General features: G+C 55.4%; 45 protein-coding genes, 4 tRNA genes and 7 pseudogenes. 17 read left to right on the top strand and 39 right to left on the bottom strand.

All coding sequences use genetic code 11. The annotated features are described in order from the left end of the window. The 7 genes and pseudogenes from DXB00_RS17425 to DXB00_RS13190 all read right to left on the bottom strand — a co-directional run. Positions 1-432: recombinase family protein (locus DXB00_RS17425; protein WP_243107229.1), on the bottom strand; the 432-nt coding region annotated here is incomplete at its 3' end. A 119-nt stretch (positions 433-551) separates the two neighbouring features. Next, positions 552-785, bottom strand: a pseudogene (locus DXB00_RS17420) (recombinase family protein); the annotation flags it as partial. A 734-nt stretch (positions 786-1,519) separates the two neighbouring features. Next, positions 1,520-2,480 (bottom strand): annotated as a pseudogene (mobQ, locus tag DXB00_RS17415) (MobQ family relaxase); the annotation flags it as partial. Between the two features lie 2 nt (positions 2,481-2,482). Beyond that, positions 2,483-2,800 (bottom strand): DUF3847 domain-containing protein, encoded by a 318-nt coding sequence (locus DXB00_RS13210; protein ID WP_118729890.1) that lies wholly within the window; start codon positions 2,798-2,800, stop codon positions 2,483-2,485. A 291-nt stretch (positions 2,801-3,091) separates the two neighbouring features. Then, positions 3,092-3,310, bottom strand: coding sequence for an LLM class flavin-dependent oxidoreductase (locus DXB00_RS13205; RefSeq protein WP_118729891.1), 219 nt, complete (start codon positions 3,308-3,310; stop codon positions 3,092-3,094). A gap of 421 nt (positions 3,311-3,731) precedes the next feature. Next, positions 3,732-5,091, bottom strand: a pseudogene (locus DXB00_RS13195) (DNA primase family protein). After that, on the bottom strand, positions 5,088-5,681 hold the full coding sequence (locus tag DXB00_RS13190) for a CHC2 zinc finger domain-containing protein (protein WP_118729893.1): 594 nt from the start codon (positions 5,679-5,681) through the stop codon (positions 5,088-5,090). The pseudogene DXB00_RS13195 and the gene DXB00_RS13190 overlap by 4 nt, the downstream one beginning before the upstream one ends. Before the next feature lie 183 nt (positions 5,682-5,864). Between DXB00_RS13190 and DXB00_RS17410 the strand changes: the two genes are divergently transcribed. From DXB00_RS17410 to DXB00_RS13110, 17 genes and pseudogenes are all read left to right on the top strand, one after another. Next, positions 5,865-6,425, top strand: coding sequence for a hypothetical protein (locus tag DXB00_RS17410; protein ID WP_243022712.1), 561 nt, complete (start codon positions 5,865-5,867; stop codon positions 6,423-6,425). Between the two features lie 45 nt (positions 6,426-6,470). Beyond that, positions 6,471-6,983 (top strand): DUF6076 domain-containing protein, encoded by a 513-nt coding sequence (locus DXB00_RS17405; RefSeq protein ID WP_243022713.1) that lies wholly within the window; start codon positions 6,471-6,473, stop codon positions 6,981-6,983. Positions 6,984-7,013: 30 nt separating this feature from the next. Then, a complete protein-coding gene (locus DXB00_RS16735; protein WP_199697297.1) occupies positions 7,014-8,255 on the top strand; it encodes a hypothetical protein in 1,242 nt (413 codons plus the stop codon). 101 nt (positions 8,256-8,356) lie between these two features. Next, positions 8,357-8,935: a TetR/AcrR family transcriptional regulator gene (locus tag DXB00_RS13170; RefSeq protein WP_118729896.1), complete on the top strand. Its 579-nt coding sequence runs from the start codon at positions 8,357-8,359 to the stop codon at positions 8,933-8,935. A gap of 116 nt (positions 8,936-9,051) precedes the next feature. Then, positions 9,052-9,666: a class I SAM-dependent methyltransferase gene (locus DXB00_RS13165; protein ID WP_118729897.1), complete on the top strand. Its 615-nt coding sequence runs from the start codon at positions 9,052-9,054 to the stop codon at positions 9,664-9,666. Between the two features lie 3 nt (positions 9,667-9,669). Continuing rightward, on the top strand, positions 9,670-10,458 hold the full coding sequence (locus tag DXB00_RS13160; protein ID WP_118729898.1) for an alpha/beta fold hydrolase: 789 nt from the start codon (positions 9,670-9,672) through the stop codon (positions 10,456-10,458). Position 10,459: 1 nt separating this feature from the next. Continuing rightward, on the top strand, positions 10,460-11,248 hold the full coding sequence (locus DXB00_RS13155; RefSeq protein ID WP_118729899.1) for a class I SAM-dependent methyltransferase: 789 nt from the start codon (positions 10,460-10,462) through the stop codon (positions 11,246-11,248). A 6-nt stretch (positions 11,249-11,254) separates the two neighbouring features. Next, positions 11,255-11,872: a class I SAM-dependent methyltransferase gene (locus DXB00_RS13150; RefSeq protein ID WP_118729900.1), complete on the top strand. Its 618-nt coding sequence runs from the start codon at positions 11,255-11,257 to the stop codon at positions 11,870-11,872. Between the two features lie 3 nt (positions 11,873-11,875). Next, positions 11,876-12,361, top strand: coding sequence for a hypothetical protein (locus tag DXB00_RS13145; RefSeq protein ID WP_118729901.1), 486 nt, complete (start codon positions 11,876-11,878; stop codon positions 12,359-12,361). A 13-nt stretch (positions 12,362-12,374) separates the two neighbouring features. After that, positions 12,375-13,001, top strand: coding sequence for an MBL fold metallo-hydrolase (locus tag DXB00_RS13140; RefSeq protein ID WP_442861385.1), 627 nt, complete (start codon positions 12,375-12,377; stop codon positions 12,999-13,001). Between the two features lie 232 nt (positions 13,002-13,233). Then, positions 13,234-14,010, top strand: coding sequence for an alpha/beta fold hydrolase (locus DXB00_RS13135; protein ID WP_118729903.1), 777 nt, complete (start codon positions 13,234-13,236; stop codon positions 14,008-14,010). Continuing rightward, positions 14,007-14,939: an acyl-CoA thioester hydrolase/BAAT C-terminal domain-containing protein gene (locus DXB00_RS13130; protein WP_118729904.1), complete on the top strand. Its 933-nt coding sequence runs from the start codon at positions 14,007-14,009 to the stop codon at positions 14,937-14,939. The genes DXB00_RS13135 and DXB00_RS13130 overlap by 4 nt, the downstream gene beginning before the upstream one ends. A gap of 1 nt (position 14,940) precedes the next feature. Next, positions 14,941-15,576 (top strand): L-2-amino-thiazoline-4-carboxylic acid hydrolase, encoded by a 636-nt coding sequence (locus tag DXB00_RS13125; protein ID WP_118729905.1) that lies wholly within the window; start codon positions 14,941-14,943, stop codon positions 15,574-15,576. Positions 15,577-15,588: 12 nt separating this feature from the next. After that, positions 15,589-15,762, top strand: a complete 174-nt coding sequence (locus tag DXB00_RS16480) for a hypothetical protein (protein WP_158578350.1) — start codon at positions 15,589-15,591, stop codon at positions 15,760-15,762. Beyond that, positions 15,752-16,594 (top strand): class I SAM-dependent methyltransferase, encoded by an 843-nt coding sequence (locus DXB00_RS13120; protein ID WP_118729906.1) that lies wholly within the window; start codon positions 15,752-15,754, stop codon positions 16,592-16,594. Before DXB00_RS16480 ends, DXB00_RS13120 begins: the two co-directional genes overlap by 11 nt. 168 nt (positions 16,595-16,762) lie before the next feature. Further along, positions 16,763-18,537 (top strand): annotated as a pseudogene (locus tag DXB00_RS13115) (ABC transporter ATP-binding protein). Next, positions 18,534-20,258: pseudogene (locus tag DXB00_RS13110) on the top strand (ABC transporter ATP-binding protein). Before DXB00_RS13115 ends, DXB00_RS13110 begins: the two co-directional pseudogenes overlap by 4 nt. A gap of 157 nt (positions 20,259-20,415) precedes the next feature. On the opposite strand, the gene DXB00_RS13105 reads toward DXB00_RS13110, so the two are convergent. The 32 genes and pseudogenes from DXB00_RS13105 to DXB00_RS16790 all read right to left on the bottom strand — a co-directional run. Next, on the bottom strand, positions 20,416-20,763 hold the full coding sequence (locus tag DXB00_RS13105; protein WP_118729908.1) for a cupin domain-containing protein: 348 nt from the start codon (positions 20,761-20,763) through the stop codon (positions 20,416-20,418). Positions 20,764-20,909: 146 nt separating this feature from the next. Continuing rightward, the gene (locus DXB00_RS13100; protein ID WP_158578351.1) at positions 20,910-22,961 is read right to left on the bottom strand and encodes a HAMP domain-containing sensor histidine kinase; all 2,052 of its coding nucleotides are present in this window, start codon (positions 22,959-22,961) and stop codon (positions 20,910-20,912) included. Positions 22,962-22,963: 2 nt separating this feature from the next. Beyond that, complete coding sequence (locus DXB00_RS13095) at positions 22,964-23,650, bottom strand: response regulator transcription factor (RefSeq protein WP_165815475.1); 687 nt, start codon at positions 23,648-23,650, stop codon at positions 22,964-22,966. 133 nt (positions 23,651-23,783) lie between these two features. Further along, positions 23,784-24,365, bottom strand: a complete 582-nt coding sequence (locus tag DXB00_RS13090) for an S-layer homology domain-containing protein (protein ID WP_117491049.1) — start codon at positions 24,363-24,365, stop codon at positions 23,784-23,786. A gap of 153 nt (positions 24,366-24,518) precedes the next feature. Next, positions 24,519-24,592, bottom strand: a tRNA-Cys gene (locus DXB00_RS13085). Positions 24,593-24,595: 3 nt separating this feature from the next. Further along, positions 24,596-24,671: transfer RNA gene (locus tag DXB00_RS13080), tRNA-Gly, on the bottom strand. A 212-nt stretch (positions 24,672-24,883) separates the two neighbouring features. Next, positions 24,884-24,959 (bottom strand) — tRNA-Phe (locus DXB00_RS13075). A gap of 30 nt (positions 24,960-24,989) precedes the next feature. Beyond that, positions 24,990-25,066 (bottom strand) — tRNA-Asp (locus DXB00_RS13070). A gap of 110 nt (positions 25,067-25,176) precedes the next feature. Continuing rightward, positions 25,177-26,058: an Hsp33 family molecular chaperone HslO gene (gene hslO, locus DXB00_RS13065; protein WP_118729910.1), complete on the bottom strand. Its 882-nt coding sequence runs from the start codon at positions 26,056-26,058 to the stop codon at positions 25,177-25,179. 3 nt (positions 26,059-26,061) lie between these two features. Beyond that, positions 26,062-26,799, bottom strand: coding sequence for a class I SAM-dependent DNA methyltransferase (locus DXB00_RS13060; protein WP_118480394.1), 738 nt, complete (start codon positions 26,797-26,799; stop codon positions 26,062-26,064). Next, on the bottom strand, positions 26,792-27,106 hold the full coding sequence (locus DXB00_RS13055) for a YerC/YecD family TrpR-related protein (protein ID WP_110436460.1): 315 nt from the start codon (positions 27,104-27,106) through the stop codon (positions 26,792-26,794). Before DXB00_RS13055 ends, DXB00_RS13060 begins: the two co-directional genes overlap by 8 nt. Before the next feature lie 1,095 nt (positions 27,107-28,201). Continuing rightward, positions 28,202-30,418: a DNA gyrase/topoisomerase IV subunit A gene (locus tag DXB00_RS13050; RefSeq protein ID WP_118729911.1), complete on the bottom strand. Its 2,217-nt coding sequence runs from the start codon at positions 30,416-30,418 to the stop codon at positions 28,202-28,204. Beyond that, positions 30,418-31,425 (bottom strand): acyltransferase, encoded by a 1,008-nt coding sequence (locus DXB00_RS13045; protein ID WP_119215028.1) that lies wholly within the window; start codon positions 31,423-31,425, stop codon positions 30,418-30,420. The genes DXB00_RS13050 and DXB00_RS13045 overlap by 1 nt, the downstream gene beginning before the upstream one ends. A gap of 23 nt (positions 31,426-31,448) precedes the next feature. After that, on the bottom strand, positions 31,449-33,443 hold the full coding sequence (locus DXB00_RS13040) for a DNA gyrase/topoisomerase IV subunit B (RefSeq protein ID WP_117492738.1): 1,995 nt from the start codon (positions 33,441-33,443) through the stop codon (positions 31,449-31,451). Between the two features lie 631 nt (positions 33,444-34,074). Continuing rightward, a complete protein-coding gene (locus tag DXB00_RS13035; RefSeq protein WP_119215027.1) occupies positions 34,075-34,605 on the bottom strand; it encodes a TIGR00730 family Rossman fold protein in 531 nt (176 codons plus the stop codon). 188 nt (positions 34,606-34,793) lie between these two features. Next, positions 34,794-34,976: a 30S ribosomal protein S21 gene (gene rpsU, locus DXB00_RS13030; RefSeq protein WP_031472056.1), complete on the bottom strand. Its 183-nt coding sequence runs from the start codon at positions 34,974-34,976 to the stop codon at positions 34,794-34,796. A gap of 170 nt (positions 34,977-35,146) precedes the next feature. Then, positions 35,147-37,554: pseudogene (gene leuS, locus DXB00_RS13025) on the bottom strand (leucine--tRNA ligase). Between the two features lie 85 nt (positions 37,555-37,639). Further along, positions 37,640-38,005: a ribosome silencing factor gene (gene rsfS, locus DXB00_RS13020; protein WP_110436454.1), complete on the bottom strand. Its 366-nt coding sequence runs from the start codon at positions 38,003-38,005 to the stop codon at positions 37,640-37,642. 67 nt (positions 38,006-38,072) lie between these two features. Continuing rightward, positions 38,073-39,050 (bottom strand): LCP family protein, encoded by a 978-nt coding sequence (locus DXB00_RS13015; protein WP_119215026.1) that lies wholly within the window; start codon positions 39,048-39,050, stop codon positions 38,073-38,075. Next, positions 38,990-39,565, bottom strand: coding sequence for an LCP family glycopolymer transferase (locus tag DXB00_RS17780; RefSeq protein WP_119189989.1), 576 nt, complete (start codon positions 39,563-39,565; stop codon positions 38,990-38,992). Before DXB00_RS17780 ends, DXB00_RS13015 begins: the two co-directional genes overlap by 61 nt. Positions 39,566-39,583: 18 nt before the next feature. Next, complete coding sequence (yqeK, locus tag DXB00_RS13005) at positions 39,584-40,165, bottom strand: bis(5'-nucleosyl)-tetraphosphatase (symmetrical) YqeK (protein ID WP_118360399.1); 582 nt, start codon at positions 40,163-40,165, stop codon at positions 39,584-39,586. Between the two features lie 150 nt (positions 40,166-40,315). Then, a complete protein-coding gene (nadD, locus tag DXB00_RS13000) occupies positions 40,316-40,909 on the bottom strand; it encodes a nicotinate (nicotinamide) nucleotide adenylyltransferase (RefSeq protein WP_118480381.1) in 594 nt (197 codons plus the stop codon). After that, entirely contained in the window at positions 40,906-41,205 is a 300-nt protein-coding gene (locus tag DXB00_RS12995; protein WP_110436450.1) for a YhbY family RNA-binding protein, read from the bottom strand. The genes nadD and DXB00_RS12995 overlap by 4 nt, the downstream gene beginning before the upstream one ends. 63 nt (positions 41,206-41,268) lie before the next feature. Further along, on the bottom strand, positions 41,269-41,697 hold the full coding sequence (gene rdgB / locus DXB00_RS12990; protein WP_243107228.1) for an RdgB/HAM1 family non-canonical purine NTP pyrophosphatase: 429 nt from the start codon (positions 41,695-41,697) through the stop codon (positions 41,269-41,271). Further along, positions 41,694-41,840 (bottom strand): non-canonical purine NTP pyrophosphatase, encoded by a 147-nt coding sequence (locus DXB00_RS17400; protein WP_243107227.1) that lies wholly within the window; start codon positions 41,838-41,840, stop codon positions 41,694-41,696. Before DXB00_RS17400 ends, rdgB begins: the two co-directional genes overlap by 4 nt. Beyond that, positions 41,840-42,565: a ribonuclease PH gene (rph, locus tag DXB00_RS12985; protein ID WP_118480377.1), complete on the bottom strand. Its 726-nt coding sequence runs from the start codon at positions 42,563-42,565 to the stop codon at positions 41,840-41,842. The genes DXB00_RS17400 and rph overlap by 1 nt, the downstream gene beginning before the upstream one ends. Then, positions 42,552-43,519: pseudogene (gene ftsY, locus DXB00_RS12980) on the bottom strand (signal recognition particle-docking protein FtsY). The gene rph and the pseudogene ftsY overlap by 14 nt, the downstream one beginning before the upstream one ends. Before the next feature lie 51 nt (positions 43,520-43,570). Then, positions 43,571-43,774: a hypothetical protein gene (locus tag DXB00_RS12975; protein WP_117492604.1), complete on the bottom strand. Its 204-nt coding sequence runs from the start codon at positions 43,772-43,774 to the stop codon at positions 43,571-43,573. A 22-nt stretch (positions 43,775-43,796) separates the two neighbouring features. After that, positions 43,797-44,534, bottom strand: a complete 738-nt coding sequence (locus DXB00_RS12970; RefSeq protein ID WP_117555240.1) for an AAA family ATPase — start codon at positions 44,532-44,534, stop codon at positions 43,797-43,799. After that, the gene (locus DXB00_RS12965) at positions 44,516-46,123 is read right to left on the bottom strand and encodes a hypothetical protein (protein ID WP_119215025.1); all 1,608 of its coding nucleotides are present in this window, start codon (positions 46,121-46,123) and stop codon (positions 44,516-44,518) included. The genes DXB00_RS12970 and DXB00_RS12965 overlap by 19 nt, the downstream gene beginning before the upstream one ends. After that, positions 46,120-47,370 (bottom strand): chromosome segregation SMC family protein, encoded by a 1,251-nt coding sequence (locus DXB00_RS12960; protein WP_119215024.1) that lies wholly within the window; start codon positions 47,368-47,370, stop codon positions 46,120-46,122. Before DXB00_RS12960 ends, DXB00_RS12965 begins: the two co-directional genes overlap by 4 nt. A gap of 31 nt (positions 47,371-47,401) precedes the next feature. Continuing rightward, the coding region (locus tag DXB00_RS16790) for a hypothetical protein (RefSeq protein WP_207665894.1) at positions 47,402-47,697 on the bottom strand (296 nt) is incomplete at its 5' end.

Raw genomic sequence — 47,697 nt, 5'->3', positions numbered from 1 at the left:
GCAGCCTGCACAGTAGACCAGTCCTGCGAATAATCCCTGCCGTTCCGCTTTCACGGGACGGCGTTTGTTTTTGCGCAGCTCCTGCACTCTGTCCCATTGTGCCTGAGACACGATAGCTTCCTGCGTGTCCGGCACGATGAACATATCCTCCGGATTGTTGGGAATCCTCTTTTTCAGCTTGTAGGACTTGGAGTAGGTCTTGAAATTGCAGGTGCATCCGGTGTATTCCTGCCGTTCCAGAATCCCTACGATGGATTGATCGCTCCAGCCATACGGGTTCTTGGGCATCGGCTTTCCCTTACGACTGGCATACAGCGCCTTGGTCGTGAGAACCTGATCCCTTTCAAGAATCCTCGAAATCTGCTCCGGGCCTTTGCCGTCAATGCAGAGGTCAAAGATGCGCTTGACAATCGGGGCGGCATCCTCATCCATAATCCACTTGTCCTTGTCGTTCGGGTCGCAGCGGTAGCCATAGGGCGGTTTGCCAGATGCTTGCCGCTGGTGCCGCGCTGACGCAGACTGGTGCGGACTTTCTTGGAGGTATCTCTTGGATACCACTCGTTAAATAAGTTGCGGATTGCGGCAAAGCCCTCACCGTCCCCGCGCTGGCTGTCCACGCCGTCGTTGACGGCAATGAAGCGCACATCGTAGCTGGGGAAGATGATGTCGATGTACTGGCCTACAGTCAGGTAATCACGACCAAAGCGAGATAGGTCTTTGCAAAGCCAGCAGCCTACCAATCCCTGCTTTACCAGTTCAAAGCCCTCCTGTACGCATCTCGCCATCCTGCGAATCCTCGTTGCTGAGGCGGCAGTAGAGTATCGTAATTTTTTGCTGATCCGTCATAACGTCCTCCTTCATGTTCGGGTCAGCCGACAGAATCGGTGTGCTTGGAATTATTACCATAGTTTTGTGTCACTATCATTAACAAGCCACCTCCCGGTCAGAAAAAATAAAAGGACTCCGGCGGGTCAAAGATCGGATCAAAGCAGCTCTCATGGTCAAAGGCCTTGCAAAGCTCAAAGACCAAATCGTCTTTCCCCTCCATCACGGCACGGTTGATTTCGTCAATGCTGATAATTTTTCCATATACGATTCCTTTCTCATAATTCTATTTCGTTTTTGCGGCTGTGCAGTTGTGTCTGCTGCCGCTCCTGCTCCAACCGCTCACGCTCTCTGCACCATGCGGTGATGGGTAGCTTGCCATCCTTGAAATACGATTTCAGCTTGCGTTCCGCCATATAAAACGTCCGCAGCGTATCGTCATGCTCCGACTTGTATTTTTGTCTGGATTTTTCAAAACGGATGCTTCCCAGCTTATCCGCAACCGGTTTTCCATCGACATAATACTGTGCCATGCGCAGCAGCTCGTCCAGTTCTTTGATGCGGGATTGCTTTTCCCCGGCAGACGCTTTCATTGCGCTGATGCTGTTCTGCATGGAATGCAGCGCGGCATCCAGATCATCGGTGGTAAAAAGCTGCTTCTCCTGCAAAAAGCGGAATGCATCCGCATACCGCTGTAAGTTGGCTGTCTTGGCCTTTGTGCTGTATGCGCCTTTATTGCGGTTATTGTAATAGGTCATCAGCAGATCGTTCAGCATAGGCGGCTGCGGCTTGGAGAGTTCTTCCTTAACCGCTTTCAGCCATTCCAGCAAAGAGGCGATTTTATTTTTTGTTTTCCGCAGCATGGCGTTGGTTTTGCGAACCCAGCGGTTGAAGTCGACCTTGTTGGTACGGATGCCCTTCGCTCCCATTGCGCGGACAGACGGCCCCTCATGGACGGTAGGAATCTGTTCAATGCCTTGACGGGCATAGCTGCGGTGGTCGATCCGGCAATCCAAACCTTTCTCCGCAAACTTCCGATTGCACAGATCAGCCCACGCCTGCCGCCAATGCTCCAAGGTTTCGGGACTGCCCCAGTCGGTGGTCGGCACAGCGTTGAACATGTAGTTGCCCACCTCATCCAGAATACGCTCACCATGCTCGTCCAACACATATTCCCGCCGCTGCTTATTGCCCCACCTGCCGTCTGACTCAATAGGATGAATCGGACACATGACATGAAAATGCGGGTTAGAAATGCCGCCGTCCTCTTTGTCTGGCGAGTGAACGGCAAAGTCCACCACCATGCCCCAATTCACAAACTGCTCCAACAAAAATTGCCTTGTAAGATCGATGTTCTCCTGCATGGAAAACTCGTTCTGCAAGGCAATGTCAAAGCTGTAGGCAATCTGTGCTTTCTTTCCGCGTTCGGCTTTTTCAACCGCATTCCAGAGCGTTTCTCGGTCTGCATACTCCGGCGGCGCATGAGATGGCAGCAGGATTTCCGAACAGATTACGTCGCCCTTGCGGGTGTAGTCGCTGATCTCGCCGTAGTATTCGCTGTGCAGCTTTTCCCCAGCACGGTAGGCGGCAGACGCCACGGCGGATTGCCCCGCGCTGCGTTTGATTTGGGTTACATGAAAATGAAATAACGCGATACTCAGCACCCCTCTTTCTGTTCCGCCCGGTTGTGTTCGTTGACCGCTGCCATGAGCAGACCTTTGACCACCGGCAGGTCAAAAACCTTTTCGGCCAAGGCATAAAACTCAGCACGTGTCAACAGCTTCGTCAGCGGAGCAATGCTTTCTATATCCGCGCTGCGGACGATCAGGTTGTGTGCGCGTTTGGTTCGGTCGCCGCGCTCATAGTAGGCGATTCGGTTTTCCAGACGCTGCTTCTTGTGCTGCTCCTGTGTAAGCTGCCGCTCAATGTTTTCTTTCTCGGCATTCAGCTCAGCAAGGTTTTTCTGTTTTGGCATGGTTAACCTCCTTCAAAATTGGTGAAATAGTTGTTCAGACTTTGCGGTGGAAATTGTCTGCGTCAGCAGATGGTTTCCGCTGCAAAGTGGGCAGGGATAGATGCGCAAGCATCGCAAGGGGGCGCGGGTCTCCGGTGGAGACCAGCCCCTTGTACGGAACAAAGTGACGCAAAACAGCCCGGACACACAACTGTCCGGGCGATAGGCTCCGCAGGACGCACATACAGGGCTTGACCATGTATAGAAGTGCGCCCTTCGTCCCGGTGGGACTTTCGGGATATTCTCGGTTCGTCAGTTTTTCTTTCGCTGCCAGACGATTTCATACCTCAGCGCGTCGGCAAGCTGAACAGCCTCTGTGTAGCGTAGGGACTCCCGCTGGAGCTTGTTGGACAGGTTGGATACGCTGTCAGACCAGCCGTGTTCGTCATGCAGCAGATCGACCACCCCCTGCATGGTCATTCCTTGACGGACGATGTACGATTTGATTTCGTTTCTCAGATTGGATTTCATCAATTTTTACCTCCGTAATTTCGTGTAGTGTGGTTTCGTATCGGTAATGCTGGTGTGCGGTGGAATAAAAAATCCTCCGTGCCGCAAATCCGCTCAGATTTCCGCCCGTGATGCCCTATTCGCAGCAGCACCCTATCAGCTTCATCGTTCTGGGCGAGGTCATGCGGAACGGTGGGATATACCACATCCCAGTGCAATGGCTTCACACTACGGTAAACCACCGGACGGTGCATTGCGTTCGGCTTACAGTGAAAATTTTCATGAATTTCACAAGGATTGATTTCAAAGTGCCTTTTTGGGCATCTCACCGCTACTCTGTACATAGTAGAATTAGGGCATTTTGCTGTGTACATACGTACCGATGGTGCAGGGCAGGCAGCATTTCACGGCATGGGCAGATTTGTTCACGATTGGGTGCGCGTCAGCTTTCCGGTACATACGTACATAGCGATTTGCTCCAATTCTCAGATATATGGGGACTGATCAGCGGCTCGATGCCCAGATACCCCCACACTCTGCGCCCGGTAGCGTTCGTGACGGTATTCGTATGCTCCAGATTGTACGTTTTCAGATTCCGCATCAAAAAATCGCTGAACGAGCGCTGCCTGATAGGTGTCAGCCCGTTTTCATCGCACCAGATTCCGTAAATGGCATACAGCTCCTTGGAGGTGACAGACATATCCGCCTTCAGCCGAATATAGCCGGTGGATTCCATAAAGTCGATGGCATTGTTGGCGTCACGCTTGACGTACTCCCGATTGTTCAGTGTCCGGGGGCTTTCCGTGAATCGGAAGCTGTTTGCCGCAAGCCGCTGCAAGCCCTCAAGCGCCCAGAGAAAAATGCCCTCGACCTCTCGCTTCATCTTCTCGGCAATGTCAGGATCGTCCACACGATTGGCAGGCTTCTCTTTTGTGGTCAGGATCAGTTGGCGGCGGTAAAAGCCGTTGCTGCGGTCGTAGAGGGATTGCAGATCGCCATTGGAGAATGCCAGCAGCCGGGCATACATCCACCCCTGATAGCTCTGGACGCTTTTGCGTTCCAGATCCATCTTATCCTGTGCGGTAACGATGGATTTGACATAGTTGGTCTGCTTCAGAGCCTCCATTTTCATATCGTCATCCACAAGAAGATGAATGTGCTCCAGATCGGCGCGGGCAAACCGGTTGTCGGAAATTTTTGCGATGCTGCCGTCCTTCATATTGCAGCCAAACAGCCGCGCCAGCACGGGACCGATTTGCGATTTTCCTTCGCCGCCCTCGCCCTTGAGGATCATCATGCGCTGCCCCTTGGTGCTGGGAACGAGGCAATAGCCGATATATTCCTGAAAGGTGGGAATGTCCTCCGGGTAGAGCAGATCGGAGAGAAAACGCAGCCAGACAACCGGCTCCTCCGCCTGCGGATTGTAAGCAATGGGAAACCGGCTGCGCACGATTTCAGAACGTCCTGCGAGAAAGCTGCCATCGATGCGGAACGTCCCGTTCTGCACATGAATCTCATCCGGCTTCGGCGGGAAGCTCTCTGCATGAGCCGCCAGCTTCATGATCTCCACGATCTTGGAAATGGCGTGCGGAATGTTTTTTTGCGGCACAGCACTCCAGTTCGGCATAGATTTTCTCGTTCAGCAGCAGCGGGTCTGTCAGCCGCCCATCCGGTGTGAAAAATGCGTTGTCCGCATAGATGAGCTTGTTCTTTGACAAAAACTCCCGGCAAAAGGCTGCCTCATTGATGTCCTTGCCGTCGAACCATGCTGGGAAATCAAGCCCTGCATACTTCTTGTTCACGCGGCGTCCCTCCCATCGATTGTTTTCTTGAGCTTGTCCAACCGACCATCTGCAAGCAGATAACTGACCACTTCGGCACGTTCATAGGAATCACCCTCGCACAGAATATCCAAGTAATACTCCACTTTATCCAGCTTGTGGCAGGCTTCTGCAAATCGTTCATCCGGCGCTTCCTCCGAAGATTGCAGCGCACAGCGTACCTTCCAGTCCCGCAGCACACGGGCATAATCTGATAGAATAGAAAAGCACAGCCACTCGTTTTCTCTGAGCTGCTGTGCTTCTGTTCGGACACGCTTTGCGTGGAGCGCCGCTGCGCTGGGCGGTTTGTCCGGTGTGAGGTGAAAGTCTGTTGCCAAACGCTGCGCCGCCTCGTAGAGCGGCAAGCCGAATAGCTTTGCGGCAAAGTCGATCACATCTCCGTGCTCCCCGCAGGCGAAGCAATAATAGTGATCGTCTGCCGCATACAGGCTGGGATGCCGGTCATTGTGGAACGGGCAAAGCGCCATGCCGCAGTGGTTGACCTCCACGCCGTACCGCTCCGCCGCCTCCCGGCAGCTTACGCCATATTTGACGTTCTGAAAACAATTCATGCGTTATCCTCCGTAAAATAGATTGGAGAGGCAGCTTTCACACCTCTCTGCCTGTTTTATGTTCGGATTCGCAAAAAGCAGGCGGATGGCATGACAAGTTCATTTAAAAAACATGACAGGTCTTTCCACGTTCATATTCTCGTGGTATAATTAAAATAGAAAAACATGACAGGAGGACGCAGCATGGCACAGGAGCTTATCCGTCACAATGTGCTGTCTCTGGATTTCTGGCAGGATACCGTAACCTACGCAGGCAGCGTCATGCCGACCGGCACGATTGGCTGTGCGGTACTGAATATCCCCGACGGAACGATTGCGCGGTTGGACCAGCCGTGCATGACCTTGAATCTGCTGCTGACCGGCATCGGGGCAAAGAATGTGGATAGGCAGCTTCTTCCAAAAGCGCAGGAGGCGGGACAGACCATCATTCATGCGCTGCATGATGTCCAACCGTTCTCCCGCTTGGACAGAAAGCAGTTTGAAGATTATCTCATGCAGGCGTTTTCCGAGGAAGCATTTACCGAGCTGAACGAGTATTTGCAGCTCCCGATGGAGCAGCAGGCAGCCAGCAATATCACAGGAGCGCATCCCTTGGCGGCGCTGCTGGTGCGCGTTATTCCAGTGCTGGGGCATTTGAGCTATTCCCTGCACCAGTACAAGAAAACTATGACGGCGTTTGCAGAATTTCTGCAAGAGAATGCCGAAATACGAACGCCTGCGGGATACGCCGCTGCATTCGGGTAGTTTTTCAAGGAAAACGTGACTCTGGAGGAAAGCAATCCCTCATGGATGGCACTGACCAATGCGACAGTGCAGTATGTCCCTGCGATCCGTCTCGGAAATACGCAGGCGCAGCTTGTCAAGCGGATGCATTTTGTATCCTTCGTTGGGATGTTCCGCGCCGATCTTTTTGAAGGTTTATGCGTCGGACACGCGCCGAGGAAATGCGCGGTCTGTGGGAAATGGTTTCTGACCACTGACGCAAGATATGCCAAGTACTGTGACGGTCTGGCTCCCGGAGACAAACGTGGGCGCACCTGCCGCCAAGTCGGGAATCTTCGTGGACGGGAGCTTGCCGCCGACCATCCCATCAAGAAAATCTATACGAAGCGGTTCAACACGATCACGCAGTATCTTGGCCGCGGCACACTCGATGAGCAGACCGCCGCCGCAATGAAAGCACTGGCAAAAAGCAAGCTGGAGAAAGCCCTGCAAGACAGCGGCTATGCGCAGGGCGGCTATGCCGCCGAGATGGAGCAGGCGGCTCTGCTGGCGGAAGCGAAGGAAACGATGGAGCGGTAATGGAACGCCATAGCGGTGGGAGGTGCAGACATGGAGGATAACCGTAACAAACTGATACCGGCACAGCTTGCGGGCTACACATGGGAGCTGTCCGGTTATGCGTCCAAAGTGCCGTTCGCCAATGAGGACAGCCTGACCATGTGCGAAGTCCGGAACGTCTTTCAGCTTGACCCGGAACCGCCGCAAATGGAGCTGAACGACTACATACGCGAAACTGTCCGTCACAAAGACCTTGCATACTTTTCCTTCTTCCTGCACCACTTTGAAAAGCGTCTGAACAGCGTGATTTACCGATTTCTCACCCGCAATGGCATTGACCGCTACGACCCGGCGCGGTTTCTGGACTATAAGCTGGAACTCCTGCAAATGCTGCTGTTTTGCCTGCCGAGGTTCGACCCGGCGCAGGAAACAGAATTCCTGAAATACGCAAAGCATTATATTCAGGACGGGCTGCTGTTCTGCCGTATGATGGGAGAAGTCGGTTCCTTTGCCAGTCTTGCGGAGTACCGGCGTGTGCGTCAGATCGGCGCAATCTATAACAATTCGGGTAAGAGACGCGCGGAGATAGTTTCCGCGTTTGCCGCTCAAAGCGGGTACAAGGACGATAGCGTATCTGCGGATGAGCTGCTGACTATTGCCCAGCGCAACCGCAGCATTGTTTCCCTCTACCGCACGGAGCAGGATGAGGACGGCGAAGAAACCGGCGAGGATGTGACGCGCGACGATAGCTGGAACTACGCCGAAATCCTCTGGAACGGGATTCAGGCAAAGACGGTCACGGCGGCGTTTGAGCAGCTTTCCTACAAAGAGCAATGGTATCTGGAAAAGCGGAACGCCATCTGCATGACCTGCGGGCGCGTCAGCCCCTTGTCCACGCAGTCCACCTTTGAAGATTTAGCGGTGGATTTTGAAGGAACGACAGCCAGCGGTGCGGAGCGGTTCTACCGGCGTACATTAGACAAACTGCGGCGGAAGCTGCTGGAAAGCGGTGTGATCCATACCGTGACGCTGAAACAGACCGAGCGCCGCAAGAAGGAAAAAATAGCCGCCGCTGTCTACCTGTATCAGGCAGACAACGACGGCGAATGGGACAAGCTTCGGTTGGATTTTGAAAACGGCATGGCGGAGATCGTAAAGCTGGCGGATTGGGACACGGTGAAAAGCAATATCTTTGCAAAGACGGCGATACGGTTTGTGCAGGGTTTGCCGGAGACGAGACTGCTGAAATCCGTGGTTGTGCCGTTTGAGATGGAAAGGCTGGATCTGATTTGATCATGATGGAAAGCAAAACGACGCCGTTGACAACATCTTCGGATCGTGCTACAATTTGACTGAAATGAACAATATGGTCATAAATCCAAGGAGCGTGCGCAGTGGCTTTTACAGATGAACAGAATGAACAGATCCGCAATGACCTAATCCGGGAAGCCCGGCGCTGCGGCATTACCATCGGGATGCGGAAAACCTCAGTGGAGCAGCTGACAAATTCCGTCGGTATTTCCAAGGGATCGTTTTATAAATTCTTTGATTCCAAAGAGCTGCTGTTTTTCGCTGTACTGGAGGACATTCATACCGAGTGCTTCGCGGCGGCGCAGAAGTCTTTGCAGGAAAATACAGCCTTATTGCCTGCCGACCGCACGGCAGCAGCGATCCTAGCGGTCTGCCGTTGGCTCTCCAAGACAAAAGCCTTTGTGTTCATCGAAAATGACGCGGATTTTCTCCTGCACCGACTGCCGGAGGAAGTGAAGACCGCCCACTACCACGATGGCGAGACGCACATCCGTACCCTGCTGGAGATGGGCGGCTTGCAGCCCAAGGGCGGTATGGCGCTGGCTGCCGCCACAGTGCGGGGCTTGATTTTAACCGTCTCCCATCAGGAGCAGATTGGGGTGCTTTACCCGCAGGTGCTGGAAACGCTGGTGCGGGGCGCCTGCCGGGAGCTATTTGCATAAGCGGAAAAGCCGCAGTGATGCGGCTTTTCAAAAGGGATACAGTTAGCTTATTCTAACTCGCTTGTGTCATCTGTGTGAGTTAGAGTAGTTTAACATCTCGTTGTGAGGGCGAAATCATGAGAAACAGTCAAAATTTCTGGGATAAAAACGCCGGGCGGTACGACCGCTTCATGCGAAAGGACGCCGCAGCTTATGAGCAGATGTACGAGCTGCTGCGCCCCGTGGTGCGGCACAAAACCGTGCTGGAGCTGGCCACAGGCACGGGGCTGATTGCCAAAAACATTGTAAACAGTGCCGCTCATATTGATGCCACAGACGCTTCGCCGGAGATGATCGCAGAAGCGAAGCGGGACAACCGATCCACCAAGCTGCATTTCTCCGTGCAGGATATGTTCCACCTGCCTTATGCCGACGAAAGCTTTGACGTGGTCATCGTGGCCAATGCGCTGCATATCGTGCCGGAGCCGGAAACAGCCCTCTCTGAAATTCGTCGGGTGCTGAAAGAGGACGGGATACTGGTCGCACCGACCTTTACTCATGCCGGTAATGACTTTCGTGGAAAGGGCAAAGCATTTTTCATGAAGCTGGCGGGCTTCCCTCTCCACAGCAAGTGGACAAGTCACGAATATCTGGCATTTCTCCGGGAAAACGGCTGGACGGTGCAGAAAAGCGCCGTGCTGAAAGCCTCGTTCCCGCTGACCTATGCAGAGTGCGTGAAATCGGAGGGGTGATCCATGCAGATATTGGAACACGGGCAGGCGCAGGAGCGGACGCTGCTGTTTTTCCCCTGCACGGCAGAGCCTGTATGGGCCTTTGCCGACACGATCACGCTGCTTTCTCAGAGATGGCATGTTTTTCAGGTGGTGTATGACGGCCATCAGCCGGAGTATCCCGGGGATTTCACCTCAGTCGAGCAGACCGTGGATGAGGTGATCTCTTACCTGAAAAGCCGCGGCATCTCACAACTGGACGGAGCATATGGCTGCTCCATGGGTGGTGCCTGCCTGACCCGTATGTTGGCATTGGGGAAAATGCCCATCGACCGAGCCATCATCGACGGCGGGATCATCCCTTATCAGCTGCCCTACCCGGTGCGAAAGCTGCTGCTTTGGCGGGATATTGTGTCCTTTAAAATGGCGGCGAACAGCCGAAAAATTCTGGAAGCGGCCTTTCCGCCGGAACGGTTCACCCCCGCAGGGCACGACCCCAAAAAGGAGTACGACGCCATGGAAGCCTATCTCAAAACCTTTTCCGATCGGACGATCCGCAATGTATTCTGGTCTGCCAACAACTATGCGCTTCCGAAGCGCTCCGCTAAAATCGGTGCGAAAATCACCTACTGGTACGGCGACGATGAAAAGAAGGATCGCAGGCGGGATATCCGGTTCATCAAGCGCTATTTTCCTAAGGCGCGCATCCATGGCATCCCCAAGATGGCCCATGCGGAGCTGGTGATGGTACACCCGGAAAAATTCTGCCGGTATGCGGAAAAATTTCTGACTATGCAAGCGGAGGAAAGATGATATGAGAGAAAAGATCAAACTCTCCGGCGTGCCGGAGACTATGCTGCAAACCATTTACGCAAGGGCGAAGGAGAGCCGGGGACGCGGCGCGATTCACGATGCAAAAGCGGAAGAACTCATCGAAAAGCTGGACTACGATTTTTCCCTTGCGGACAAGGATACAGCCATGCACAGCGGCGTTATCACCCGCACCATCGTGCTCGACCGGATGACGAAGAAATGGCTTGCGTCGCACCCCGGCGCGGTGGTGGTCAACATCGCCTGCGGGCTGGATACCCGGTGCTATCGGATGGCAAGTTATGCGCATTGGTATAACCTGGACCTTCCGGAGGCCATGGCCGTGCGTGAGAAGCTGCTGCCGGAAAGCGGCACGATTTCGCAGATCGCCATGTCTGCCATGGACGATTGGGGCAGCAAAATCAGCGAGCAGAATGCGCCGGTGCTGATCGTCATCGAGGGGCTGACTATGTACCTGTCAGAAGCGGATGTGCAGCGCATTTTCACGGTGATTTCCCGCCGATTTGAGAAAGCCACAGTCTTTGTGGAAACCATGAATCCTGCGATGGCGCGGCACTTCAAGGAGAAATCCATTGACGCAAGCAATGCAAAATTCAACTGGGGAATCAAGAATGGGAAAGCACTTGCCGAACTGCTGTCGGATTTTGGATTCGTGGAGGAGCACAGCTTAACCGAGGGCATGGCGGCATTCGCACCGATCTATAAACTGCTGGAAAAGCTGCCCGCCGTGCGGAATATTTCCAATAAGATCATTGTGGTGGAAAAGGAGTGATGGGTGATGTCCTTTTTTGAGAACACCAGAAAGCCAACCGGTTTTGGTGGAAAAGTCATGGTGAACCTGATGAATCTGTGCCATGCGCCCCTTGCGGATTGGGGCATGAAATTCCTGCCGCTTTTATCAGATGCAAAGGTGCTGGACTGCGGCTGCGGTGGCGGTGCGAACATGAAAAGGCTGCTGAAAAAATACCCGCAGGGGATCGTGAAGGGCATCGACTATTCGCCCGTCAGCGTGGAGAAGACGAAAAAGGTCAACGAGACCGCCATCGCGGAGGGGCGCTGTGCCGTCCTGCAAGGCAGTGTGGCGGATATGATCTTCGCAGATGACTGGTTCGATGCGGTCACCGCTTTTGAGACAGTCTACTTCTGGCCGAATCTGCCGCAATGTTTTCGGGTGATTTATCGGGTGCTGAAGCCCGGCGGAACCTTTCTCATCTGCAACGAGAGCAGTGGCGACACGGACAAGGATGAGAAGTGGACGGAGATTATCGGCGGTATGACCATATACAGCGGCGATGAGCTGAAAACATTTCTGGAAAACGCTGAATTCTGCAATGTTCAAATCCATAAAAACAAAATTGGCTGGCTCTGCGTGACAGGACAGAAGCGGGAGGAATAAGGAATGCTGCTGCAAACGATTCTGGAAGGACTGGGGCTGGGGGCGCTGCTGGTTTTGGTGTGCGCCATCGGCATCCACAAGGGCGCTGTCGGCATGGTGCATTTGTATGACTCGAAGGTACAGGAACGGTGCGTTGCGCTGGGTCTGACCACAAAGGAAAAGATCAAGCAAAACTCGCTGCGCTTCAAGCTGATCTGCGTTCCGGGATATCTTGCTTATGTGCTCATTTTCGTGTATGCCATCAATGGTGCGCAGACTTTTGGGGGCGGTTTCTGGCAGTGCTTTGTAATCCTGTCTGTGATGAATCTCATCGACCGGCTTGGCATCGACGGCTATTGGGTCGGACACACCAAGGCGTGGGTAATACCGGGGACAGAGGATCTGATGCCGTACATCTCGAAAGCAGACAAGCAGAAGAAATGGCTGTTCGGAACACTGGGAATGGCCATGATTTCCCTGCTCCTTGCGGGAATCGGAATGCTGCTGTAAGGAGGAAATACCGATGTCAAAGAAAGCCACCGAGTTTCAGAAAAGAGAAATGAGCAAGATGTACCGCGGCAAGGAAATATTCAAGCCGCTGAACACTGGCTGGGTGGATGAGCGCGTGGCCTGCGTGCGGGAGTGGGTGGCGAACATCTTCTTCTACCGCAAGGGCGGCACCACCATCATGATTGACGCCGGGTATAACTACGACCGGCTGGCAGAAAAAATGGGCTGGCTGGGCATCGACCCGCAGTCCGTCCGGCACATCCTCATCACTCATCAGGACACCGACCACGTGGGCGCGGTGGAGGCAGACAGCCCCGGTTTGTTCCGGAGCGCAAAGCTCTATATCGGCGAGATTGAAAACCGGTATCTCACCGGCGAGGTGCGGCGAAAAGTCATATACCATCTCTATAAATTGCCGCAGGTCACAATTAACAACGAAAAGGTGCTGCTGCATGACGGCGAGACTTTCGAGATTGACGGTATCAAAATTGAGTGCTTCCTTGTCCCCGGTCACACATGGGGTCATATGTCTATCTCATTGACGACAAATATCTCTTCACCGGCGACACTCTCTGGTTCGGCGCGGACGGCGGCTACAGCTTCATTTCCTCTCTGGCAGAAAGCAACAAACTGGCGGTAAAGTCGCTGGCGGCGCTGGAGCAGAAGCTGCAAAGCCGTGACCTGCATCCGCTGTTTCTCACCGGTCACACCGGCTGGACGGACAACTTCGAGTTCGCCTTTGCCCATAAGGACAAGCTTTGCTCACCGTTCCGAAAGCGGGTTCCCGACCCCACCGCGCCTTATGACGCTTATGATGAATCGGATGACACGGAAAAAATGGCAAAGAGTGGGTTCCTGAAGAGGGTGGGAAGATGAAGGTTTATTCCTTCGGCGCAGAAAATGCCCCGGTCATCCTACTGCTTCCCGGCACCTGCTGCCACTGGAAGGGCAATTTTGGACGGGTCATTCCGCTGCTGTCGGACAGGTATCGCGTTCTCTGCGTCAGCTACGATGGTTTCGATGAAACGGAACATACCGAGTTTCCCACTATGCTGGAGGAAACAGAGAAAATAGAATCTTACATTCAGAAACATTGCGATGGACATATCTGGGCGAGCTATGGCTGCTCGCTGGGCGGCTCTTTTGTGGGGCTGCTGGCGGCGCGGCAGAATATTCATATGGATTACGGAATTCTCGGCAGCTCTGATCTTGACCAAGCATCTCCCATTGCGGCAAAGCTGCAAACAAATCTGCTCCTACCGCTGATTTATCCGCTTATTCGAGACGGACGGTTCAAGAGTCGATTGCTGCAAAAACGCCTCACGCAGCGAAAGTCGGAAATGGGCGGTTATGTGCAAGCGTTCATGGAGATGCTCAGCGGCGCACGACCTTATGTGACCGTGCAGAGCTGCAAGAATCAGTTCTATTCCGACCTTGTCACCCCGCTGCCGGACAAGATCAACGTTCCGGGAACAGAGATTCATATTTTCTATGCGCTCAAAATGGGTGAGAAATACCGCGAGCGCTATGAACGGCACTTTGCAAACCCAGCCATTCATGAGCAGGACTTGCAGCACGAGGAGCTGCTGGCCTGTTATCCGGAGCGCTGGGTGCAGTTGGTGAAGGATATCATGGAGGGAAAGCGATGAAGCATCAGCACTTTGATGTGGAGACCGCCGGCTTTTACGGCGCGTACTGGGCGTGTGCCGACGGATCGGACTGCGCGGTCATTGCGATGATTGGTGACGATCCGGAGGATCGGCTTGCGCGTTCAGCTGTGAAATGGCTCTGCGGGCGGGGCGTAAATGTGCTCACCATGTCGCCTGCGAAAAAGGATTACGGCCATCATAATTATCCGCTGGAGCGTGTGGAGACGGCCATTTCGTGGCTGAAAGCCAACGGCAACCATAAAATTGGCATTGCCGGTGCTTCGACTACGGGAACGCTCGCGCTGACAGCGGCTGCCATGTTCCCGGATGTTACCCTGACCATTGCCATGACGCCCAGCGATTTTGTGTGGCAGGGTTTCATGCAGGGCAAAAGGGACGGCTGCAAGGAATGGCCGGTCGAGGGCGAGTCGCTGTTCTCCTACCGGGGCAAGCCGCTGCCCTATATGCCGTTTTGCTATCAGCATCCCGACTATTGGCACTGTGTCGCCGCAGAGAGCAAGCGCACTGGTGATATGGTTAACTCCCGCAAGCTGTTTGACGATTCCGAGGTGATGCATCCGATCGAGCCGGAGGAATATATTCCTGTTGAAAACATCCGGGGAAAGCTGCTGCTGATCGGCGCGGAGGACGATGCGCTGTGGGATACCGCAAAGTATATCCGCCGTATGAAAAAGCGCCTTGCGGAAAAGCCGCATGAATGCGAGATTGAAACAATGGTTTATGCTCACGGCACCCACTTTGTCTTTCCGGAGGGGATGCTGAAAATCATGCTGCCGGTTGGCTCCGGTCTGTTTGTAAAGTTGGCGTTTCAGGCAGCAAAGAAATATCCCAAGGAATGCCGCCAGACCCGGATAGACATCGAGAAGCGGATGAACCGGACTCTGGCAGAATGGAAAGGAGCGAAGTGAGATGCGTTGGATGGGAATGCCCCTAGCCATATGGGTAGTGTTTGCGAAGTCCTTTCAAGCGCAGCTGACGGCGGTACTGGGCTATGACCCGGACACCGCACGTAAGATCACGGAAAAGGCCAAGCCGAAGTACCGTGAGATCATCGCAAAGCTGCCCGAATTTGAAAAAGGTGATCGGTTCAGCATGAACATCATTGGCTGCGCCATGCTGGGGGCGTTTGTCCTCTCCATGCCGCGCCGTCCCGATGTGGAAAGCCTTACCGACTACTATGAGAAAGCGCAGATGACGCCGCTGATGAAATGGTTCTGCCGCCAAAGCGGCAAGTCGAAGTTCACGCCCAAGGATATTGCCGCCATGAAAGCCACCGCCGCCCGGAAGGCGGCTGACCGCAACCCCTACTCGTGGAATATGGACTTTTACGAGTATCCCGACGGCAGCGGTTATGAGGGGCGCTTCACGAAATGCGGCATCTGCACGCTGATGCAGGAGCTGGGGCTTTATGACCTGACACCCGCCATGTGTCATTTGGACTACGCCATGAGCGAGGCGGGCGGCGTGACGAATTTTGTGCGGCAGTACACGCTGGCCTCCGGCGACCCTTACTGCGACTGCGGATATCAAAAGAAACGAGTGTGAGGTGGCGGAGTATTGAAATATTTTGAGTTCGGACAAGAGTACCCGGAACTGATGGTGATGCCCCACGGCGGCGTATGCTATCGCGGCGCACTGCCGGTGGCGGAGGAAATGGCAAAGACCTATGGCAGGCGCTGGAGGCAGAGTGTGGGAATTACTTGCAGGGAGGGGGAAAACCATGAACTATAAAATCGAGAAAAACACTGTACAGGAAACGCTGATCATCCCACTCTATACACGGAAAATGTGCGCAGAGGTATATCCAAGCCTCTATCGGGACGAAACGGCACTGCGGCTGGTGAATGCGGTGGACTATAATTTTTCGGCGCTTCAGAAGAAATCCCACAGACTCATGCAGCGGTTTGGCTTTTTAGAGGTTGCCATGCGGCAGAACGACCTTGCCTTCGAGGTGCGGGAGTATCTGAAAAGTCATCCCAATGCGGCGGTGGTGAATCTCGGCTGCGGGTTGGACCGCACAGGTCGGGCTTGCGATAACGGTAAGTGCAAGCTCTACAATCTGGACTTTCCTGACGTCATCGCTGTGCGCAACGAGCTACTCCCGGCCAGGGATCGGGAGGAAAACATCCCCTGCGACCTCAACGATACATCGTGGTTTGAGAGAATCGACGCCTCCGGCGGTGCGGTCTTCTTTGCTGCGGGAGTGTTCTACTATTTCCTAAAGGAGCAGGTAAAAACACTGGTACGTGCTATGGCAGACGCTTTTCCGGGCGCTGTACTGGCGTTCGATGCCGCCAATGAGAAGGCAGTAAAGCTGATGCTGAAAACATGGCTGAAGGATGCGGAAATCAAGGATGTCGGCGCGTACTTCGCCGTTTCGGACGCCAAGCGCGAGATCGGTGCATGGGACAGTCGCCTGCATATCGCCAGCCGGGGCTATATGCTGGGCTACCACGACCTGAAAGACCCGTCCGTCAGCGGATTTTTCCGCTTTCTTGCAAGGGTCGGTGACGGAGTGATGAATATGCAGATCGTGAAGATTGGATTTGAACAAACAATATAGGAAACAAAACGGAATAGTTTGAAAGCACAAATCATGTTAGAATATCCGGCAGTTAGAGAACGCTAACCAAAGAACTTCAGGAGGTACCGTATGAAAAAGAAATTTGCTGCTTTTGTGCCTTGCTTATCATCTGGAATTTCGCCATGCGGAAGAAAGGACGTGATTTAATTGAAAAAACAATCCGATCTTTCCCGGCTGATGGGTTACGCCGGGAACCACCGATATTTCACCTACGCTTCGTGGATGCTGTCTGCGGCCAGTGCGCTGGTGGCGCTGGTGCCTTTTGTATACATATGGATGATTCTGCGGGATGTGCTGAACGCGGCGCCAAACTATGCGCAGGCGGTGAACATTCCTCATTACGGCTGGATGGCAGTGTTATTCGCAGTGCTGTCTTACATTATTTACATTGCGGCGCTGATGTGCTCCCATCTGTCGGCGTTCCGGGTGGCGACAAATCTGCGGCTGGCAGTATCGGAGCATCTGGCAGTGCTGCCGCTGGGCTTTGCTGAGACCTTCGGCAGCGGTAGCTGCGCAAGATCATCCACGAGAGCACCGGAGCCGCCGAGACCTATCTTGCCCACCAGCTGCCCGACCAGTACAATGCCATCGCCACCCCGGTGGGGCTGCTGGTGCTGCTGTTGGCGTTCGACTGGAGGTTGGGGCTGCTGAGCCTTGCGCCGGTGGTGCTGGCTTTCCTCATTATGGCGACCATGACCGGCAAGCGGATGGTTGAAAAAATGCGGCAGTACGGCAACGCCTTGGAGTCCATGTCCAACGAGGCAGTGGAATACGTCCGGGGCATTCCGGTGGTCAAGACCTTCGGGCAGAGTGTGTTTTCCTTCAAAAAATTCAAGACCACCATTGATGAGTACGAAAAGTGGGTCATCTCCTACACCAAAGACCTGCGCCTGCCCATGATGTTCTACACCGCCGCCGTCAACGGCGTGTTCGCCTTTCTGATTGCAGGCGGGCTGCTGTTCACGACACACGGCGTGACCCCGGAATTTCTGCTGAACCTGCTGTTCTATATCATCATCACGCCGGTGATTTCCCTGACTTTGACCCGCATAATGTACATGAGCGAGAACAAGATGGTGGTAGCGGATGCGCTGGCACGCATCGACTCGGTGCTGGAGGCAGCGCCCATGCAGGTTCAGGCTGTTCCGCAGCACCCGCAGGATGCTTCTGTCGCGCTGCAGAACGTGCGTTTCAGCTACGACGGAAAAAACGAGGTTATTAAGGGCGTTTCGCTGGAGATTCAGCCGGGACGGACTGTGGCTTTTGTAGGCCCCTCCGGCGGCGGAAAATCTACGCTGGCAAACCTTGTCTGCCGGTTCTTTGATGTGCAGAGCGGCAGCGTCCGAGTAGGCGGAGCGGATGTGCGGGCAATCCCCAAGGAAGAGCTGATGGATACCATCTCCTTTGTGTTCCAGAACAACCGCCTGCTCAAGGGCAGCATTCTGGATAATGTCCGTCTGGGCAGACCGCAGGCCACCGAAGCCGAGGTGCTGGCAGCGTTGAAAGCGGCGCAGTGCATGGATATTATAGAAAAGTTCCCGGCGGGCATCCATACTGTTATCGGCACCAAGGGCGTGTATCTGTCCGGCGGCGAGCAGCAGCGCATTGCCATTGCACGCGCCATGCTGAAAAATGCGCCCATCCTGATTCTGGACGAGGCCACCGCTTTTGCCGACCCGGACAATGAAGCTAAGGTGCAGGCGGCTTTTGCCCGGCTTGCCAAGGGCAAAACCGTGCTGATGATCGCACACCGCCTGTCCACCGTAGCCAACGCCGACTGCATCTATGTGGTACAGGATGGGCAAATTGCAGAATTCGGCACAAAGGATGAGCTGTGCACGCAGAACGGTCTGTTTGCCCGGATGTGGCAGGAGTATCAGGCATCGGTGCAGTGGAAGGTCGCAAAGGAGGGGGAAAGATGATCGAAAAAATTCAACACGCCACGGCCAGCTCCCCGGAGGGCGCAAAGGGGCTTGTAAAGGGCGTTCTGGCCTGTGCGTTCCAGAACATGGCGTTCATGCTGCCTACCGGGTTGCTGTATCTCCTGGTAAAAGATCTGCTGGCAGGCTCAACGAGCGGGAGAACCGCCTTTTATCTGCTGGGGTGTGCGGCCTGCTTTGCGCTGATCTTGCTGACCACATGGTTCCAGTATAACGGCACCTATTTTACGACTTATAAAGAGAGCGGCACCCGCCGCCTGACCCTTGCGGAACGGCTGCGCAAGCTGCCCCTGTCCTTTTTCGGCAAGCGGGATCTTGCGACCTGACCAGCACCATCATGGCAGACTGCGAGGTGTTGGAAAAGGACTGTTCCCACTTCATCCCCGGTCTATTCGGCTCCCTCATCTCTACGGTGCTCATTGCCCTGAGCCTGTTCACTTTTGACTGGCGGATGGCGCTGGCAGCCCTGTGGGTCATCCCGGTATCCGCCGCCATCGTGGTGGGCAGCTACCGGGTGCAGGACAAGGTGCAGGCCAAGACCATGGCGGCGAAAATGGCCTGTGCGGACGGCATTCAGGAGTACATCGAAACCCTCCGTGACCTGAAAGCCAGTAATGCGGAGCAGCGGTATCTGTCCGGTCTTTCCGGCAAAATTCGGGCTGTGGAAAAGCAGTCCATCGTGGCAGAGCTGGAAACAGCGCTGTTTGTGTCCTCTGCGAGCATGGTGCTCAAGCTGGGCATTGCATCGGTGGCACTCACCGGCTCGGTGCTGCTGGTGCAGGGCAGTATCGATGTGCTGACCCTGTTTCTGTTCCTGATGGCGGCCTCCCGGATGTACGACCCTATGCAGGGCGCGTTGCAGAATCTGGCAGCGGTCATTGCCATGCGCACCAATGTGGGGCGGATGAACGAGATCCTGGATGCTCCCCTGCAGACCGGCAGCGAGCAGCTGACCAATCAGGGCTGCGATATCGTGTTCGACCATGTGGCTTTGCCTACAACTCCGGCGAAACGGTGCTGCGGGATGTCTCCTTTACCGCAAAGCAGGGCGAGGTCACGGCACTGGTGGGTCCCTCCGGCGGCGGCAAGACTACCGTTTCCCGGCTGGCGGCACGGTTCTGGGACTACCAGAAGGGCAGCATCACCGTGGGCGGCATGGAGGTTTCCCGAATCGACCCGGAAAGCTCATGAGCCTGTATTCCATCGTGTTTCAGGATGTGACTCTGTTTGACAACACGATACTGGAAAATATCCGTCTGGGGCGCAAAGGTGCCACCGACGAGGAGGTCCTTGCGGCGGCAAAGCTGGCAAACTGCGAGGAATTTGCCGAAAAGCTGCCGGACAAGTGGAACACGAACATCGGCGAGAATGGCTGCGCTCTTTCCGGCGGCGAGCGTCAGCGCATTTCCATTGCCCGCGCCTTCCTGAAGGATGCGCCCATCATTCTGCTGGACGAAGCCACCGCCAGTCTGGACGTAGAGAACGAAACTGCCATTCAGGAGGCTCTTTCCCGGCTCATAAAACACAAAACCGTCCTTATCATCGCCCACCGGATGCGCACTGTGGCCGGTGCGGATAAAATCGTGGTGCTGTCCGACGGCGTGGTGGCCGAACAGGGCGCACCCGATGCACTTTATGCCCGGAACGGCCAGTACACCCACATGGTGGATCTGCAGACCGAAAGCCAGCGCTGGGCCATCTGACCCAATTCAAAACAGCCTCCCGGCACAACAAAAAAGGACATCTACTCAAAAGAATAGATGTCCTTTTTAGCACCCGAATCCGTCAGCTAACAGTCATGTTTAAATTACTTCCTTATCACTGTTAAGCCAAGGCTTCGGGTTCTTTGCGTCTCTGCGCTTACTTCATAATGATCAGTGCCATGAACACGAGGTCGGTATCGCCGGTATTATCCAGCGCATGACCGGTGCCGTCCGGACAGAAGGTCACGTCGCCGGCCTTGACCGGATAGGACTTCTCACCGTCGTTATACGAGCCTTCACCGCTCAGGATGTAATAGGTCTCGGTCTCGCCGTGGTGCTCGTGGAAGCCGAGCGTGCAGTTCGGCTCGATGGTTACCTTTGCATACAGGCCGCACTTGCCGTCCAGCTCCTTCTCACCGAGCAGGTGCTCGATGATAACGTGTCCCTTGCCGCCAGCCATCTGCTCTACCTTATCTACCCGATGTTCGCTTGCAGTCGTAATCATAATTCTTTCCGCCTTTCTTGTCCTGGGCAATATCGCATGATTGAAGCTGCGGTGTTGCCCTTACCGCTCGCGCAGTTTCTTGTCAATTCCTATTATAGCGGTTGTAATCCAAATTACAAGATAAGATTTCCATTTCCGCGAAGAATTTACTTTGCAGTCATACCGTACACCGGAAAGCCGATACGCACCTTAAACTGATCGCCGTCCACCGAGACATCGAACGTGCCGCCGCAGGCCTCGGTATAGCTTTTTGCAATGGCGAGACCCAGACCGCTGCCCTCAGTCGAGCGCGCCGCGTCACCGCGGACAAACCGTTCGGTGATCTCATCAGCGGCAAAGTCCATCTCGTAGTTGGCGGTGTTTTTGAGTTCAATAATGGCCCGACCGTTCTCCTCTGTAACAGAGAGGAACACGCGCGTGCCCTTGAGCGCATATTTCACGCAGTTGCCGATGAGATTCTCCAGCACGCGGGACAGCTTTCGTCCGTCCGCCCAAATGGGCAGCTCCCGCTCGGGAATGGCGGCTTTGACGGTCAATCCGCTCTCCTGCACGGCCTTGTCCTGCTCCGCGAGCGCCTGCCGGGCGAGCGTGCATGCATCCAGCCGTTCGCTGATGATCTGCTCTGCGCCCGACTGCACCTTGGAGATATCGAACAGGTCGCTCGTCAGATTCTTGAGCCGCAGACCCTTTTGATGGATAATGCGGGCGTAGTCGTTCGCCTCCTCCGGCGTTAAATCCATTTTGCCGAGCAGATCGGAATAGTTGAGGATGCTGGTCAGCGGCGTTTTCAGATCGTGGCTGACGTTGGTGATCAGTTCGCTTTTCATGCGTTCCGCGCGGACTTCGTTCTGCAGCGCCGCCTGCATGCCGTCACCAAGCGAGTTAATATCCTCGGCCATTTCAGCAAACACGCCCTCCGGCATGTCGGTCAGCTTGAAGCTGAGATCACCCGCACGCAGCCGGCGCAGCGCATCCACGATACGCTCAAAGCCGGTGATGCGTTTGATGAGAAAGTAACCTGCCGCGAGGAACCAGACCATGCCGAGCACGAAGGCAAAAAACGAGCCGCCCACTCCGCCGAACACCGCCGCAAGGAACGCGAGAACAATCGAATACGCCGTAAAGAGCAGCACAACGTTGCGCGTTTTGTAGTCGCGGAACAGCATGCGGCGCAGTTTTCCGAAACTTTGCCGGATGCACTTGCATACCTTAATAAAGGTTCGCCAGCACCAGAGGATGAATCGAATCGACCAGCACTGCTTGACGAAGCTGCGGTTCTTGATTACGCGCACAAGCGACAGCGTAAGTTCAAGTGCGAACGCAAACGCCGCGACGAAAAACAGGATGGACGGTACGAGCAATATCGACATGTCGTTTGTGCCGTTCAGCAATTCACCCATCAGTGCCAGATTCAGTCCGCCTGCCGTGCCGAGCACCGCCCAGAAGCACAGCACGTTCACTTCCACCGGCAGACGGTCGATAGTGACAAGGTGCACGTCCTCATCCTCCGGCTTGCGGCCGGTGACGAACAGCAGGAACACGAACAGCACCAGTGCAATGCACGTCAACACAATCGCCCGATGGAGCACGCCGGTAATCTGCGTTTTCTGCGTTTCCCACTCAGCCTTGATGGGTGCAGCCTGTGCGTCCGTGAAGCGCACCAGCAGCAGGGTGTTAGACGGGTACGGATTGAACTTATTGAACTTCCAGCCTTCCTCTGCCGCATCCTCCTCGGTGTAGTAGCCGTAACTGTCCGTTTCCTCATCGTAAACCGCAAGCGGATAGCCGTAGTACATTCCCACATTGGACTGCACATTGCCACCCGGCCGTGTGATCATGTAAAACGCAGATTTTTTTGCCGCGGCTTCGGTCAGCGTGTCATCGCCGACCGTTTTATCGCCCATTCTGCCGAAATAGTTTCCCGCAAAATCCGTATGCTGCCTGCTGAATTCCGCTGCGTCCATACCATCCTCAAACGCATTCGCCATTTCAGCACACATTATGCCGAGCTGCTGATGCATATAGGACGAGTCGGCAAAATCACCCTCAAAGCGATAGACCATTTGGTCAAGGCCATTCGCGGCAAAATCTGTTATCGTGTTCTCAACGAGAAACAGTGCACCTGCGAAGCACCCCACAATGCCTGCAAACGCGATAAGCTTTACTACCGTACTGCGTAAGATCCCCTTGATATTCATACTCACTCGCTCCTTTCGATTTTGTAGCCGACACCCCATACTACCTTAAGATAGCGCGGCTCCTTCGGGTTGATCTCTATCTTTTCGCGGATGTGCCGCACATGGACGGCAATGGCGTTGTCACTGACAATATCGTCATTCCACACCTGTCGGTAAATCTCCTCGGTGGAGAACACCCTTCCCGGGTGACGGCACAGCAGCTCAAGTATTTTGTATTCGAGCGGTGTGAGACGAACGGCTTCGCCGTCCACCGTCACGCTTTTGCTCTCGGTGTCGAGCACCAGTCCGCGGATAGCAATCTGCGTTTCCTTTATCTGCATCGCGCCCAGCTGAGTGTAGCGCCGCAGCTGGCTTTTCACGCGCGCAACCAGCTCGGACGGGTTAAACGGCTTTGTAATGTAATCATCCGCACCCGCGGTCAGTCCGAGGATTTTGTCCGCGTCCTCGCTCTTGGCCGACAGCAGGATGATCGGCAGGTTTTTACTTTCCCTTACCTTTAATAAGGTTTTGATTCCGTCCAGCTCGGGCATCATAATGTCAAGAATGATAAGGTGTACGTTCTCGGTCATTACGATGTCGAGCGCCTCCAGACCGTTGTACGCCTTGCGCACCAAATATCCGTCTGCCTGCAGGAATATCGCAATGCTTTCCACGATCTCGCGGTCATCGTCCACCACCAGAACAGTCAGCTTTTCCATTTCCCTTCCCCCTTTCGTTACTTCTATCTTACCACAGGTTTCTGTTGTTTTCCGCAGGGAATTTCTTTAGATTTTATGAAGATGAAAAAAAGTCCCTCGATCGAGGGACTTTTCTTTGCTATCTTTACGGGGTGTTGCGTGCAGTGTAAACCATCTGTGCAGCGTACTGACGCGGCAGAGGATCGTCCTGTCCAACCGCAACACCGTTCAGCAGACCGATGTTTTCCGCTTTTTCCATTACCGTGTCTTTCCATTCCCGTCCGGCGAGAAACTGTGGACTGTAACGCAGCTCAAGCAACAGCATTTTTGCCGCTTCAACCGTTGTGACTGGCTCATTCGGGCAATATTTTGTGGTCGTCCGACCGCGAACAAAATGATTAGCCTCGCAATACTCAATATACACCTTGGCCCAGCTGTCGTTGATGTCCGTGAACGCACTGTCGAACTTATTGGTATATAAACTTGCGTCGTCATGACCATTACGCAGAACGTAAATCATTTTCGCCATCTCTGCGCGGGTAACGATCTTATTCGGCTTGAACGAGCCGTCCTCGTAACCCTTGATGATGTTCAGCTCCTGCATTCTGGTGAGCACATAATCGTCCACCTTAATGTCGCTCTGGTCAGTAAACGCTGCACCGGCAAACGAAGTTGCTGCGCAGGCTGCCGCCATGCTCAGCGCGATCAGTCGCTTTCTGAGTTTCATATTAAATTCCTCCTTTTATTGCATGGACGCCGTAGTGCATCCATAAGTGGAATATAACACAGTCTACAGTATTTGTCAACCTTTACCTGAATTTGTGCAAATTCGTGTGATTTTGTGCAAAACAAAAAGACTGATGTTTTCACATCAGTCTTTTGGAGGTACCACCCAGAATCGAACTGGGGATCAGGGAGTTGCAGTCCCACGCCTTACCGCTTGGCTATGGTACCATGTGGAGCGGCTGACGAGGCTCGAACTCGCTACCTCCACCTTGGCAAGGTGGCGCTCTACCAGATGAGCTACAGCCGCATATTTAGTTTTTCGCGCTAACGCGATTTTTGTCAGTGCCGATTAGTTACCGGACGCTTCGGGTTTAACGCTCACGGGCGGAATCGCTTTTGCTGCGGCAAAAGCCACGCTGGTTGAAATATGCCACCGGCATATTTCCAAGAGCCAGCTTTCGATTCCTTACTCGAAAGGGATTATTTTTATAATGAGTGCTTGGGGCACTCATTATAAAATGGTGCCTCCGGGCGGAATCGAACCACCGACACGGGGATTTTCAGTCCCCTGCTCTACCGACTGAGCTACAGAGGCATATTTCTTCAATCGTTTCCGATTGAAGAATGGCGACCCGGATGGGACTTGAACCCACGGCCTCTAGCGTGACAGGCTAGCGCTCTAACCAACTGAGCTACCGGGCCAGGCCGTCGTCGCTGTTTCGTTTTCGTTCGTATCTCTCAGCGACGATGTTTATTATACAGAACCTGTGCCCAAATGTCAACACTTTTTTCAAAGTTTTTTTATTTTCTTTTTATTTCGTTGCGTGTGTTAAAAGTTCCTGCAACTCTGCGCGGCTGAAACGATAGATTTTATCGCAAAACTGGCAGGTTACCTCACTATTTTCCTGTTCTTCCGCCATCTTGCAAAGTTCGGTTTTTCCCATGCTGATCAGGGCGCGCTCTACTTTTTCACGGCTGCACGCACAGCGATAGCCGATTTCACTGGTCTGCAGAAAATCTACCTCAAAGCCATCGAGCACCGCGCGGATAATGTCCTCGAGGCTCATGCCCTTATCGAGCATAGCAGTCATGCTCTCCAGCTTTGCCAGATTGGCCTCCAGCTTGTCAATGTCGGAATCCTTCACGCCCGGCATAAGCTGCACGAGCCAGCCGCCGGCGCACTTGACCGAGCAGTCGGTATCCACGAGCACGCCGAGCGCGCACGCCGACGGGATCTGCTCGCTCTCCGCGAAATAGCGGGTCAGGTCCTCGGCAATCTCGCCGTTGACGAGCGCAACTGTGCCCGTGATCGGGTCCTTCATGCCAATGTCCTTAATGACCATCAGATAGCCGCGGCCGACACCGCCGCCTACATTCAGCTTGCCGTCCGCACGCAGCGGCAGATCGACAGCCGGGTCCTGCAGATAGCCGCGCACATAGCCGTCCGAATCACCGACGCAGACGATCGCGCCGAGCGGGCCGTTGCCCTTGATCTGCACGGTCACAGAGCCGTCCTCGGCCTTGAGCTGGCTGCCCATGATGGCAGTCGCGGTCAGCGTTCGTCCGAGGGCTGCGGTAGCCAGCGGCGTGGTGCTGTGGATTTCGTGTGCGCGCTCGACCAGCTCGGTCGTGCTGGCTGCACAAATCTGGATGCCCGCATCACGGGCGATCGCGCGAAGTAACGTATCGCTCATAAGTTAATCTCTCTTTCGTGCTGTAAAGTAAATGCGGTCCTCGCCGCCCTGTACGGGCGCAAAGGACTGGTCGCCATAGGTTTTGATCTCGGTAAAACCGGCCTGCTCCAGCATGGCGGTCAGCTGTGCAGGCTCGTAGATGCGCTCCTCGTGCGTTTCCTGCGCACGGTGCCACACATCGTCCTCCTGCTCGAAAATATCGAACTGGTAGGCGCACAGGCCGTCCTCGACCGCCGCCTGCCATACGCAGAATACACAGTCATCCTCGCGGACATAGCTTTCGCCGTCAATGCGGGCGAATTTCTCGGCTGTGTTGATGTCGAATACGAACAGGCCGTCCGGATTGAGGAACGTGTGTACGCGCTCAAAGGCAGTCTGCAGTGCTTCCGGCTCAGTGACGTAGTTTACGCTGTCCAGACAGCACAGGCACGCGTCTACCGCGCCGTACAGGTCCAGCTCTTCCATACGCTGATTGAGCAGCAGAGGACGCGGCTCGCAGTCCAGCGTGTTCTGCAGCGCCTGCATGAGCATTTCCGGCGATGCGTCCGCGCCGATCATATCATAGCCGCGCTGCGCCAGAATGCGCGTCAGACTGCCCGTGCCGCACGCCAGATCGAGCACCAGCGACGGCTTTACGCCCTCCCGCTCAAACAGGCGCTCGAAAAAGTCTGCCCATTCCTCGTAGCCCACGTCATCCGTGAAGCGGTCATAGTATTCCGACAGGGTTTCGTAACTATTCATGGCTCTCCTCTGCTGTTTCGTCCTCCTTGAGCCGGTCGAGCATCTTGCGGTAGCCGTCCGAGCCATACACAAGGCACTTGTTCACGCGGCTGATCGTCGCGGTGGACGCGCCGGTCTCCTGCACGATGTCACTGTAAATGCGGCCCTCATCCAGCATACGCGCCACCTGAAAGCGCTGCACCATGGCACGCAGTTCAGCGATCGTGCACAGATCTTCAAAAAAGTCGTAGCAATCCTCGACCGTCTGCAGCTTGAGAATACCGCGGAACAGAATGTCCATATCCTCGTCCTTCAACTTTCGATTCATGGTCTATCCCTCCCTACATTCGTTTTTTCGCTCTTATACCCTATATTATAGCACATCGCTTTTATAGTGTAAAGCGTAAAAATATTTGGTTTTCACGGGTGGACAGATGTCCGTGTGCGGCACTCTTTTTCGCTGCACCAGGCGATTAGGACACCTGAACCGCGCAGGCGGTTCACCCTGTCCGGGCGGCAGTTTTTTCAGCACCGGCTGACCGGGGCACACGAACTGCCGCAGGCAGGTTCGCCCCTAACGGGCGGGGAGTTTTCCGCTGAACCTTAGCGGGAGGATTCGCCGTCTGCGGACGGCGGGAGCGTTGCGGCGCCCGCCGCGGGGGCAAAAAGGAAGGACAACCTGCGGTTTTCCTTCCTCTTTGAACTCCTACCTTTCCCTTGCTTCCTAATCTGGTGCAGATTTCCTACATGTGACCGCTGCGAAAAGGGGTACGGCAGAGGATTTTTTCTTCCGTATCTTTCGCAACCGATTCGCAGTGTCAGATAACATACTGCTACACAGACCGGCAACTCTCCGCAGGCGCGACATGACAGTGTCGCGCAATTCGTTAGCGCGTTATGATAGACAGCACCTACGAGGATAAATTGTGCCAAACACCTAAATTCGCAGGTGCCTTCCGGTATAACGTGCCAAAGGGTTGCGCGGCACTGTCATGCCGCGCTTGCGTAGATGAACCCACAAGTGTAGCAGAACAGTATCCGACACTGCGAATATGTCTCGACATGGGAGCACACTGTGCTCCCCTACGGTAGAAAAACTCCTCTGCCGTTCCCCTTATTTCACAGCGGTCACATGTCGGCAATCTGCGCCAGACTCTCCCAAAAGGAAGTGGGAGTTAAGAGGGTAGAAACCTTGGTGTCTACCCTCTTGCCCCGCCGCGGGGCGCGGCGAATCCCCTCGCTGAGGTTCAGCGAAAAACTCTCCGCCCGTTAGGGACGAACACGCTGACGCAGTTCGCGCACCCCGCTCAGCCGGTGCAGAAAAAGAGCCGCCCCGTCAGGACGAACACGCCTGCGGCAGTTCGTGTCCCCCGCAGAATCGGTGCAAAGAAAAAAACGCAGAGGAAACCCTCTGCGTTTCGCATTAAATCAATTTGAGCTGCTTATCCGGCAGATCCTCATCGGTAAGCAATGCGCCGATGGACGGAATACTGCGACAGCGGTAGCGCGCGTTATCGCTGAGCGCGGCGTCCTCGGTGCGGCACGCCCGCGTAATGGTATGCTTGCCGCGCAGCACCATGGTCTGCACGCCCTGCGTGGAACGGGTTGTCTTGACATCGAGCATGCTCGCGCGGAACGTGAGCGCACGGTTGGCAGTCGAGAACATGGTGACCTCGCTCTCCTCCTCGATTGGGTGGAAGAACGCCACAGCCGGTGCCTTATCCGAGTACGCGCCGGTCAGGCGGCGTCGGTTGGTCTTGGTCTCGAAGGATTCCATCGAAAACCGGGCTGCCTTGCCGTTTTTGAACACAACGACCATACTGCCCTTGTAGTCACCCGGCAGGACGGCATAAACCGGCGTTTCGCCCTCGTCCATCTCCAGCTTGGACGCAAGGTAATCACCGAGCACAGACGCCTTGCTGTCCTCAAAATCGTACAGGTGCGCCTTGTACGCCTGCTGCATATTGGTGAAAAAGATAATTTCGTTCTTGTTGGTCGCCTCAGCCGTCCAGAACACCTCATCGCCCTCTTTGAGCTTATGGTCCTGCGACATGCGCCACGACTGCGGCGTAATCTTCTTGAAGTAGCCCTCGCGGGTGAGGAACAGCAGCACCGGATAATCCTCGATGTGATCCTCCTCGTCGAACTGCTGCACGTTGTCCGCAGTGATGATGCGCGTGCGGCGCTCGGACGGGTACTTCTTGATGATCTGCTCCAGCTCCTTGATGATGATATTGCGGATCTTCGCCTTGGATTTGACGATTTCCTCCAGCTTTTTAATCTCGTTTTCGAGTGCTTCGGTCTCCTGCGTGCGCTTCAGGATATACTCCTTGTTGATGTTGCGCAGACGGATATCCGCAATAAATTCGGCCTGGATTTTGTCGATGCCGAAGCCTTCCATCAGGTTCGGGATAACATTTGCGTCCTCTTCGGTCTCGCGGATGATTTTAATCGCCTTGTCGATATCGAGCAGGATTTTACGCAGACCGAGCAGCAGATGCAGCTTGTCCTTCTTCTTGTTGAGGTCGAAGAACACGCGGCGGCGAACGCATTCGGTGCGCCACGCCGTCCACTCATCGAGCAGCTCGGCTACGCCGAGCACGCGCGGCATGCCTGCAATCAGCACGTTGAAGTTGCAGGAGAAGCTGTCCTGCAGGGTGGTCATCTTCATCAGCTTGGCCATCAGCTTTTCCGGGTCGGTGCCGCGCTTGAGGTCGATGGCGATCTTCAGACCGGAAAGGTCGGTCTCGTCGCGCACATCGGCAATCTCGCGCACCTTGCCGTTCTTGACCAGCTCGGCGATCTTGTCGATGATGGCCTCGATGGTGGTCGTGTACGGAATCTCCGTGATCTCGATCAGGTTGTCTTTCTTGTTGTACGCCCATTTTGCACGCACCTTGAACGAGCCGCGTCCGGTGCGGTAGATGGCACGCATTTCCGCTTCATCGTAGATGAGTTCGCCGCCGGTGGTAAAATCCGGCGCAGGCAGCGTGGAAAGAATGTCGTGCTCGGGGTTTTTGATAAGCTCGATGGTCGTGCGGCAGACTTCCGCGAGGTTAAAGCCGCAGAAATTGGATGCCATGCCGACCGCAATGCCGGTATTCGCGGACACGAGAATGTTCGGGTAGGTCGTCGGCAACAGCGTCGGCTCCTTCATCTCGCCGTCATAGTTATCCACAAAATCCACCGCGTCGGTGTCGATATCGCGGAACAGCTCGGCACAGAACGCATCCAGCTTTGCCTCGGTATAACGCGGCGCGGCGTATGCCATATCGCGCGAATATACCTTGCCGAAGTTGCCCTTGCTGTCCACAAACGGCATGAGAAGCGCCTCATTGCCGCGTGTCAGGCGCACCATAGTCTCGTAGATAGCCGCATCGCCATGCGGGTTCAGCTTCATGGTCTGACCCACGATGTTCGCGGATTTGGTGCGGTTGCCGTTCAGCAGGCCCATCTTGTACATGGTGTACAGCAGCTTGCGGTGAGACGGCTTGAAGCCGTCAATCTCCGGGATCGCGCGGGACACGATAACGCTCATCGCGTACGGCATGTAGTTCTCGCGCAGCGTGTCCGTGATGCGCTGATCGACCGAAGGGTGTTCTTTATATACTTTTGGTTCGTCGGTTTTCTTTTTTGCCATTATGCTCTCCTTTGCAGGATTTTCTTTCTACGTTTTGCGCCGCCCAGATACTCGCCGAACGGCAGATAAGACAGTGTGACCGCAATCGCCAATCCGCCCGCAAGCGCAAGCGCAAACATCTGCCACAGCCGCAGATAAGTAACCTGCGGCTGCCGTGTCGTCCATTCGTTCCACAGACGCAGCACCAGCGGATGTGCCAGATACAGTCCGAAGGAATGCCGCGCGATAAACTGCAGCGGCTTCGGAATCTCCGGCAGCCTGCTGAACAGTGCCCACAGCACGGCCCATGTCAGCAGTGTGTAAACCGTTGCGTCCGGCCGCAGACCCATTTTATAGGCTGCCGCAGAATTCTCTTCCGTCATCAGCACCAGCATCGCCGAAAGCACCCATAGCGGCAGACAGACGCGCAGGCGCAGTCGGTTGCTCAGACCAGATTTCGCCAGCCATGCACCGATGTTGTAGAACAGCGGCCAGCACACGAACAGACTGATCGGCGCCACCGGAAACTGCCACTGCAGCTGACCGACGGTCAGCAGGTAAAGGACAATCTCCATACCGAAGGTCAGGCCTGCGGACAGGAGCAGCGTCACCGCCGGATGCCGCTCTACCGCACGGCAGAACAGCTCGCTGAGCAGGATCAGCTGCACCAGTATGAATATGTAATACAAGTGGACGTAACTGCCGCCTGTCAGAATGTTTTTGATCGGATGTGCATGCGGTTTGCCGAACACGGCGTCCACCGCAAGGTAAAGGACCGACCAGATCAGATATGCCGGCAGCACGCGTTTCAGCCGCCGCTTTGCCGTCTGCACCGCAGACTGACCGCTATGCTGCAGCCACGAGTACATGTGTCCGTAGCCGGACAGCATGATAAACAGCGGCACAGCAAACCGCGCTATCTGATTGCAGGATACACCGACCGGGTTCATGCGGCCTGCCGAAACGTGTATCATCACCACGGCCAGCGCCGCAACTGCCCGCAGGCCGTCCATTTGCCGAATCCTCATGTCGCTATCCCCCACTTTTGCCCTTACGAAATATCTGCCAGCTCGAGATAATCCGCGCCATTCTCGGCGATATACTCCTTGCGTCCGGCAAGGTTGTCGCCGAGCAGCAGGTCGAACATTTCGCTCGTGGCAGCCGCTTCATCCGGCGTAATGCGGATCAGGCGGCGGTTTTCGGGGTTCATGGTGGTCTCCCACATCATTTCGGGCTGGTTCTCGCCGAGACCCTTGGAGCGCTGGATAAGAATCTTTTTGCCCTCCAGCTTTTTGAGGATAGCCGCTTTTTCGCTCTCATCGAACGCAAAATAGCTCTTGTCACGGTAGGTGATCTCATACAGCGGCGACTCCGCAATATAAACGTAGCCCTGTTCGATGAGCGTTGGCACCAGACGGTACAGCATGGTCAGAATGAGCGTGCGGATCTGGAAGCCGTCCACATCGGCATCGGTGCAGATGATGATACGGTGCCAGCGCAGGCTTTCGAGGTCGAACGCAGAAAGGTCCTTTGCCGCCTTGCCGCGCACCTCGACACCGCAGCCGAGGACTTTGAGAAGGTCGGTGATGATGTCATTCTTAAAGATTTTATCGTAATCCGCCTTGAGGCAGTTGAGGATTTTGCCGCGCACCGGCATGATGGCCTGAAATTCACTGTCGCGGCCCTGTTTTACCGAACCGAGTGCGGAATCGCCCTCGACGATATACAGCTCACGGCGGGACGCATCCTTGGTGCGGCAGTCCACGAACTTCTGCACACGGTTAGCGAGGTCAATATTGCCGGACAGCTTCTTTTTGATATTCAGACGCGCCTTTTCCGCCTGTTCGCGGCTGCGCTTGTTGATCAGGATCTGCTCGGCGATCTTGTCTGCCTCGGCCTTGTTCTCGATAAAGTAGATCTCGAGTCCTTCCTTTAGGAACTCGGTCATGGCCTCCTGGATGAACTTGTTGGTGATGGCCTTCTTGGTCTGGTTCTCGTAGGAGGTCTGAGTGGAGAAGCAGTTGGTGACAAGCACGAGGCTGTCGAAAATATCCTGATAAGTGACCTTGCTCTCGCTCTTGTTGTACTTGTTGTTCTGCTTGAGATACGCATCGATGGCGGACACGAACGCCGAGCGAACGGCCTTGTCCGGTGCACCGCCGTGCTCCAGCCACGAGGAGTTGTGGTAGTACTCGATCTGCGACACCGCCGAGGAGAAGCAGAACGCGCACGACAGCTTCACCTTGTACTCGGCCTTGTCGGCGCGGTCGCGTCCGCGTCGTTCGCCCTCGAGGAACTGCACCGAGGTCAGCGGATTTTCGCCTGCCAGCTCGGTCACATAGTCCACAATGCCGTTCTGATAAAGAAATTCGGTGGTCTCGTACCTGCTTCCCACCTGATTTTTCAGCACAAACTTGATATGGCTGTTGACGACCGCCTGCCGCTTGAGCGTATCCAGATAATAATCCACAGGGATGTTGATATCCGTGAAGACCTCAAGATCGGGCTTCCAGCGGATGGTCGTGCCGGTTTTGCGCGCGTTCGTCGCCTTCTTGGTGTAGCCTTCCTTGGTGCCGGTCTTGTTTTCGCCCTTTTCAAAGTGCAGGCCGTACTCGAAGCCGTCACGGATGACGGTGACGTCCATGTACTCCGAGGAATACTGCGTCGCGCAAGTGCCCAGACCGTTAAGGCCGAGCGAAAACTCATAGTTTTCGCCGGTATCGTTCTTGTACTTGCCACCTGCGTACAGCTCGCAGAAGACCAGCTCCCAGTTGTAGCGCTGCTCGTTTTCGTTCCATTCGATCGGGATACCGCGGCCATGGTCAGCGACTTCGATCGAGCCGTCCGCATAGCGTGTGGTGATGATCTCGGTGCCGTGTCCCTCTCGTGCCTCGTCGATCGAGTTGGACAGAATCTCAAAGACCGCGTGCTCGCAGCCCTCCAGTCCGTCCGAGCCGAAGATAACGCCCGGGCGCTTGCGCACACGGTCCGCACCCTTCAGCGAGGAGATGCTTTCGTTGCCGTATGACGGCTTTGCTTTGCTCATATATACTTTAACTCCCAATTTCCGAAGTTTTACTTACTTTATTATATCTGTTCAGATATGAAATAGTCATTTATATCAATTTTACACCATATCATTGTTTATGTCAATAAAACAGAACAATTGTTCTGTTTTTGCAATCCATAGAAATGCTAAAACCAGACAAACCACTGCCTTGATCCCCCATTTTGCCCGAACGCAAAAATGCGCGCTCTCAGTTCCTGCTGAAAGCGCGTTGTATGGGGCAACACCGCGCAATTAAAGCAGCGGCTTCTTGCGCAGACTCCGGTCGCGCTGCCGCGGTGTTTTGCGGAAATTATGCGGTATTGCCCAATGGGTGTCTTGCACCTCTTGTTTTTGGACTGTCCGGGAGCCTGCGCGGTATTCCGTCCCACAGGGCCAGACAGATTTTTGAAGGATTGACTGCTCACACAGTCGGAGAAAAAGATTCCCTATGAAGTATCTATTTCAAAAGGGATGGCAAGTGGTTTTTAGCACTCAGCTTGCTGTTCCCTTGCTGTGATTACAGGATACAGGAATCCCATGTCTAAAGTATGTAGAAAGTTTGAAGAAACCGTAAACATACCGTTTCTAAATTGAAAATGACGCGACCGCAAACCCGATACGTCCATTTTTAATTCAGCAGAGCCGTCACTTCTTCCAGAGTATCCGCAAAATAGATTTTCTTCTGCCGTTCTTTGGTGGACAGCTCCATCTCGATCATGTGGTCGAGCAGTGCCTTCATATGGTCGTAATAGCCGTTGAGATTATAGAAAATGCACGGTGCATCCAGATGGTTCAGCGCCAGCTTGCTCATCACCTCGGCGATCTCCTCGAGCGTGCCCGTACCGCCCGGAAAGGCGATGAACGCGTCTCCAAGCTCGATCATTTTGGTTTTGCGATCGGTCATATCCTCGGTGACGATCAGCTCGGTCAGACCGTCCAGCTGCAGCTCCCGCTCGATAAAAAAGCGCGGCTCTACGCCGATGACCTTACCGCCTGCGGCCAGTACGCTCTCCGCGACCGCGCCCATCAGACCGACCCGTGAGCCGCCGTAGACCAGTGTATGGCCGTGCTCGCCAATCCATGCGCCAAGCTCGCGCACGGCGGTTTTAAGGGCAGGCTCGCGGCCCTCGTTTGCACCCAGATATACGGTTATATTCATAATTTTGTCCTCCATTATACAGGTGTATGCAGGGTTATCGGCGGTAATGCCGGAAATTCTGATTTGCTAATTTGCACCAGCTAATCGGGGTACATAAACTGCGTAAGCGGGTTCGTGCGCCCTTCTGAGGCGGTGCAGAAAAAAGAAAAGAGCAGACGGTTAACCATCTGCTCTCTGGAAATTCTATTTTAGCGGAACTTCTTCTTCTTTGCGCGTGCAGCCTCAGACTTCTTGCGGCGCTTTACGCTCGGGCTTTCATAATGCTCACGCTTGCGGAGCTCGGAAAGCGTACCCGCCTTGGCACACGAACGCTTGAAGCGACGCAGTGCGCTGTCAATAGACTCATTTTCCTTGATGCGGATCTCCGACACAGTTTTCCCTCCCTCCGCACGTTCCCCTCATGGGGATCGCTTAGCACAGTTTGTATACATCCGTACACAAAACCGTAAGGATATTATATCGAATTTCCGCGTCAATGTCAACTACTTTTTCCCGTAGTTTTCGATTTTTTCTTTTTGACGCGGAAATCCGGCATTCCTTCTTACTTTACGACAAGGTTTACGATCTTGCCCGGAACAACGATCTGCTTTACGATCTGCTTGCCCTCGATGACGTGCTGTACCTTTTCCTCTGCCAGTGCGGTGTCAATCGCAGTCTGCTTGTCCGCATCGACTGCCAGCTTAATAGTGCACTTCAGCTTGCCGTTTACCTGTACCGCCAGTTCTACCATGCTCTCGACGGTCTTGGCCTCGTCGTAGGTCGGCCACGGTGCTACAGAGAGCAGACCGGTCTCGCCCATCTGCTGCCACAGCTCCTCGGTGATATGCGGTGCAAACGGATTGAGCAACGCCAGGAAGGTCTTGTACTCAGCCTTGTTTACGCCCTTGTCGTAGAACTCGTTGAGCATGGTCATCAGCGCTGCAATAGCGGTGTTGGCCTTGAGGTTGTCTGCGTCCTCGCCCACCTTCTTGATGGTACGGTTCATGAGAACCTCGTGCTGCTCGGAGTAGGTGTCGCCGTCCTGCACCTTGTCAGCCAGCGCCCATACGCGCTCGAGGAAGCGGCGGCAGCCCTTGATGGACTTCGGGCTCCACGGAGCAGCCTTCTCAAAGTCACCGATGAACATCTCGTACAGACGCATGGTATCTGCGCCGTAGGTGTCAACGATCTCGTCCGGGTTGACGACGTTGCCGCGGCTCTTGGACATCTTCTCGCCGTTCTCGCCGAGGATCATGCCGTGGCTGGTGCGCTTTGCATACGGCTCCTTGGTCGGCACTACGCCGATGTCATACAGGAACTTATGCCAGAAACGGCTGTACAGCAGATGCAGCGTGGTGTGCTCCATGCCGCCGTTGTACCAGTCAACCGGAGACCAGTATTTCAGTGCTTCCGGCGAGGCAAGCGCCTTGTCGTTGTGCGGGTCCATATAGCGCAGGAAGTACCAGGAGGAACCGGCCCACTGCGGCATGGTATCGGTCTCGCGCTTTGCCGGACCGCCGCAGCACGGACAGGTGGTGTTTACCCAGTCAGTCATGTGCGCCAGCGGAGACTCGCCGTTGTCGGTCGGCTCGTAGCTGGTTACGTTCGGCAGCTCAAGCGGCAGCTGATCCTCCGGCAGAGCCACATAGCCGCACTTGTCGCACTTGACGATCGGAATCGGCTCGCCCCAGTAACGCTGACGGGAGAATACCCAGTCACGCAGCTTGTACTGCACCTTAGCATGGCCGATGCCCTTTTCGCCCAGCCACTCGATCATAGCCGGGATAGCGTCCTTAACGGTCTTGCCGTTGAGAAAATCCGAGTTGACCAGAATACCGGTCTCATCCTTTGCGGTAAAGGCTGCCTTCTGGACATCCTCGCCGCCGGAAACAACCTCGATAATCTCACAGCCGAACTTCTTTGCAAACTCCCAGTCACGGTCATCGTGCGCCGGAACAGCCATGATGGCACCGGTGCCGTAGCCCATCAGAACATAGTCGGAAACGAAAATCGGGATCTGCTTGCCGTTTACTGGATTGATTGCGGCAACGCCGTCCAGCTTAACGCCGGTCTTGTCCTTATTCAGCTCGGTGCGCTCGAAGTCGGACTTGCGGGCAGCCTCCTCGCGGTACGCGCGAATGTCCTCGATGTTGTTCAGCTTGTCTGCCCACTGCTCGATCATCGGGTGCTCCGGGGAGATTACCATATAGGTCGCGCCGAACAGGGTGTCCGGACGGGTGGTGTAAACGGTCAGCGTATCGCCCTCAGTGGTCTTGAAATCGACCTCAGCGCCGGTGGAACGGCCGATCCAGTTGCGCTGCTGAATCTTAACGCGTTCAATATAATCCACATCTTCCAGATCGTCGATCAGACGCTGTGCGTACTTGGTGATGGCGAGCATCCACTGGCTCTTGGTCTTGTGAACGACCTCGCTGCCGCAGCGCTCACAAACGCCGTTGACAACCTCCTCGTTCGCCAGAACGCACTTGCAGGAGGTACACCAGTTACGCTCATTTCCTTCTTGTAGGCCAGGCCCTTCTTGAACAGCTGCAGGAAAATCCACTGGGTCCACTTGTAGTAGCTCGGGTCAGTGGTGTTGATCTCACGCGACCAGTCGAACGACAGACCGAGGCTCTTGAGCTGGCTCTTGAAGCGGGCGATGTTCTTCTTGGTGACCTCTGCCGGATGCACATGGTTCTTGATGGCAAAGTTCTCAGTCGGCAGACCGAATGCGTCCCAGCCCATCGGATACAGCACGTTGTAACCCTGCATGCGCTTTTTGCGCGCAACGATATCCAGCGCGGTGTAGGAGCGCGGATGGCCTACATGCAGACCCTGACCGGACGGGTACGGGAACTCAACGAGTGCATAGAACTTCTCCTTGTCCGAGTCATTCTCGGCATGGAAGCACTGCTTCTCGTCCCAGATGTCCTGCCATTTCTTTTCTACTTGTTTATGATCGTACTTCAACGGATTCTCCCCCTAAAGTGAGTTTTGGATTTTGAGCGCGACAACGCGGCGGACGTCGTTCCCGGCGCCGCCGCATGTCGGTATTTTACTTGTCCTCGATGCCCAGTTCTTCAAGCGTTACCGGCGTGCCGTCCTTCCACAGGTTCTCCAGATTGTAGAACTTGCGTGCCTCCGGCATGAATACATGCAGTACAGCGCAGCCGTAGTCCAGCAGCATCCACTGTGCGGATTCATAACCCTCGGTGTGGTGCGGCATCTCATCGTGATCGTACTTCAGGTGCCACTCTACATTGTCCGCCAGTGCCTTAACCTGCGTAGTGGAGGACGCAGAGCAGATGACGAAATACTCGGTCAGCTCGGTCAGGCGCTCAACATGCAGCACCTCAATGCCCTGAGCCTTTTTCTCGATCAGCGCTTCGCAGATCGCCTTTACAGTTTCTTTTGCAGTCAAAGTATAAACTCCTTTTGTGCGGCAGAAAAGGGTTTGCCTTTCTGCCGATTATGGTATATTGCCTTTATTATGCCTCGGGATCGTACGTTCCGCCGTCGTCCCCGCCGGAGGAAGCACCGCTGTCCTCTCCGCCGCCGGTGTAATCGCCGCCGGAGTAGTCGCCGCCGCTCTCCTCACCGGAGTCGCCGCCGGAATAGTCTCCGCCGCTGTCGCCGCCCGAGTAGTCATTGTTATCCGAATAATCGCCGTCCGAGCCGCTGTTGTCGTAGGATGGCTCATCGTAGCTGTAATCCGGTTCTTCGTAATAATCTTCGCTGTAATCGTACGAGCCGGAGGTGTCACCCCATACATTATCTTCCTCGCCCGAGCTTACATAGCCGCCCGAGTAAGTAGTGGTATCCGGTCCGCCGACAATGTCCAGCTTGGAGATCGGCTCCTCGTAGGGGTTGAAATACTTGTTTACCAGTTCCAGCGTCTGGTCGTAATACGGGAAGAAGAACGAATACTGCACCGAGGTGCCCGCCGTGCTCATCTTGCCGTAGCCGGGCAGTGTAAAGAACTGAATGCTGCTGTTGTCGATCTGCATGGCCTGCATGCCCATCCACAGCAGCTCGCCGGCGCTGAAGTCGGTCTTGACGTTCTTGAACACGGCCTCTGCGATCGAGCGGATCTTGGTCACGTTCTTGAGCTGCAGCACCTGACCTGCCAGCGCCTTGAGGAACTTCTGCTGATTCTCTACACGGCCTTCATCGCCGTTGGTGTACTGTACGGTGTAATCGTTGTTGTGTCTCCAGCGCAGGAAGCCGACGGTCTGCTTGCCGTCCAGAGGCTGCTGGCCTTTTTTCAGGTCGATGTGCAGATTCTGCGACGGATCATCGTACTTCATATCGAACGGCACGTCATAATCCACGCCGCCGATCGCATCCACGATGGCTGCAATGCCGTCAAAGTTGACGATAACGTATTTATCCGGCCGGAAGCCCATCAGACGCTCGATTTCCTTGCTCGTCTGCTCGATGTTGCCGCCCTTGCCGCCGGTATCCATGCCGTAGGCGCGTTGATCTTCTTGCTCGCGCCGGTCGCCGTGTTGTTGCACATGGTGTCGCGCGGGATGTTCATGACGTTGATGGTCTTATCCTTGGTATCCATGGTTGCGACCATCAAAGCGTCTGTTCGTGTTTCGTCCTCATCAACTGCGCCGACCACGAACGTAAACACATCGTCAATACGGGTGCCCGAGTTGAGCAGGCTGCTCACATCGACCTTATCGCCGTTTTCCTTGTCCTTGATCGTCGCCTGCGGCGAACGGACGAACCACACCGCAGCAGCAGCTGCGCACGCGAACAGCACCAGCACAACCGCCATAACGATGGCAATGCGCTTGCCCTTCTGTCTGGGTGTCAGCTTTTTTTTCTCCTTCGGAGCCTTTCCCTTTTTGCCGCCCGGCTTGGGTGCCGAGATCGGCTGGTGGTTCCCTTCCGGCTTGGGCGCTGCCTGCTGTGCCGGAGTGCTGTCTCCGTTGCGGTTTTTCCTGCCGCCGCTTCCTCCGAATAGTTTCAAACGATTCCTGCCTCCATTTTACTTGTCCCGCCAGCTGACACCCTGCCGGATCATATCATTATAAGCGGCAATGGTATCACTGTGGATGAGTTTTCCGCGTGCGACCAACTCGGTCAGCGTCTGGTCATAGCAGTAGAGCAGGGCACTGTCGATATCGATCTGTGCCAGCTCACGCGCCTTGTCCACGCCGGGAAAATCACGAGTTTCTTCGATATAATCCGCCAAATACAAGATCTTGTCAAGCAGCGTCATATGGTTCTTGCCGGTGGTGTGGCAGGCGATGGCATCGCAGATATCCTCGGGCATGTGGTATTCGGCCCGCGCGATGGCTGCCGCCGTCTTTCCGTGCAGCATTTTCGGCTCGCTTTTTTCGACGGTACAGGGTATTATACCGTATTTCTCGCATAAATTCAACTGTTCTTGCGGAGAAAGATATTTTGTTATGTCATGCAGAATGCCTGCAGTACCCGCTTTTTCCGGGTCCTCGCCGTACTTTTCTGCCAGCATGATCGCCGCACGCTCCACGCCGAGAGAGTGCTCATAGCGGTAGCCCTGCAGTCTGGAAAGGATACTTTTACGCATTTCTTCATTACATAACATAACTTTTCCCGCCTTTCTCTGTATTTCTTGCCGCAAAACTGCAGCTTTGCCGACAAGGAGGAACGAGCCGCAGGCTGTTCCTAAGTCATACAAAAATACTGGTTTTGAACAAGCTGCTGTATTTATCTGTCAAACCTGTATTTTACAGGCTTAATAGCCGTACAAATGCTTTTCTTCGATGTAATCCGCGACCGATTCCGGTGTATAGCATCGCAGTGCACCGCCCTGCCGCAGCTCGGTTGAGGAAATGGTCAGGCTGTCGCCCTGCACCAGTTCTACGGTTGCACCGAGCGAGTCCTTGAGCGCCGCCGCCTTTTCACGCAGCGCGTCCCAGTCCTCGTTTTCGCGGGCGCAGACAGCAAGCGAAGCCAGCCGCGCGATCTCGTCCGGCGCACGCCAGATCCTGTCAAACGAGAGCAGCATATCCGTGCCGACGATCAGGTGCAGGTCGGTCTCACCGCGTGCATGAAGCGCGCGGAGCGTGTCCACCGTGTAGCTTGCGCCGCCGCGGTCGATCTCGATGGTGTCGAGCTGCGCCCACGGTGTCTGCTCGGTCAGCAAGCGCACCATTTCGCACCGGTCCTCTGCGGAAGCGGTGTTCTCCGGCAGCGCCTTGTGCGGCGGAATATTGGTCGGAATGAACAGCACCCGATCTAAGTTCAGCGCACGGTGCGCGAGTTCCGCCGCGTGCAGATGTCCCAGATGCGGCGGATTGAACGTGCCGCCGAGAATCCCTGTTCTCATTTTACCAGAACGATCTTGCGCTTGTCCTCATCGCTGGACTGGCGGTACAGCACAAACTTGGAGCCGATGCACTGTACAGCGTCCGCGCCGGTGGCCTCACAGAGCGCCTCGGATACCGTGCGCGGCGTCAGCATCGCACTCTCGAGCACCTTGCCCTTGACCAGTTCATGGGATTCGAGCAGCGCGTCCAGTTCGCGTTCTACCGCGTCGGTTACGCCTTCCTTGCCGATGATCAGCGTGACCGCCAGAGGGTTTGCCATTGCACGAAGCTGTGCGCGTTGTTTTGTGTTAAGCATAAATGTAAACTCCTGTAATTTCGTTATATTTTTTTCGTAGGGCGGGCTGCCCTACGGATTCGCTTATATTTTATCCTTTAAGACTTCTTTCAGCTTATTCAAAGCATTTGCCCGATGAGAGATTGTATTCTTGACCTCTGCGGGCAGTTCGCCGAAGGTACAGCCGTATTTCTCGACATAGAACAGCGGGTCATAGCCGAAGCCGCCTGCACCGTGGTTCTCGCGGAGCAGTTCTCCTTCACATTCACCGCGCACGGTGAGCGTTTCGCCGTCCGCAAGCACACACGCGATCGCGCACACGAAACGGCAGGCGCGGTTTTCCTTATCCTGCATATTTTGCAGCAGGAAGGCATTGCGGTCCTCGTCCGTACCCTCGCAGTAGCGCGCGGAGTAGATACCGGGAGCGCCGTCCAACGCATCCACGCACAGGCCGCTGTCGTCCGCGAGAGCGGGCAGACCGGTGAATGCTGCGGCGGATTTTGCCTTGATCATGGCGTTTTCCTCGAGGTTTTGCCGTTTTCCTCGGGTTCGGGCGCACCCTCCGGCAGCGGAATGATTTCGATGCCGAGGCTGCTCACGATAGCGGACAGCTCTGCCAGCTTTTTCTTGTTATGGGAAGCAAGTACAAACTGCATTACAGACTTTCCCCCATCACCTTGGCCTGCTTGCGGCACAGCGTCAGGCAGCCGCGCTTGCCGAGTCCGAGCAGCTTGCGCAGCTCGGTATCCGTGAACGGACGGCCCTCGCCGGTGCCCTGCACCTCGATGAACTCACCCTTGCTCGTCATAACCACGTTGCAGTCCACGATGGCGTGGCTGTCCTCGGCGTAGTTGAGGTCGAGTACGGCTTCGTCTTCAAAAATGCCGACCGAAACGGCTGCAACCTGTGCGGTGAGCGGCATTTTCTCGATCACGCCATCGGCCAGCAGCTTTTTGCATGCAAGCCACAGTGCAACAAATCCGCCGGTGATGGACGCGCAGCGCGTGCCGCCGTCCGCCTGAATAACATCGCAGTCAATCGTGATCTGGCGCTCACCGAGTGCTTCGCGGTCAACGACCGCACGCAGCGCACGACCGATCAGACGCTGGATCTCGCTCGAGCGACCGTCCAGCTTGAGCGACTTGATATCGCGTTTTTTGCGGGTGCTGGTCGCACGCGGGAGCATTGCGTACTCGGCGGTTACCCAGCCGAGGCCCTTGCCCTCGAGGAACGGCGGTACCTTTTCCTCGACCGACGCGGTGCAGATGACCTTGGTGTTGCCCATCTCAACCAGCACCGAGCCTTCCGCGTACATCGTATAATCAGTGGTAATCTTCACCGGACGCATTGCGCCCTTGGTTCTTCCGTCAGGTCTCTGCATTTTCGTCCTCCTCGGTCTGTTCCTCGTCGTTTTCTGCGTTTTCATGAACCGGCGGCAGGATGGCCTCCAGGAATGCCGCACGATCAAAGTCGATCAGATCGTCAATGCCCTCGCCAACGCCGACCAGCTTGACCGGAACACCCAGTCCTGCCGAAATGGCGATTACGATGCCGCCCTTTGCGGTGCCGTCCAGCTTGGTGAGAATAATGCCGGTCAGCTCGGCAGCCTTGTTGAACTCCTCAGCCTGATGAACCGCATTCTGACCGGTGGTCGCGTCCAGCACGAGCAGCGTTTCGCGCGACGCATCCGGCAGCTCGCGGGAGATAACGCGGTCGATCTTCGCCAGCTCGTTCATCAGGTTGGCCTTGTTGTGCAGACGGCCTGCCGTATCCACGATGATAATATCGCTGCCGCGTGCCTTGGCCGCCGAGATGGAGTCAAACACAACAGCTGCCGGGTCTGCGCCCTCGCCGTGGCGAACGATGTCCGCACCGGCACGTTTAGCCAGATTTCGAGCTGGTCCGCTGCCGCTGCGCGGAAGGTATCCGCCGCCGACAGCATAACCTTTTTACCCTCATTGACATAGCGGGCCGCCAGCTTGCCGATCGAGGTCGTCTTGCCGACACCGTTGACGCCGATTACCAGAATGACCGCCGGCTTGCCGTCCGTATTCAGCGGCTGGTTATCGAGCATGTTGTCGGTCAGCACCTCGCGGAGTAAATCGCGCAGCTCGTCTGCCGTGGTGGTCTTGCGCAGCTTGGCGCGCTTTTCCACCTCAGCGACGATCTTCGCCGCCGTGGATGCACCGACGTCCGACAGGATGAGTGCTTCTTCCAGCTCCTCGAGCAAATCATCGTCGATCTTGACAAATGCCGCAAACACGCTGTCCAGCGAATGGCTCACCGCATCCGAGGTTTTCTTGAAGCCCTGCTTAATTTTATCAAAAAATCCCATGCTTATCTCCTTATGTTTTTATCTTGCAAATCAGGAATCCGTATTTAGTTATTATTTCCCATAGTAGTTGATACGCCAGTTTTCCCAGTCCGTGCGGTCAATCCGCTCACCCCAGAGAACATAGCCGCGGGCGTGTCCCCAGTGCCGAAACTCAACCGGATGCCGCGCCGCATAGCCGTCTGTCGTAAGAGAGCCGTCCGGCAATCGCCTTTCCACATCCAGCCGATACGGATATTTTGCGCTTCGCATATCCATTGCCGCAATTCTCCATTTTCCATTACTTAATGGTATTTTTGAGCCGTTTTTCTGCCTCAGCCAGATTGAGCATCAGCATTTTGGAAACGCCCTGCTCCTGCATGGTCACGCCGTAGAGCATATCTGCTTCTTCCATTGTACCACGTCTGTGGGTAATTACAATAAATTGTGTCGAATCTGTCAGGCGGCGAATGTATTTTGCAAACCGCTGCACGTTTACATCATCGAGCGCGGCTTCGATCTCATCGAGCACGCAGAACGGCGTAGGCCGCAGCTTGAGAATCGCAAAGTACAGCGCAATAGCGACAAACGCCTTTTCACCGCCCGAAAGCAGCGTAATCGTTTTAACCGCCTTGCCCGGTGGAGACACGCGGATGTCGATACCGCAGTTCAGAATATCCGAGGTATCGGCAAGCTGCAGTTCGGCGTGTCCGCCGCCGAAAATCTCGCGGAAGGTATCGCGGAAGTACACATTCAGCTTGGCGAACTCGGACGCGAAAATCTCCTTCATGCTGACGGTCAGCTGGTCGATGACCTTGCGCAGATCGGTCTGCGCGGTCTCGAGGTCGTCCTTCTGCTCCCGCAGAAAGCTGTACCGCTCCTGCACGCGCTGAAATTCGTCCACCGCATCCAGATTGACGTTGCCGAGCGCCCGCATTTTCAGGCGCAGTTCCTGCACACGGCCGCGCGTTTCACCGAGGTTTTCAATCGGTTTGGCAATCTCTGCCGCCGGTGTGGGTGTCAGCTCGTAGCTTCCCACATTTTATCCAGAATCTGTGTTTCCTCGGTTTTCAGCTGTCCGGCGCGGTTTTCCAGTCGGGCGGTCTCGCGTTCGAGTTCAAGGATTTCCTCGTTGCGGCTCTGTGCCGCCTTTTCCAGACGGACCCGTTCGCCCTCGGTCTGTTCGCGCCTGCCGGTCTGCCGCGCAAGCTGTTCGCTGAGCAGCCGGGCGGTCGTGTCGCGTCCGTGCTTGGCTGCGCGGACTTGGGTGAGTTCATCGGTCAGGCGTGCGATTTCCGCCGCAAAGCCTGCAATCGTCTGCTCCGCACCGGACACGCCCGCGTCGAGGTCGGCCTTGAGCCGCTCAAGTTCCGCGAGTGCGCGTGCTTCGCTGTCCTGCGCCGTGCGCGTCTCCGCGAGCGCGGTCTGCGCGGCTGTGATGCGCGAAGCCGTCTGCGCCAGCTGTTCCGCGGCGGCGTTCACTGCCGTACGGTGCTCGGTGCAGACCTGCTCGGCAGCTGCAAGCGCCTGCTCTGCGGCAGACCGGCGCTCCGTGCAGGCGGCAAGTGTCTGTTCATACTTCTGCTGCGTTGCTGTGAAGTTAGTTTGTTCAGAAATCAGGCTGTCATACCGTTTCTGCAGGCTTTCCAGCAGGAATTTATGCTGTTTTACCGAAGCAGCAAGTCCGGCTCTCTCCTGCTCCGCGTGCCGGCGGTCGGTTTCGATGGCCTGCGCCTGCGCGGCAAGCGATTCCAGTTCCTGTCCTGCAGCCTGCTCGGTCTGTGCCAGCGTTTTTCGCTCCTGCTCGAGTGCGCGCACGCGCTCCTCGGCGGCGTGCAGGCGTTCCGCCCGCGCCAGTGCGCCGGTGCCGCGGGAGGCCGAGCCGCCTGTCATGGCACCGCCTGCCTGCAGGATTTGTCCGTCTAAGGTGACAATGCGAAACCGGTGTCCGTACGCCTTGGCCAGTGCTAGCGCGGTGTCCATATTCTCCGAAATGACCGTGCGCGCCAGCAGATTGCACACAATATTCTTATATTTTTCATTAAATCTGACGAGAGCATCCGCGGTGCCGAAGCAGCCGTTCTGCCGTTCCAGGCCGGTCTCCCGCAGGCTGTTTGCCCGAATGGTATCCAGCGGCAGGAAGGTCGCGCGGCCGCCGTCCGTGCGCTTGAGGTACGAAATGCACTGCTTGCCCACGCTCGTGCTGTCCACCACGATGGAGGACGCTGACGCACCGAGTGCAGTGTCGATTGCCGTCACGAACCGCTTTTCGGTCGTGATGAGCGCGGAAACCGGGCCGTGCACGCCGTTCATCGCACCCTTTTCAGCCTGCCGCATAACGGCTTTCACCGATCGTGAGAAGCCCTCGTACTCATGCTGCATGTCGGTCAGCATTTTCACGCGGCTCTGCATTTCGCTCAGCGAGGACTGCGCTGCTCGCAGGTCGTTCTGCGCCTGCTCGGCCTTTCGGCGGCAGGTCTCCGCCTGAGCGGCGGCCGTCTGCGCCTGCTTTGCCGTTTCGGCAAGCGTTTGCTCGCACGCGGTCAGTTCCCGCTCGAGATTGTCCTGTGCCTGCTTTTCGGTATCCAGCTGCTGTGCCGCTGCTGCGATTTCGGAATCCAGCGTCATTTGCGGTCGTTCATGCCCGCCAGACCGCTCTCGGCGGCTGTTCGGTCGAGTTCGAGCTCATGCAGCGTGCGCTCCTGCCCGCGCTGCGCCTGCTCGGCCTGCCGAAGTGCCTGCTCGGCCTGTGTGCGCTGCTGCTCCTGCTCGGCAGACTGTTTTCGGAGTGCATCCAGTTCAGCCGACTGTGCCTTCTCCTGCTCATTCAGCACAGAAATACGCTCGCGCCGTTCGGCAAGCTGTGCATCCATGCTCTGCACCTGCTCGGCGCGGTGCGCGCTCTCCTGCCGTGTGCGCTCGATATTCTCCTCGCAGTTGCGGATGTTCGCCTGAATAACTGCCTCACGGCTGATCTGCTCGGCGGCAAACTGCTCGGCTTCGCGCAGCTCGTTCCGCAGACGCTCAGTTTCCCGGTCAATCTCGCGCAGTGACTCGGCCAGCTGCTCGGACTGCGCATACAGCGTTTCCTGCTGCTGTTTTGCATCCGCAAGCTGCTTTTCGCAGGTTGTCCGGTCTTTATTCAGCTTGGCAGTGTCATTCTTGAGCTGCTCAAGCGACAGCAGCCACAGCGAGACCTCAAGCACGCGCAGCTCATCCCGCAGATGCAGAAACCTTTTCGCCTTGCCAGCCTGCTGCTCGAGCGGCCCGAGCCGGTTTTCCAGCTCGCCGTACAGGTCGCGGATACGCACCAGATTTTCCTCGGTGGCTGACAATCTGCGCTCGGCTTCCTCCTTACGGTAGCGGAACTTGGTGATGCCTGCGGCTTCCTCAAAGATTTCACGCCGATCCTCGCTCTTGAAGGACAGGATCTCGTCAATGCGGCCCTGTCCGATGCTGGAATAGCCGTCGCGGCCCAGACCGGTATCCATAAACAGCTCGTGCACGTCCTTGAGGCGGCAGTGCTTTTTGTTGAGGAAATACTCGCTCTCGCCCGAGCGGTAGTACCGGCGCGTGACCATAATTTCGGTAAATTCCGAGCGGAACACATGCGCCGAATTGTCCAGAATGAGCGAAACCTCGGCAAAGCCGACCGGACCGCGCCTGGCTGTGCCACCGAAGATCACGTCCTCCATCTTCGCGCCGCGCAGAGACCGCGAGGACTGCTCCCCCAGAACCCACCGGATGGCATCCGAAATATTCGATTTTCCCGAGCCGTTCGGACCGACGATCGCCGTAATACCGCCGAGAAATTTGATCTCGGTGCGATCCGGGAACGACTTGAAGCCCTGTAAAATCAGGCTTTTGAGAACCATATGCCACCTCTTTATTATAGATAGTTTTATTTTACCACTGCGGCAGTATCTTTTCAACGACTAACTGCGTCACACAGAAAAAAGAGGTCGATTTCTCGACCTCTTTGCAGTCTGTCGAAAAAGCTGCATTTCGACTCTTTTGCTTCGTGCGGCAGCACGCATAAAATAGAATTTGCGGAGCAAATTCATAAATTCCGAGAGCATGTATCTCGGAATTTATACAAGGGAAGAAAAAATGTGCCTGCAAGGCGCGTTTTTTCTTCGGAATTCGATCGAAAGCGTGGTTTCGATCGAGAGGCTGCTCGGAAAACGTTAGTTTTTCGACAG

This window comes from Butyricicoccus sp. OF10-2, from assembly GCF_003481925.1.
Taxonomy (GTDB): Bacteria; Bacillota; Clostridia; order Oscillospirales; family Butyricicoccaceae; genus Agathobaculum; species Agathobaculum butyriciproducens.
The sequence above is the reverse complement of the archived record's forward strand: the minus strand, read 5'-3'. Positions and strand labels throughout refer to the sequence as shown.

What these genes read in the sequence shown, in the direction of transcription:
- DXB00_RS13210 (WP_118729890.1), bottom strand. Translation starts at nt 2,800, where the DNA reads ATGCCAAAACAGAAAAACCTTGCTGAGCTGAATGCCGAGAAAGAAAAC.
- DXB00_RS13205 (WP_118729891.1), bottom strand. Translation starts at nt 3,310, where the DNA reads ATGAAATCCAATCTGAGAAACGAAATCAAATCGTACATCGTCCGTCAA.
- DXB00_RS13190 (WP_118729893.1), bottom strand. Translation starts at nt 5,681, where the DNA reads ATGAATTGTTTTCAGAACGTCAAATATGGCGTAAGCTGCCGGGAGGCG.
- DXB00_RS17410 (WP_243022712.1), top strand. Translation starts at nt 5,865, where the DNA reads ATGGCACAGGAGCTTATCCGTCACAATGTGCTGTCTCTGGATTTCTGG.
- DXB00_RS17405 (WP_243022713.1), top strand. Translation starts at nt 6,471, where the DNA reads ATGGCACTGACCAATGCGACAGTGCAGTATGTCCCTGCGATCCGTCTC.
- DXB00_RS16735 (WP_199697297.1), top strand. Translation starts at nt 7,014, where the DNA reads ATGGAGGATAACCGTAACAAACTGATACCGGCACAGCTTGCGGGCTAC.
- DXB00_RS13165 (WP_118729897.1), top strand. Translation starts at nt 9,052, where the DNA reads ATGAGAAACAGTCAAAATTTCTGGGATAAAAACGCCGGGCGGTACGAC.
- DXB00_RS13160 (WP_118729898.1), top strand. Translation starts at nt 9,670, where the DNA reads ATGCAGATATTGGAACACGGGCAGGCGCAGGAGCGGACGCTGCTGTTT.
- DXB00_RS13155 (WP_118729899.1), top strand. Translation starts at nt 10,460, where the DNA reads ATGAGAGAAAAGATCAAACTCTCCGGCGTGCCGGAGACTATGCTGCAA.
- DXB00_RS13150 (WP_118729900.1), top strand. Translation starts at nt 11,255, where the DNA reads ATGTCCTTTTTTGAGAACACCAGAAAGCCAACCGGTTTTGGTGGAAAA.
- DXB00_RS13145 (WP_118729901.1), top strand. Translation starts at nt 11,876, where the DNA reads ATGCTGCTGCAAACGATTCTGGAAGGACTGGGGCTGGGGGCGCTGCTG.
- DXB00_RS13140 (WP_442861385.1), top strand. Translation starts at nt 12,375, where the DNA reads ATGTCAAAGAAAGCCACCGAGTTTCAGAAAAGAGAAATGAGCAAGATG.
- DXB00_RS13135 (WP_118729903.1), top strand. Translation starts at nt 13,234, where the DNA reads ATGAAGGTTTATTCCTTCGGCGCAGAAAATGCCCCGGTCATCCTACTG.
- DXB00_RS13130 (WP_118729904.1), top strand. Translation starts at nt 14,007, where the DNA reads ATGAAGCATCAGCACTTTGATGTGGAGACCGCCGGCTTTTACGGCGCG.
- DXB00_RS13125 (WP_118729905.1), top strand. Translation starts at nt 14,941, where the DNA reads ATGCGTTGGATGGGAATGCCCCTAGCCATATGGGTAGTGTTTGCGAAG.
- DXB00_RS13120 (WP_118729906.1), top strand. Translation starts at nt 15,752, where the DNA reads ATGAACTATAAAATCGAGAAAAACACTGTACAGGAAACGCTGATCATC.
- DXB00_RS13105 (WP_118729908.1), bottom strand. Translation starts at nt 20,763, where the DNA reads ATGATTACGACTGCAAGCGAACATCGGGTAGATAAGGTAGAGCAGATG.
- DXB00_RS13100 (WP_158578351.1), bottom strand. Translation starts at nt 22,961, where the DNA reads ATGAATATCAAGGGGATCTTACGCAGTACGGTAGTAAAGCTTATCGCG.
- DXB00_RS13090 (WP_117491049.1), bottom strand. Translation starts at nt 24,365, where the DNA reads ATGAAACTCAGAAAGCGACTGATCGCGCTGAGCATGGCGGCAGCCTGC.
- hslO (WP_118729910.1), bottom strand. Translation starts at nt 26,058, where the DNA reads ATGAGCGATACGTTACTTCGCGCGATCGCCCGTGATGCGGGCATCCAG.
- DXB00_RS13060 (WP_118480394.1), bottom strand. Translation starts at nt 26,799, where the DNA reads ATGAATAGTTACGAAACCCTGTCGGAATACTATGACCGCTTCACGGAT.
- DXB00_RS13055 (WP_110436460.1), bottom strand. Translation starts at nt 27,106, where the DNA reads ATGAATCGAAAGTTGAAGGACGAGGATATGGACATTCTGTTCCGCGGT.
- DXB00_RS13050 (WP_118729911.1), bottom strand. Translation starts at nt 30,418, where the DNA reads ATGGCAAAAAAGAAAACCGACGAACCAAAAGTATATAAAGAACACCCT.
- DXB00_RS13045 (WP_119215028.1), bottom strand. Translation starts at nt 31,425, where the DNA reads ATGAGGATTCGGCAAATGGACGGCCTGCGGGCAGTTGCGGCGCTGGCC.
- DXB00_RS13040 (WP_117492738.1), bottom strand. Translation starts at nt 33,443, where the DNA reads ATGAGCAAAGCAAAGCCGTCATACGGCAACGAAAGCATCTCCTCGCTG.
- DXB00_RS13035 (WP_119215027.1), bottom strand. Translation starts at nt 34,605, where the DNA reads ATGAATATAACCGTATATCTGGGTGCAAACGAGGGCCGCGAGCCTGCC.
- DXB00_RS13015 (WP_119215026.1), bottom strand. Translation starts at nt 39,050, where the DNA reads ATGGATACCGGCGGCAAGGGCGGCAACATCGAGCAGACGAGCAAGGAA.
- yqeK (WP_118360399.1), bottom strand. Translation starts at nt 40,165, where the DNA reads ATGTTATGTAATGAAGAAATGCGTAAAAGTATCCTTTCCAGACTGCAG.
- nadD (WP_118480381.1), bottom strand. Translation starts at nt 40,909, where the DNA reads ATGAGAACAGGGATTCTCGGCGGCACGTTCAATCCGCCGCATCTGGGA.
- DXB00_RS12995 (WP_110436450.1), bottom strand. Translation starts at nt 41,205, where the DNA reads ATGCTTAACACAAAACAACGCGCACAGCTTCGTGCAATGGCAAACCCT.
- rdgB (WP_243107228.1), bottom strand. Translation starts at nt 41,697, where the DNA reads ATGATCAAGGCAAAATCCGCCGCAGCATTCACCGGTCTGCCCGCTCTC.
- DXB00_RS17400 (WP_243107227.1), bottom strand. Translation starts at nt 41,840, where the DNA reads ATGCAGTTTGTACTTGCTTCCCATAACAAGAAAAAGCTGGCAGAGCTG.
- rph (WP_118480377.1), bottom strand. Translation starts at nt 42,565, where the DNA reads ATGCAGAGACCTGACGGAAGAACCAAGGGCGCAATGCGTCCGGTGAAG.
- DXB00_RS12975 (WP_117492604.1), bottom strand. Translation starts at nt 43,774, where the DNA reads ATGGATATGCGAAGCGCAAAATATCCGTATCGGCTGGATGTGGAAAGG.
- DXB00_RS12965 (WP_119215025.1), bottom strand. Translation starts at nt 46,123, where the DNA reads ATGACGCTGGATTCCGAAATCGCAGCAGCGGCACAGCAGCTGGATACC.
- DXB00_RS12960 (WP_119215024.1), bottom strand. Translation starts at nt 47,370, where the DNA reads ATGGTTCTCAAAAGCCTGATTTTACAGGGCTTCAAGTCGTTCCCGGAT.